This window comes from Pseudoalteromonas sp. NCIMB 1079, from assembly GCF_040567695.1.
Lineage (GTDB): Bacteria > Pseudomonadota > Gammaproteobacteria > Enterobacterales > Alteromonadaceae > Pseudoalteromonas > Pseudoalteromonas distincta.
In genome coordinates this window covers 1-57,671 of sequence record NZ_JBEWZA010000003.1, presented here as the reverse complement: position 1 = coordinate 57,671, position 57,671 = coordinate 1, and the positions used below count along the sequence as shown (strand labels likewise).

Annotated in this window: 43 protein-coding genes and 4 pseudogenes (1 of these 47 running past the window's edge); 15 read left to right on the top strand and 32 right to left on the bottom strand. The window is 38.6% G+C overall.

Translation table 11 applies throughout. The annotated features are described in order from the left end of the window. From ABX891_RS20425 to ABX891_RS20400, 6 genes are all read right to left on the bottom strand, one after another. Positions 1-664, bottom strand: the 5' end (the start) of a protein-coding gene (locus tag ABX891_RS20425) for an ATP-binding protein (RefSeq protein ID WP_248443011.1). The gene continues 1,568 nt to the left of window position 1, outside the view; 664 of the gene's 2,232 nt are visible here — the first part of the coding sequence; it begins with the start codon at positions 662-664; its stop codon lies beyond the left edge, outside the window. Positions 665-709: 45 nt separating this feature from the next. After that, positions 710-1,978, bottom strand: coding sequence for an ABC transporter substrate-binding protein (locus ABX891_RS20420; RefSeq protein WP_354630523.1), 1,269 nt, complete (start codon positions 1,976-1,978; stop codon positions 710-712). A 108-nt stretch (positions 1,979-2,086) separates the two neighbouring features. Beyond that, positions 2,087-3,007 carry a GGDEF domain-containing response regulator gene (locus tag ABX891_RS20415; RefSeq protein ID WP_354630522.1) on the bottom strand — a complete coding sequence of 307 codons (921 nt, stop codon included), beginning with the start codon at positions 3,005-3,007 and terminating at the stop codon, positions 2,087-2,089. Then, positions 2,998-5,127: an EAL domain-containing response regulator gene (locus ABX891_RS20410; protein ID WP_354630521.1), complete on the bottom strand. Its 2,130-nt coding sequence runs from the start codon at positions 5,125-5,127 to the stop codon at positions 2,998-3,000. Before ABX891_RS20410 ends, ABX891_RS20415 begins: the two co-directional genes overlap by 10 nt. A gap of 458 nt (positions 5,128-5,585) precedes the next feature. Next, complete coding sequence (locus ABX891_RS20405; protein ID WP_024590358.1) at positions 5,586-6,077, bottom strand: DMT family transporter; 492 nt, start codon at positions 6,075-6,077, stop codon at positions 5,586-5,588. Between the two features lie 9 nt (positions 6,078-6,086). Then, the gene (locus ABX891_RS20400) at positions 6,087-6,521 is read right to left on the bottom strand and encodes a DMT family transporter (RefSeq protein ID WP_354630520.1); all 435 of its coding nucleotides are present in this window, start codon (positions 6,519-6,521) and stop codon (positions 6,087-6,089) included. Between the two features lie 95 nt (positions 6,522-6,616). Between ABX891_RS20400 and ABX891_RS20395 the strand changes: the two genes are divergently transcribed. Together ABX891_RS20395 and ABX891_RS20390 are read left to right on the top strand one after the other, a co-directional pair. Continuing rightward, positions 6,617-7,552, top strand: a complete 936-nt coding sequence (locus tag ABX891_RS20395) for a LysR family transcriptional regulator (protein ID WP_024590360.1) — start codon at positions 6,617-6,619, stop codon at positions 7,550-7,552. Positions 7,553-7,841: 289 nt separating this feature from the next. Then, positions 7,842-8,504, top strand: a pseudogene (locus ABX891_RS20390) (IS3 family transposase); the annotation flags it as partial. Positions 8,505-8,968: 464 nt separating this feature from the next. Here the strand turns inward: ABX891_RS20390 and ABX891_RS20385 are convergent. Beyond that, a complete protein-coding gene (locus ABX891_RS20385) occupies positions 8,969-9,316 on the bottom strand; it encodes a type II toxin-antitoxin system RelE/ParE family toxin (protein ID WP_024608499.1) in 348 nt (115 codons plus the stop codon). Then, complete coding sequence (locus ABX891_RS20380) at positions 9,300-9,575, bottom strand: type II toxin-antitoxin system Phd/YefM family antitoxin (RefSeq protein WP_024608500.1); 276 nt, start codon at positions 9,573-9,575, stop codon at positions 9,300-9,302. Before ABX891_RS20380 ends, ABX891_RS20385 begins: the two co-directional genes overlap by 17 nt. 234 nt (positions 9,576-9,809) lie before the next feature. On the opposite strand from ABX891_RS20380, the gene ABX891_RS20375 reads away from it, so the two are divergent. The 3 genes from ABX891_RS20375 to ABX891_RS20365 all read left to right on the top strand — a co-directional run bounded on the left by ABX891_RS20375 (position 9,810) and on the right by ABX891_RS20365 (position 13,731). After that, positions 9,810-10,151 carry a hypothetical protein gene (locus tag ABX891_RS20375; protein WP_354630519.1) on the top strand — a complete coding sequence of 114 codons (342 nt, stop codon included), beginning with the start codon at positions 9,810-9,812 and terminating at the stop codon, positions 10,149-10,151. A 976-nt stretch (positions 10,152-11,127) separates the two neighbouring features. Beyond that, complete coding sequence (locus ABX891_RS20370) at positions 11,128-12,000, top strand: DNA replication terminus site-binding protein (protein WP_197108806.1); 873 nt, start codon at positions 11,128-11,130, stop codon at positions 11,998-12,000. 185 nt (positions 12,001-12,185) lie between these two features. Beyond that, a protein-coding gene (locus ABX891_RS20365; protein ID WP_089369344.1) for an IS3 family transposase occupies positions 12,186-13,731 on the top strand; the annotation gives its coding sequence in 2 pieces (ribosomal slippage) (positions 12,186-12,667 and positions 12,666-13,731; 1,548 coding nt in all). Between the two features lie 774 nt (positions 13,732-14,505). Here ABX891_RS20365 and ABX891_RS20360 read toward each other — a convergent pair. The 7 genes and pseudogenes from ABX891_RS20360 to tnpA all read right to left on the bottom strand — a co-directional run bounded on the left by ABX891_RS20360 (position 14,506) and on the right by tnpA (position 20,111). Next, positions 14,506-14,787 carry a hypothetical protein gene (locus tag ABX891_RS20360; protein WP_089369343.1) on the bottom strand — a complete coding sequence of 94 codons (282 nt, stop codon included), beginning with the start codon at positions 14,785-14,787 and terminating at the stop codon, positions 14,506-14,508. Positions 14,788-14,910: 123 nt separating this feature from the next. Next, positions 14,911-15,720 (bottom strand): annotated as a pseudogene (locus tag ABX891_RS20355) (IS30 family transposase); the annotation flags it as partial. 268 nt (positions 15,721-15,988) lie between these two features. Then, positions 15,989-16,153, bottom strand: coding sequence for a hypothetical protein (locus ABX891_RS20350; protein ID WP_157696016.1), 165 nt, complete (start codon positions 16,151-16,153; stop codon positions 15,989-15,991). Between the two features lies 1 nt (position 16,154). Further along, positions 16,155-16,643 (bottom strand): hypothetical protein, encoded by a 489-nt coding sequence (locus ABX891_RS20345; RefSeq protein WP_089369342.1) that lies wholly within the window; start codon positions 16,641-16,643, stop codon positions 16,155-16,157. A gap of 1,228 nt (positions 16,644-17,871) precedes the next feature. Continuing rightward, on the bottom strand, positions 17,872-19,398 hold the full coding sequence (tnpC, locus tag ABX891_RS20340; protein ID WP_089369341.1) for an IS66 family transposase: 1,527 nt from the start codon (positions 19,396-19,398) through the stop codon (positions 17,872-17,874). 56 nt (positions 19,399-19,454) lie between these two features. Further along, positions 19,455-19,808, bottom strand: coding sequence for an IS66 family insertion sequence element accessory protein TnpB (gene tnpB / locus ABX891_RS20335; protein WP_255319079.1), 354 nt, complete (start codon positions 19,806-19,808; stop codon positions 19,455-19,457). A gap of 144 nt (positions 19,809-19,952) precedes the next feature. Beyond that, positions 19,953-20,111, bottom strand: coding sequence for an IS66 family insertion sequence element accessory protein TnpA (gene tnpA / locus ABX891_RS20330; protein ID WP_244181091.1), 159 nt, complete (start codon positions 20,109-20,111; stop codon positions 19,953-19,955). A 94-nt stretch (positions 20,112-20,205) separates the two neighbouring features. Between tnpA and ABX891_RS20325 the strand changes: the two genes are divergently transcribed. Continuing rightward, positions 20,206-20,466: a helix-turn-helix domain-containing protein gene (locus tag ABX891_RS20325; protein ID WP_086998905.1), complete on the top strand. Its 261-nt coding sequence runs from the start codon at positions 20,206-20,208 to the stop codon at positions 20,464-20,466. A gap of 689 nt (positions 20,467-21,155) precedes the next feature. Next, a complete protein-coding gene (locus ABX891_RS20320; protein ID WP_004589546.1) occupies positions 21,156-21,752 on the top strand; it encodes an HD-GYP domain-containing protein in 597 nt (198 codons plus the stop codon). A gap of 356 nt (positions 21,753-22,108) precedes the next feature. Here ABX891_RS20320 and ABX891_RS20315 read toward each other — a convergent pair whose 3' ends face one another. The 9 genes and pseudogenes from ABX891_RS20315 to ABX891_RS20275 form a co-directional block, all read right to left on the bottom strand. After that, positions 22,109-24,997 (bottom strand): type I restriction endonuclease subunit R, encoded by a 2,889-nt coding sequence (locus ABX891_RS20315; protein ID WP_354630518.1) that lies wholly within the window; start codon positions 24,995-24,997, stop codon positions 22,109-22,111. 53 nt (positions 24,998-25,050) lie between these two features. Next, positions 25,051-27,036: an RNA/DNA-binding domain-containing protein gene (locus ABX891_RS20310; protein WP_089369355.1), complete on the bottom strand. Its 1,986-nt coding sequence runs from the start codon at positions 27,034-27,036 to the stop codon at positions 25,051-25,053. 6 nt (positions 27,037-27,042) lie between these two features. After that, entirely contained in the window at positions 27,043-28,266 is a 1,224-nt protein-coding gene (locus tag ABX891_RS20305) for a restriction endonuclease subunit S (protein ID WP_089369356.1), read from the bottom strand. Continuing rightward, entirely contained in the window at positions 28,263-29,834 is a 1,572-nt protein-coding gene (locus ABX891_RS20300; protein WP_089369357.1) for a type I restriction-modification system subunit M, read from the bottom strand. The genes ABX891_RS20305 and ABX891_RS20300 overlap by 4 nt, the downstream gene beginning before the upstream one ends. A 46-nt stretch (positions 29,835-29,880) precedes the next feature. Next, on the bottom strand, positions 29,881-32,232 hold the full coding sequence (locus ABX891_RS20295) for an N-6 DNA methylase (protein WP_089369358.1): 2,352 nt from the start codon (positions 32,230-32,232) through the stop codon (positions 29,881-29,883). A 26-nt stretch (positions 32,233-32,258) separates the two neighbouring features. After that, positions 32,259-33,194 carry a PDDEXK family nuclease gene (locus ABX891_RS20290; protein ID WP_089369359.1) on the bottom strand — a complete coding sequence of 312 codons (936 nt, stop codon included), beginning with the start codon at positions 33,192-33,194 and terminating at the stop codon, positions 32,259-32,261. 164 nt (positions 33,195-33,358) lie between these two features. Beyond that, positions 33,359-33,504: pseudogene (locus ABX891_RS20285) on the bottom strand (restriction endonuclease); the annotation flags it as partial. Positions 33,505-33,561: 57 nt separating this feature from the next. After that, positions 33,562-34,140 (bottom strand): winged helix-turn-helix domain-containing protein, encoded by a 579-nt coding sequence (locus ABX891_RS20280; protein ID WP_255319075.1) that lies wholly within the window; start codon positions 34,138-34,140, stop codon positions 33,562-33,564. 2,771 nt (positions 34,141-36,911) lie between these two features. Then, positions 36,912-37,985 carry a replication initiation protein gene (locus ABX891_RS20275; RefSeq protein ID WP_089369360.1) on the bottom strand — a complete coding sequence of 358 codons (1,074 nt, stop codon included), beginning with the start codon at positions 37,983-37,985 and terminating at the stop codon, positions 36,912-36,914. 350 nt (positions 37,986-38,335) lie between these two features. Between ABX891_RS20275 and ABX891_RS20270 the strand changes: the two genes are divergently transcribed. Both ABX891_RS20270 and ABX891_RS20265 read left to right on the top strand, forming a co-directional pair. After that, the gene (locus ABX891_RS20270; protein WP_089369339.1) at positions 38,336-39,541 is read left to right on the top strand and encodes a ParA family protein; all 1,206 of its coding nucleotides are present in this window, start codon (positions 38,336-38,338) and stop codon (positions 39,539-39,541) included. A 4-nt stretch (positions 39,542-39,545) separates the two neighbouring features. Continuing rightward, positions 39,546-40,628, top strand: a complete 1,083-nt coding sequence (locus tag ABX891_RS20265) for a ParB family protein (protein ID WP_089369340.1) — start codon at positions 39,546-39,548, stop codon at positions 40,626-40,628. Positions 40,629-40,891: 263 nt separating this feature from the next. Here the strand turns inward: ABX891_RS20265 and ABX891_RS20260 are convergent, their stop codons facing one another. The 3 genes from ABX891_RS20260 to cadR form a co-directional block, all read right to left on the bottom strand. Next, entirely contained in the window at positions 40,892-41,230 is a 339-nt protein-coding gene (locus ABX891_RS20260) for a MerC family mercury resistance protein (RefSeq protein WP_502936064.1), read from the bottom strand. 102 nt (positions 41,231-41,332) lie between these two features. Beyond that, entirely contained in the window at positions 41,333-41,710 is a 378-nt protein-coding gene (locus ABX891_RS20255; RefSeq protein ID WP_055018870.1) for a MerR family transcriptional regulator, read from the bottom strand. Positions 41,711-41,752: 42 nt separating this feature from the next. Further along, positions 41,753-42,142, bottom strand: a complete 390-nt coding sequence (gene cadR, locus ABX891_RS20250) for a Cd(II)/Pb(II)-responsive transcriptional regulator (RefSeq protein WP_002962247.1) — start codon at positions 42,140-42,142, stop codon at positions 41,753-41,755. 78 nt (positions 42,143-42,220) lie between these two features. Between cadR and ABX891_RS20245 the strand changes: the two genes are divergently transcribed. Further along, complete coding sequence (locus ABX891_RS20245; RefSeq protein WP_036972175.1) at positions 42,221-42,952, top strand: transglutaminase-like domain-containing protein; 732 nt, start codon at positions 42,221-42,223, stop codon at positions 42,950-42,952. Then, complete coding sequence (locus ABX891_RS20240) at positions 42,939-43,826, top strand: cation diffusion facilitator family transporter (RefSeq protein ID WP_002962252.1); 888 nt, start codon at positions 42,939-42,941, stop codon at positions 43,824-43,826. Before ABX891_RS20245 ends, ABX891_RS20240 begins: the two co-directional genes overlap by 14 nt. 84 nt (positions 43,827-43,910) lie before the next feature. Here the strand turns inward: ABX891_RS20240 and ABX891_RS20235 are convergent, their stop codons facing one another. The 5 genes from ABX891_RS20235 to ABX891_RS20215 form a co-directional block, all read right to left on the bottom strand. After that, the gene (locus ABX891_RS20235) at positions 43,911-47,039 is read right to left on the bottom strand and encodes an efflux RND transporter permease subunit (RefSeq protein ID WP_036972174.1); all 3,129 of its coding nucleotides are present in this window, start codon (positions 47,037-47,039) and stop codon (positions 43,911-43,913) included. Between the two features lie 10 nt (positions 47,040-47,049). Beyond that, on the bottom strand, positions 47,050-47,946 hold the full coding sequence (locus ABX891_RS20230; protein ID WP_192532887.1) for an efflux RND transporter periplasmic adaptor subunit: 897 nt from the start codon (positions 47,944-47,946) through the stop codon (positions 47,050-47,052). A 70-nt stretch (positions 47,947-48,016) separates the two neighbouring features. Beyond that, complete coding sequence (locus ABX891_RS20225; protein WP_354630517.1) at positions 48,017-49,309, bottom strand: TolC family protein; 1,293 nt, start codon at positions 49,307-49,309, stop codon at positions 48,017-48,019. A 73-nt stretch (positions 49,310-49,382) separates the two neighbouring features. Next, the gene (locus tag ABX891_RS20220; RefSeq protein WP_354630516.1) at positions 49,383-49,754 is read right to left on the bottom strand and encodes a hypothetical protein; all 372 of its coding nucleotides are present in this window, start codon (positions 49,752-49,754) and stop codon (positions 49,383-49,385) included. Between the two features lie 8 nt (positions 49,755-49,762). Continuing rightward, positions 49,763-50,662: a cation efflux transmembrane domain-containing protein gene (locus tag ABX891_RS20215; protein ID WP_076920335.1), complete on the bottom strand. Its 900-nt coding sequence runs from the start codon at positions 50,660-50,662 to the stop codon at positions 49,763-49,765. Between the two features lie 166 nt (positions 50,663-50,828). On the opposite strand from ABX891_RS20215, the gene ABX891_RS20210 reads away from it, so the two are divergent. The 4 genes and pseudogenes from ABX891_RS20210 to ABX891_RS20190 all read left to right on the top strand — a co-directional run bounded on the left by ABX891_RS20210 (position 50,829) and on the right by ABX891_RS20190 (position 57,012). Continuing rightward, entirely contained in the window at positions 50,829-51,179 is a 351-nt protein-coding gene (locus ABX891_RS20210) for a hypothetical protein (RefSeq protein WP_028835965.1), read from the top strand. An 83-nt stretch (positions 51,180-51,262) separates the two neighbouring features. Next, positions 51,263-52,480 carry a TolC family protein gene (locus ABX891_RS20205; protein ID WP_008468875.1) on the top strand — a complete coding sequence of 406 codons (1,218 nt, stop codon included), beginning with the start codon at positions 51,263-51,265 and terminating at the stop codon, positions 52,478-52,480. 64 nt (positions 52,481-52,544) lie between these two features. Then, positions 52,545-53,800 (top strand): annotated as a pseudogene (locus tag ABX891_RS20200) (efflux RND transporter periplasmic adaptor subunit). 11 nt (positions 53,801-53,811) lie between these two features. Beyond that, on the top strand, positions 53,812-57,012 hold the full coding sequence (locus tag ABX891_RS20190; protein WP_004588883.1) for an efflux RND transporter permease subunit: 3,201 nt from the start codon (positions 53,812-53,814) through the stop codon (positions 57,010-57,012). Positions 57,013-57,671: the final 659 nt, after the last annotated feature.

Below are 57,671 nucleotides of genomic sequence, written 5' to 3'. Positions count from 1 at the left end.
CTTGCTGGTAATCTACAGCTAACTGAACTGTTGGGTTTTCGATCCTGTTTTGCTGCTTTTGCAAAGCTAATTCGGAGCTTGAAAGACTTTGCAGCGCCTTAATGACTTGTTGACGCTTAGAATAGTCCTTTTTAGTTAAATAAAGCTGCGCATTGTGGTGTAATGTGTGCCATATATTTATATTTTGCGTAATTAGCAACTTATCTTTTAAATCTGCGGTCAGTTGCAGTAAGCCTGTTAAATGGGCAACAGCGCCTAAATAAATACGTGGCAGCTCTGTATCTATCAATGCTGTTTTTATATTATAGCGCTTTTTTAGCACGCTTAGATTATCACCATACCTAAGCACGAGTTCAGACATGGCATCAATATAAATTTTATCGTCAACTTCATTATTTTTTTTATCTATTGCTTTTAAACGCTGGTCAATACTTTGGTAGTTCTCTTCAATCTTAGCAAATACCGCATCACTCCCTGATGCGCCATAGACCGAAATATCACGTTGCATTTCAACAATATCTTTGTTTATTCGTAAAATACCAATGGCATGACTACTAATATCCGTAATATTATTTACCGATGTATCAATTGCTTCTAAGCGTTTATCCATGACGATGTAGCTGATACTGAGTGTAATTACCACCAGTGCTAACGCTAATGTCATTTTCGCTGCAATAGAACGCGATATTAAATGTACCAAACGACGTCCTTAAGCATTAAGTAGTTCATACCATTTATCTAAACTATAATCGTAATTTTGCATTACGGTATTCCACACAGCTATATTTGAAAAACGTTTAATATAACTTCCACCATCGCGAGTCTGGCCAGCTTGTACAGAAATTTTACCATCCGTTCCAATCAGCTCAGTGGTTGCTTCTTTTCCCTCGTACCAATAATCCCACTCAGGCTTAGACATTAACGGCTGGCTACGCTGTGGGTTAGATATATAGTAACCTTGTCGAGCAATAAAGGCTCCAGGATAACCAGATAGCCACCAATTCATATATTCATAAGCCGCATCTTTTACATGCCCCGAGGTATTAGCAGATAAACACATAACACCATGCCAAGCACGATACCCTTCCTTCGGGGATGCATTGACAACAGGGATACCTTGGCCTCTACAGGCACTCACACCCGGTGAAAACATACTTTGGATATTCACGCGTTTTGTCTTCATAAAATCCACTGACTGCGGTACTGATGTCCAGAAACCAGAAAAGTGGCCTTGCCTTTTTTTCGACAATAATATTGCAAACAATTTGTCTAGCTCGTCAATGCTCATGTTGCCAATGTCGTTAAAAGTCATCAGACCTTGGCCCTGAGCAGCAAGCGCAGCATCAAATATGCCTATTGTTGGGGCATTAACAAGGGCGACTTTTCCTTTATTTTTATCATCTAGCAACCAAGACCAAGACTCAGTTTCATAGGCTTGCCCCTTTTCGATGTAATCTGTGTTATAGCCAAATGAGTCAACATTGTGGACATATGGCATAAAGCTTATTTTTTTTGTAGGTGTACTTGCTAATGAGCCATCATTTTGAACAAATAAAATTTTGTTTGGTGCATCACCTGCACCTAGTTTGGCCGAGGGGGTTATTTTACCTGTTTTAGTAAGGTCATTTATTTCATTCCAGTAAACAAGCCTATCGACATCTATTGGTTGAATAGCACCAGCTTGCCATAGGATATTGATTGAGTCTGACCACTGTTCATACAGGTCAAAGGAAGTTGGATCCGCAGCAGCTTTTTGTAACACGGCTGCACTACCCATAGGTATAAATTGTAAATTTATACCTAGCTCTCGCATAGCTCGCTGACGAAGCTCTTCTTGCAGTGTAACGTGAGTGCCCATTATACGCAAAGTTGTCACTTTTTTAGCAAATACATAAGGCGCTTTGAATGCAAGGGTTGATGCAGCGGCACCGGCACCAACGGTACGCAGGAAGTGTCTACGATCAGGTGAATAACTCATTATTATTTATCCAATACCAATGTCCCTAAGACAGAAAGTATAGACTAAACAATAAAAAAAACAGTAAATTAAATTTCATAATTCAATAAAACTTACTAAGGGATCAAATTAAACAACCTGTAATTTATAGCAATTACGGCCATCTCGCTTGGCGCTATATAGACCTTCGTCAGCCAATGAGATCAACTCATTAAGCCCCATTTTGCTCTGTTTCTCACACGTTACTCCACCAATACTAACGGTAACGTGCCCAATGGATGATTGACTATGCTCAATATTTGCCTCATTAAGTTGTAAGATTATTTGTTTGCATACGTGCGTCATTCCTTTAATGTCGGTATAAGGTAGAACAATCAGAAACTCCTCACCTCCAAATCGAATCGTTACGTCATGAGGCCTTTTTAGCGTATTGGCAAACACGTCTGCAATTTGTTTTAAACAAATATCACCTTGAAGATGACCATAATGGTCGTTATAAAGTTTAAAATGATCAATATCGATCATTAACACACTAAACGGCTTTTTGTCACGCTCAGATTGTTGCAGCGAATTACAGACTTCTTTTTCTAGATAGTGACGATTATAAAGTCCTGTTAGAGAATCTTTATAAGTTAAATCCATCAACACTTCCAAGCGCAGCTTATTCTCTACATGATTTGTAGTTCGATGTATAAGCGTTGAGGCAATTACTGGTTTATCAATAAAATCTGTTGCCCCCGCTTCCCAACAAGCATTCTGGGAATCAGTGTCATAAGTTGCAGTAATAAATACAATAGGAACGTGCTCAAACAATATATTCTGCTTTAACGCTCTGCATACATCTAAGCCACTAATGTCTGGCAAATTTACATCCAGTAAAATGAGATCTGGGATATTGGATTTGCAATAATCTAACGCTTGTAAGCCCATAGCTTGTGTTTCGACTTCAAAGTAATCTTCCATGATAGCCTGTAGTGAAAAACGAATTATTTCATCATCATCAACAATTAATATTTTACATTGCGTTAATGGCTTAAGATCTAGGTGCATATATTTCCTTTATTTTTGGCTTGAGTCAGCACCTCCATCATCTCTAAAAAGGGCATTGGTTTACCTAGCAAGTATCCCTGACCAATCGCACAACCTAGAGATTGTAACTTCTCTCTTTGTTGGCTTGTTTCAATACCTTCAGCCACGATCTGTAAGTTCAAAGAATTGGCTAAATCGATAATTGCAGTAACAATATCAAGCGATTGAGAGTCACTAATCATATCACGTACAAAAGACTGATCAATCTTCAACACATCAAGAGGAAATAGTCTCAAATATGACAGACTAGAATACCCAGTGCCAAAATCATCAAGCGCAAGGCTAATCCCCATATCAGCGATCGCCTGTAATTGCTTTATCGTTTGTTCGAAATTATCAATCAGTGCTGATTCGGTTACTTCCAGCTCTAAATAACGACTTGGTAGCTTAGTTTTTTCTAATATCGATGCAACCGTATCAACCAGCGAAATACCAGTGAATTGTTTAGCTGAAATATTAACAGCGACTTTCTTTGGGTATCCTGCATCAAGCCACTCTTTAGCATCAATACAACTTTGCTCCAAAACTTGTTCACCTAAACGGTAAATTAGTCCTGATTCTTCGGCATATTCAATAAAATTAAGTGGAGATATAAATTCTCCAGTGTCATCTTTTAGCCTCACTAATCCTTCAGCACCAATAACGTCGTTAGTCACTAAGTCATATTTTGGCTGATAAAGCACAACAAGATCATTGTTATCTAGCGCGTTGCGTAAGCAATTACCCACTTTTAAACGCTTAGTCATTTCAACTTGGAGATCATGACTAAAATAATAATAGCTATTAGCGCCTTCTTGTTTTGCTTTATACATTGCTGAATCTGCATGACGAAGCATTTCCTCGACACTTGATGCATCATCAGGATACACACTTATCCCCAAGCTTGCTGAAAGGACATGTTGCTCATCAGCTAATCTGAAAGGTTTAGCGATGACATCTAGCACTTGACTAATAAGCGGTTCAAGACCGAATGTGTCTTTTTCATAGGGCACAACAAGTGCAAATTCATCGCCGCCCACTCTTGCAACAGTAATATCATTACACGCAAATTTATCAAGGCTATGACCTATATGGGCAATTATTTCATCACCAATGTGATGTCCTAACGCATCATTTATGTACTTAAATTTATCTAAGTCAAGAAGCATCAGGCTCACTTTAGTATTATTAAATGAGGCTCTAGCTATTCCTTGAGTTAACCTGTCATGAAGCAATACGCGATTGGGTAATGCAGTTAGTTGGTCGTGATGAGATAAATAAGTCATTTGAACTGACATAGCAAGGACTTCGCTAACATCTTGAAAAACCATTACTGCACCACGCTTATTACCATCCTTATCTAATATTGGAGCCGCACTATCTTCGACTCGGTGCAGCATACCTTGCCGGCTAATTAACTGCGTGTTTATAGCCATAGCAACAGGACGATTTTCCTTCAGAGCAACTGATAAAGGATTTATAGAAGGTATTTTTGTTGAGGCATCTCTAAGTATCATTACTTCTTCAATATGTCGCCCTCTAGCCGCAATTTGTGACCAACCGGTTAGACGTTGCGCTACTGGATTTAGGTAAGTTATACACGCATGCTCATCAGTAGAAATAACACCATCAGCAATAGAGTCTAACGTGATCCGTAAGTGCTCTTTTTCAGCAGCCAAAGCTGCTTTAGTGCGCTGAATAGTTTTTTCTTGAATTCGAATTTTTGCATGGTTTTCAACCCTCATTCGGCATAAAGTTAAATTCAAAGGTTTAGATATGAAATCAATAGCTCCAAATGAAAGCGCTTTTTGCTCGATTTCAGGATCATTATGAGAAGTGATGACCAAAACGCGTAAGTCAACAAGGTGAGGTCTTTTTTGTATTTCGAGTAATATGTCAAACCCACTAACATTGGGCATTTCTAGATCGAGTAAAAGTATATCTGGTATAAACTCTTCAATAAGAGCGATGGCATCCTCACTTTTATTACATGAACAAATAACCCCAACATCATCCAGAACATGCTCTAGTTGCAAGGTGTTGATCTCTTCATCATCTATAACAAGAATTTTACAAAGCTCTGCCATATAACCACTCTTCATAATTAAATTTCCTAAGATAATTAAGAATAGCTAATCTTTATAAAAAGCGACAGGCTCTCATTTAGGAAAAAATCGATCGCAACCATCCTAGATGGTTTCAAACTAAGAACATACCAAGACAATTTATTAAAAATTAGTTTTTACACAGTCTGTGCCATGAGCAGTCATTCATGATTAACTCGTTTCTGTCCAGAGGCGGGTTATGTATTTAACTCGCCTTTGCCCCAAAACGTGTTGAGGCGAATGCCTCAAAAGAGCGAATAAGAGACAGTCAGAGTTATCTGGATATCTGGACTTAATTCTACAAAGCGGACGCTTAGCGAACCCGTTCATGCCCCAAAACGAGTTAACATGAATGGTTTAGGTGTCTACTTTTGTGGAGTCAGATCATAACAACTGAAGAGCACCAAGAAAATTTCTGGCACTCTTCAGAGGAGGCTCATTAGAACTTACTGAAATTATTTATTAGCGGCTGCATGCGGTTGTGGATCTTTCGCCAGTACGGCTTTTGACTTGCTGCTAGAGTAAATGAAATATAGTGCAATGCCCAAGCAAACAATAGCTCCGAGTCGACTCGGCGAGAATGGAATTGGTTCATTTCCCAGCCAACCGAAATTATCGATCAGCATACTCATGGTCAACTGCCCAAAAATGACGGCGACAGTGGCAACAGCTGCGCCAATGCGCTGAACGGCCAGTACCATAATAACGATATATGGCACACCAAACATTGCTCCCAGCAGTTGCCATTTAGGAACGTCCATCAGGGTCAAGGCGTGTTTAGGTTCGAAGAAAAAGATCAGCAACCCCGTCACTAGCGCTCCAATCGAAAATGTTAGGAACGCGCTTTTGAATACACCAACTTTACTTCCAAGCTGGCTGTTGATAGCCGCTTGAATACTCAGCATAGCTCCACCGATGATGGTGAGAATAATCATGATAATAGTCATAAAGTTACCTTAGCCTTGTGCAACCATAACCAGCGCTACAATGATAAAAATCAGCGCGATTATACGTTTAATGTCAATTTTTCTGTGTGGCGTACCAAGTAGGCCAAAGTGATCGATTATTAGGCTCTTAAAGACCTGACCTGCTAGGATGCCAATCATGGTCATGGCGATGCCGATTGCCGGCGTTGTTACGGTCAGGATAATAACGTAAATAGGTCCTAGTATGCCGCCAAGCAGTTGCCAATATGGCTGTGCAAAGAACGATGGGCTGTTACGCGGGCTGAAAAATAGCATCAGCAAGAAAGTAAGCGCAGCGCCCACTCCAAATACACTAAAGGTGGCCCAGAGATCACCGACTTCCTCGCCTAGTGGTCCTAGCAATCCAGCCTCTATGGACAGCCCCATACCTCCGGCAATTACAATTAAAATTAGTATCAGTTGCATATCAATCTCCTGTGGTTCAGGTAGATAATGTTACGCCTTAACATGGATGAGAAAAATGCTACAATTAGATAAACACCTTTGCAGGATATGCATAAATGAGTAAACCTGAGAACATCAACATACGCGCCTTGATGATTTATATAAATGTTTATGAAACACAGAATTTCTCTGTGGTGGCACGGGGGAAAGGAATATCAGCCTCTCAGGTGTCGCGCGTTATCCATCAAATAGAAGATGCACTCGGACAACAACTCTTTTATCGTAATACTCGGGCAATCATTCCGACGGAAAGCGGCCACCTTTTTATCCGTTATGCACGTGCTATGACGAGCAGCTTGGAGGAGGCGCGACGAGAACTCAACGAAAGAACGCTAGAACCTTCAGGTATGGTCCGCATAAACGCACCGGTATTCTTTGGACAGCGACATGTAGCACCGGCGTTAGCTGGTCTAACTAAACGATATCCAAGGCTAAGCATTGATCTCACGCTGACCGATGATTACATCGATCCTCACCGGGATTCAGCTGACGTAATTTTCCGGATTGGCGTGCTAACAGACTCCTCATTTCATGCTCGTGTGTTTGGCCAGCAGTTCTATCATCTAGCTGCATCACCAGATTATATCCGTCGACACGGCATACCTGAATCACCTGAAGAGTTAATCCATCATAAATGCTTGGTCTATCGCGGTTCGTCAGGACCAAACCGCTGGCTGATGCGTAGGCACGGGGAGAAATGGGTGCACTATCCAGTATCGCCCCTTATGTCATCCAATAATGCTGAAACGTTGTTGATTGCTGCACTCGGGGGAATGGGGATCGTGCTGTTTCCTGATTGGCTGATTGGAGACCAACTCAAGCGAGGAGAACTAATCGTACTACTGCCGGAGCTGGATAAGTCTATAAAAACGGAGTCGCAACACATCGCGGCAATCTACCCGAATGCCCGTCATCCTTCGCTGAATGTTCGGGCGATTATCGATTACTACCTTGATTCGTTCGGTTCTCCGCTTTACTGGCAGTTTGAATAAGAGCTGGTCGCTAGAAACATCGCATGTGATTTGAATAAGTTTAATACCAAGTAAGATTCATACTGAGTGCTTTATCATGCTAAAAAGGCAGCGTTCGATAATTGGAGTACTGCTTTTCTAAAAAGTTTATGTCCAAAAGTGAGTTTCAATCTTTGTTGTCACAATTTTTCTTTGGATAGGCACGTTGATTGAATCTAAGTTTTGATCTTTATTGTCATACATACCTTCTATTGACACGAAGGGCGGACTGGGAAGGCAAAAAAGTTTCAAACATTATTGTCTTCCGACATTTGGATTATGTTTTTTATATTTGCGTAATGTAAAAAAGCACAAGTGGAATCACAAGCGAGTTTACCGCATTTACCGTGATCTTGTGTTAAATTTGCGGATCAAGCCAAGGAAACGCTTAAATAGAGATAAGCCTGAGCCATTGGCAGTACCAGAAACCATCAATGAATGTTGGTCAATGGATTTTATGCATGATCAATTAGCGGATGGCAGAGCATGTCGATTGTTTAATGTCATTGATGACTTTAATCGTGAAGGGCTGACTATTGACGCTGATTTATCACTGCCTGCTGAACGTGTGATCCGCTCGTTAAATCAAATTATAGAGTGGCGTGGTAAACCCAAAGCTATCAGATGTGATAATGGGCCTGAATATATTAGCAAGCAGCTAGCGCAATGGGCGTTAAATAATGATATCGAATTACGGTTTATTCAACCCGGTAACCCGCAGCAAAATGCCTATATAGAGCGCTTCAACCGAACGGTTCGTTACGACTGGCTGAGTCATTATATTTATAGTGATATTAGTGAGTTACAAGACAGAGCGACTGATTGGCTATGGACTTATAATAATGAACGCCCTAACATGGGCCTAGGTGGTATAACACCCATACAAAAGCTGGAAAAATTAAACAACGGAAATTCTACAGCTAGCCTCCATTAAAAATGGGGGGATTACCGTTAAAATAGCAGAGATAAAAAGAAAAAAAGAAATGCTTTTAAAACAGGAGGCTTTACAGCAAAGAAATACACAATGGGAAGCTTTGAATTCAGAGGGCAGACTAGCGTTTAGGCAAAATGAATATAAAAAATAGTAGAATCACTTGTAAGTAATTCTCCAGGAGAAAATGATGCAATATGTTTTCATGCAGGGGTTGAATTGTTTGAAAATGACAGGACACCACGCCACCATTATATTCAATCGTCTTTTGATTCAAATGTATGCCAAAATAACAAAACCACTTCAACGAGAAGACCATGAAACAAGAGAAATATTAGAGCTGTTTTACAAAAAATATTGTAGAACATAAAGGCCAATAGCACTTCTGGGGAGCAATACATCGTTTAGAGGATCAGCCGACATCCTTTTTCGCGCGCCTGTTAGGGCGCAAGAAAATAAAAAAGTTCTTAAATATGCATCAGACAGTAGTCTGTCAGGGCCCTTTCTATATCTTGTTTTTGTGATAAAAATACATCAGCCACTACTTTACTTTCATCTTTTATGACGCGGTATAGTATTCGAATGCCGCCTTTGTTGTACTCTCTCCATGTTTTAATTCCAAGCTCTTGCATTAGAGGCGGTGATATTTGGCAAGATTCCGGTGCTCGTTTTATTCTTTCCTCAAAGTCATCTATTATTTTCTCTATTTTACTAATAACTTCTATTTCAGTTGAGTAGTATGATAGATGATTGATTAGGTTTTCCGTTGTCTTATAAAATGATTCGGTGTATTCAATCTCAAATTTTTGCGTCATTATTTATTTTCTCCGCTTCAAGTTTACGATTGGCTAATCGTTTCTTGAATGAAGCACTAGACATAACTCTGTTGTTTTTTGAATCTTCTACAGAGAATGATAAAAGCTTCAATAAAGCGACCGCTTCATCTCTTCTTTTCTTCTCTGCAAATGACTCAATAACAAACGATGGGATTCCGTTCTGAGTTATAATCATAGGCTCATCAAGTGTTAAAGTAGCCGCATTTTTCTTTAGGTAGCTGATAGTCTCAACTCTCATGGTATTCACCTTTTTATTTGTTCCAAATTAAGCACGAAGTATTCAACTGCTTACTTAAATTATAGCATGAGAATAATAAAAGACTAAATTTAGTCTTTATTTAGGCTTCCCCACAAGGTGTATATCTTTATTTTAAGGTTTATCCACGTGAGTACCTTAGGGTAAGTCTTTTTGTGTGTAGATTTTTTTAGTTGATATACTCCTCCTAAAGAAGAATAAATAAGGATTCTATTCGTGACGTTTTTAATTGGTTTTGGAATATTGTTAGTTTTAGTCATTCTACTTTTTATAGTGGAAAGCACAGCGCCTACTGTTCACGTAGAAGCCCCGCAGATAGTCGGTTTATTTCATCTAATCATTTTTATCTGTGCGGGTATGTTCGGTTGGGGGGCACAAGAGTATGTGACAGAAGAGTGGTTTGGTTTATCGTTTAAAGAGGGGGTTTGGGCGCGGGTATTCCAAGTGTTTCATGCATTATTATTTGTTCTACTTGCTATGCGTGGATTTGTAATAGGTCTTGTTATTGCAATGATTGTTGGGGCGGGTATCTTCGTACAGTGGCTTATTTTTGGATGAAGTTTTAAATAAAACTTTTCCTATACTTAGTGTTATATCCTATTTTCATAGCTAATCATTTTCCCGTTACTTCAATTCCACTGCATCCCTACTTTAAATCATAAGTTCAAAATGTTTAATAGTTTATCGCATTAGGACTAGTTAGTCATGTTGCCATTAAATGCATTAATACTTGTTAAACATATAATTTATTAGCTTTTAAGGCTGCCAGGAAGTTGGGTAAGAGTTTTAAATGGTGTTGTGTTAGCCATTGCTTTTACCTTAGGTGGTGCTGAGGGGGGGCTAGCTACTCAGGCTAAGCGACTTTAGAGTAATTAGGGATCACTCTTTAACTAACCTAACGCTGGACATTTAACAATGAGCCAGATTAGAGCACTATTAAAACAAGCTTGCTTTACCATAAGAAAACTGAGAAATCGAATTGCACACCATGAGCCTATTTTTAATCAAAATACCTTATTGGATGTATACCCACTAATTGAAACAACCGTTGAAATGCGGTGTACAAACACCAGATGTTGGCTAAAGTAAATAGAACAGGTCAATAACCTACTTCAAAATCCAGTGATTTAAAACAATTGAAAACTAATCAACAAGACATATTTGATAGGTAAAAAATTTCCGTTTTCAAACAAATAGCAAACCGTAAAGGTTGGATTTTTGAAGATATTGGAAATCAAAGAGACATTGATGCGGATACGGATTTAAGTGGTAAGGCTCATCTAGACCATCATGCATTTAAGGGTTTATAATAAACAAACCCTTAACCCCGAGCTCCTTCCCGGCCAACTTCATTGCTTTTTCTATTTTTTCTCTCTCTTTCTCATTCTAATCTCAGGGCGAGGCCAGCCAAAGTAGTATCACAAAAGTTAATATTAAAAGAATTTCATGGTTAACTTCCATTATATTGCATGATGGTCTAGTCTTAGGCTATTAACTGTACTCTGTGCTTTCACAACAAATAATGAACCATACTATGCCTTTTATCACTGACCGGTTTGATGAGTTGAAAAACAATATCCGTTCTCTCAATACAATCCTCACACATACGCAACCATTGGCCGCTCTTGCCTACCCACTACCCTGTACCTCAAAGGGAATGGAAAGTGAACCGGTTAAATATATTGCAGCAGAAGAACATACCGGACATAAGGCTGTTGAACTCGCGGCTTCCTGCTACCAAGACCTTTACATTCAACCAGGCTATTCACAAAAATCAGCGCGGCGCACTGTCGGCGTTATTTGGCTCTCCCCTGCCCAAAACCCAACAAGCATTACTATCCCTGAGCTGGTGGATAAAATAAACGCGGCAAAAACGGATATCGAAAACCATATCATTCAAACGTATGAAACAAGGCAAGACCGGTTTGAAGCGCTTCGCGCAGAGTGCCCTGGTATTATGACTATGCACCTATATAGGCATATTCGGTGTTATTCAGAGCAAAACATTCAATCAATTCGCTTTGCCTGGCAAAGAAAGGACTCGCTATCAAAGCCGGTTAAAAAAGACCTTTTACTTAAAATTGAAGAGGAATTTGATAGATCGGGGCCTGAATACCGCGTACCTCTTGAGCAATTGATTAATAGAATTAAGCAAACTCCTGGGGAGCTGCTTAGGATACGCCGGCAGGTTCGCGTACAACCGGCAGCAAATATACGCTTTGATGCTGGAATAAAAACAGTAACAGCACCAATGCCTATAATCATAATTCAAAGTAATGAGCTTAAGCTTAAAGCTTTAACTGATTTTGATGCTAAATCACAAAGAAAAATACGATCAGACAAAGCGGTATCAGAAGTTATCGGCTCCTTTGGTGGGGTAACGATTGAGGTGTTTTCAGCTCGGTAGTGCAAATACAATTGGCTAACACAGACAATTATACCAAGAGGTCGCTTTGTAGTGGTCATTAATAATTTACCTTTTCGTAGCAACTCGGGGTTTTGCGCCCATCCCCTCGATATGAACCTCAGTTGATGTAAGTCCCACTGTGTCAGGATAGTTGTCGCTTCTAACTTTTAATAGAGGCAGATAAAATGAGACGTCGATTTACACATGAATTTAAAGTTCAAGCTGTTGAAAAAGCATTATCTCAATGTGATGATGTTCGCTTAGAAGATATTGCGCTTGATTTAGGTATCGGTTATTCAACCTTACAACGATGGATCGCGCTTGCTAAAAACCATGAACTTGAAACTAAAAATAATGGTAGTCACATGACAACAGAAAAACGCCCTCATGACTGGAGCTTAGAAGAAAGGCTTAACGCCATTATTGAATGTGCTAGTTTAGATGAAGCAGCTCTTAATGAATATTGCCGTGCTAAGGGGCTTTACCCACATCATATTAAACAATGGAAGCAAGATTTTGCTAAAGGGCCTTCAACGAAGCCCGTAAAATCAGACAGTAAACAGCTCAGACAAGAAATTAAGCAGCTTCAAAAAGAGCTTAATCGTAAAGACAAAGCGTTAGCAGAAACAGCCGCCTTACTTGTACTCAAAAAAAAGCAGATGCGCTTTGGGGTTTCAACGAGGACGATTAACCCACTCAACTGAACGTCATGAATTGATAAAGCTCATTACAGACGCGCAGAAATCAGGAGCTAGGCAAGCAAAAGCATGTGAGTTACTTGGTCTAACGGCAAGAACAATTCAACGCTGGATTGAAGCTGATGATATGACAGATAAGCGAACGAGTACGATAAAGCGACCACCTAACAGGCTAACTGAATTAGAGCAACAGCGTATTATTAAGACAGTAAATTCAATAGAATACGGACATTTACCACCCAGCAAGATAGTCCCTAAACTATTAGATAAAGGTGTGTGGATAGCATCAGAAAGCTCGTTTTATCGTGTTATGAAATCACATAAATTATTAACACACAGAGAAAAAGTTAAACCAAATAAAAAGATAAAAAAGCCAAAAGCGCTCAAGGCAACACGTGTAAACGAAATTTATACATGGGATATCACATATTTGCCAACAGCGGTTAAAGGTCAGTTTTTATACTTATATTTAGTGATGGATATTTATAGTCGAAAAATAGTTGGTTGGCAGGTTCATGACACACAGCTAAGCACACTGGCGGCTGATTTAATGATAGATATTTGCAGGCGAGAGCAGGTAAAGCCAGATCAAGTCACGTTGCACTCGGATAATGGCAGTCCAATGAAAGGGGCAACGTTATTGGCAACATTGCAGGAATTAGGTATTGTTCCTTCATTTAGCCGACCGTCTGTGAGTAATGATAATCCTTATTCTGAATCGCTATTTAAGACATTAAAGTATCGCCCGGAATACCCTGAAAAAGCCTTTGAAAGTATGGGTAGCGCAAGAAAGTGGGTTAGCGGATTTGTAGATTGGTACAACGATGAGCACTTGCACAGCGGTATTAAATTTGTCACGCCAAACCAGCGTCATTTAGGATTAGATAAAGCGATACTAGCGAAACGTCATCAGGTAAATGAAATGGCGAAATTACAGAACCCAAGTCGTTGGTCAGGAAAATCTCGAGATTGGACAATGATCAATGAAGTAAATTTAAATCCAGAAAAAAAAGAAGCAATGCGGGCGGCATAAAATTTAACTTGATGCGACAACTAACTTGAAAAACTTTGCGCCCCCCTAACTTCAAGTAAAGATCAAAAAATCTAAAACGTTTTGATAAATCCATTATGAGAGCACTTTTGATAGGTATTTACAGCCAAAATCATTATGTAAACCTTTTGAGAATTGTTTACCTCTTAAATTACTGTTTAAAAAATAGGCTTAAGGTTAATTTCGAGGGGATGGGCAACTAGCCCCAATTTTTGCCAGTCATTAAGGGTTCTTTTTTACATAATACTTCCTGTAGAAACTGACGGTATTTTCTATTAATTAAATCCAATCTACTAAGTGTCGTTGCTCGGACGCTTACGATATATCCTTATATTAGATGTATTCTACAATAACGACATTCGTTTAAAAAGAAAACAACCTTTAGCTGCTACATTTTGGTCGCTGTGTAGGCATTGAGGATTTACTTTTACATCACTATTTTGCTGGTAAACGATTATAAAGAAGTGAATTTTTTCACATTTCCATCTCAGGTTTTAACTGGTAAATTCTGTCTCAAATAGCCATTTTCAGACGTTTTCCTACTTCATCTTAAAAGTAAAATCGCACGAAAACCCTGCAACTTAAATTTTGGCCAAAAAAGCCCTTGACCTTATATTTATGTAGTTATAAGCTAGTCCTAGATTTGGTGGGACTTACCAGTTGGCGCTGGTTGCTTACAACATTACATAGATATAAAACCTTCCTAGAACCTACTTTTGTGTCGGTTTTTGTTTTTCTATTGCTTAGCAATGTATATTATTTTTCTTCGTTAAGATTTTGCCTTTTAAATTCGTTAATAACCTGATTCTGTTGTCGCTGTATTAATGGCGTAGCCTTTCTTGCGTATAAATAACTTCCACCAGCGAGAATGCCAGCTATTCCAAATGAAATTGTTACTCCTGGTTGAAATGATCCTAAAGTCATGAATGGTGTCGTTATAGCTCCAATGCCATAAGCAATAGCTGTATTTACTTCATAAATTGGCCTGAATAAAAACTCAACATATCGCCCATCAGTTCTGTTGTACTTGCTACTCACTTGAACACCTCTTTAGTTGACACATCTTGTATGTGAGCTTTTATAGTGAATGTCTTAATATCTATAATCTGAACTTCGTTACTGTAATTTATTTCGCGGATTCAAATCTGAAGTGCATAACGTTTAGGCGGCTTTAGCCGCCAAGTGATCCTGCATCAATTTTGCAGGCGTTTCAAATCCAAGTGTCTTCCTCGGACGATTATTAAGTTGCTCAAGTACTGGTATAACTTGCGCTGCTGTTACCGCCTTAAAATCTGTGCTCTTCGGCCAATACTGACGTAGTAATCCATTCGTGTTTTCATTCAATCCGCGCTCCCATGAATGATAAGGGTGAGCAAAATAAACAGGAACATTTAAAGCCTCTGTGATTTGCTCGTGATAAGCGAACTCTTTCCCATTGTCAGCCGTGATGGTATGAAGCGCTGACCTATATGGCCTTAATAGTTCTATCGTCGCCGCAGTGACGGCTTGTGCTGTTTTGCCTGCCACCTGAGTTGATACAGTGAATTGGGTGACCCGCTCTACAATGGTAACAAGGGCGCCTCGATGACCTTTACCTATGACGGTATCTATTTCCCAATCTCCGATACGGCCTTTCTCATCAACTATTTGTGGACGTTCTTCAATGCTAACGCGATTTTTTATTTGCCCTCGGTTTGTTTTACAATGACTGCGCTTGTGATATTTCTTACCGTGTCGGCGCAGATGTAGGTATAACTCACCACCTGCTTTTTTATCTTCCCAGATATACAGATAAATGCATTCATGGCTGACAGACCGTTCACTTTCTTTGCGCAACCATCCCGTTATTTGTTCAGGACTCCACTTCTCATTAAGCTTCTGGGTAATTAAAACTATCATTTCTGGTGTCATCTTAAGCGGTTTTCTTGCACTTCTTCGGCGAAACAAAGCCCGCTCATGAGCTTGGTTGTTTGTAATGTCTCATTGTAAAATCTCTTGCCGGAGAAAAAGCAGTTAGCTTATGAGCAACTGACCACTTAATCTAGCCAAAACAAGTTATGCACTTACAATTTGATCTAGGTTTTTAAATCTTGGATTAGCTTGCTTATGCGAACACCGTTTATATTGGATTTATTAGAATCGCTCGCTTGAGCTAGGTCTTTAAGGTTGATGTTTATGTATTCACGATCACCATGCACTTTAAATTTGTGAGCTAGTAGAGTTTCGCCAAGGCTGCCCTTTACGCTGGTGGTTGATTTAAAAAAGAATGAGTGTGATCAGTCTTGTACTTGATAGTGGTAGTGATGGTTTTCATTCTACCTGAATGCTTAGTAACTGCTCTTTGTTGGGCTTGAGTCTTTATTTCAGGTGTTAACGATTTTGCTTTTTGTGTTTTATTCGTCATTTTATAACTCCGTTGTTGCTTTAGTATTTAATTTATTTAACAGCTTTAAGCTTTGGTGAATGCTATTAATCAAGGTTATTACTGGTTCTGCTTCACTTAGAAACCTATCAATCTGTTCTACTTCCCAGCTCACGGCTTCTTTAGTTAATTTGAAACAGCTGGTGGTGCCATCTTTATTGCGCTTAATTTCTTTAGCATAACGAAGGGTTTGCTTATCTTGCTTGGCCGCATTGAGGCGCGCCCAGCTGTTTTCGTAAATTCGCCATCTTAAAATTATTCGATCATGTGCCTTGGTAGCGTATACACGAATACTTGGAGCCACTGCGCCTACGCGGGCAACTGAGTCTGGATTGCCGCTTTGAGATATAATGTTCCTATTGGTATCTCGCCATGTAACCCAGTATTCATCAACCAGTGATTCAAGTTGTGAAGCTAGCTCATCCTTTTTAGAAGTTAAATATTCAATAATTTCCAAAACGTCGTTATTCATTGATTAGGCCTCTTGTATCTACAATTTTTCTATTTTCACTCACGAGCTTCAAAGATTGAAAAAATACAGAGGGTCAAAATGCATGTTGTAACTTTCTACCACCTACCGGTGAGTTTTTAATATGCCCAAAAATCTAATTGGGGGCGCTTTGTGAAAACTGCCCCTTATAGGTGAGTACCGCCAAACTGCCCCCAATTAATAGGGGAGATTTTCTTAGTTAATGTTTTGTTGTTTTGAACGTAACTACGGGATATTAGATTAGTAATCTAAAACGCCCCTATAGGGGCGCTAATTTAATTTAGAACCAATTAATTGGGGGCAGTTTTCAATTTTAATTAAGTGTGTTCTAAAATAGCGCCCCTAAAGGGGCGGGAAAGTTTATTCGCCCCATTAATTGGGGGCAGCTTTGTATAATGTGTTTCATGTGAGCTTTAGATTTGTAGCGGAGTTAAGGGGCTGGATGTGCTTAAGTATTAGGATAACAAAGCACCTATTTGGGCGTGAATTATACGCCCCATTAATTGGGGGCAGTTTTCAATTTTAATTAAGTGTGTTCTAAAATAGCGCCCCTATAGGGGTGGGAAAGTTTATTCGCCCCATTAATTGGGGCAGTTTATTTTTTAGCTGTGTTTATCGAACGTCCTATTAGGGGCACTTTCATAAAGGCCCACTTATTAATTAGAGCTATTGATAAGTGTAATACTTAATAAGTTTGAGTAAGCTGAAATTAAAACGCTTCCCCACACTTCAATTTAGTACATCAATTACTTTCAATCACCAGACTAGGTACTGCCAGCTTTAATGCAGACAATTCTGCGTATTTACCGAAAACCGACCGATTAATGTCACTTTTAGACCCTTTACTGCCGTGTGCATGCTGCTACGTATTGGCTTACCATTTTCAGGCCTTTTTGTATCACTTTTTAGCTCCGAGTGATTGAGTTGAAAGTTAATTTTAGATGTGTGTAGTTTTATGTCATTTTCATGTCACTTTTGAGCCTTTATATTTCTTGTATGCGAAACATGCTGATTGAAACTTTACAAGTATGATTTTGGGCTTCCCTAAAATTTTCTGCTTTAAAAACTGAAGTGTATTATTTGCGTGAACTATAAATTTAGGAGTATTCAAATGGCTAAGAAGATCATACGAGCCGCTGAGGTTGGATTCGGAACTGTAAGCTTTACAGTCTCAGGAGACGATAAGTAAGCGCGCATTTAAGCAGTGCGCTTAGCTATAATCAAAGTCTAGCTGCACATTCCACGGCATTAAGTCGGTAAAGTCATCATCACCCACATCTCTGCTCGGCAACGTTTTAAATAAATGCAGAAAGTAGTAATAAGTGTTGATGTCATTGGCGCGGCAGGTCATCACAATACTATAAAGTGTGGCGCTTGCCTGGGCACCATTAACCGATTTTGAGAATAACCAGTTTTTTCTACCGGTAGTAAACGGCCGGATATCTCGCTCGGTAATATTATTATCAATGCCTAAATGGCAATCTTCAACGTATCTAATAAGTTTATGCCACTGGTTGAGATTGTATTTTATCGCTTTGCCAATATAACTTCCCGCAGTGACTTTATCACTGGCTTCATCAAGCCATGCTTTGAATTGTAATAATATCGGTAAGGCTTTTTCTTGACGCAGTTGGTACCGCGCTTGGGGGGATAGCTTTTTGTTTTTCGCTTGCGTTTCTAGTTTGTATAATTGACTGATAAAGCTAATAGCTTTATGAGCACGACCTTTGTTTTTTGATTCTGCTTTTAAAGCTTCATCGTATTTACGTCTGGCGTGTGCCCAACAGCCCACAGGAATAATGCCTTCAATACCGTCATAAACACAATAACCATCGCATTGTAAATAGCCTTGATAACCCGCGAGAAATTCTTCTGCGCAAGCGCGGCTGCGACCCGCCTGATAGCCGTAAATAACCACAGGCTCATCGCTGGCTTCATTGCTGCGATAAACCCACATGTAAGAATTGCTGTTAGGGTTTTCACCTTCATCTAACACTTGTGTACGGGTTTCATCAGCACACAAGCTATGCTCACCAAGCAAGTGACGCTGCATGGCTGCTACTAATGGCTTGATAAGCAGACCCGCTTTAATGCACCAATTAGCTAACGTTCCTCGTGATAGCTCAAGACCGCCACGACCCAGTATGTCAACTAAACGATAAAGCGGTAAGGCATCACAGTATTTGCCCGTAACAATCGCCGCTAACGCTTCTGGACTCGCAATACTGCCAGGAATAGGCTGCTTGGGTTTAGGCGCGGTGATTATTTTACTGGTCAGTTGTTCGTGCTCGCAATGTCTGCAAGCATATTTAAATTGCTTGTGCTTAATGACACTCACTTTCGCCGGAATAATTTTCACTTGCTCGCTGTCTTCACTACCGCAATGGTGTAGTTGTTCACCACAGCATGGGCAATCAAGTACCGTTAACGTGTGCTCAACTTCTTCGCGCTCAAAATGCGCCGCTAATGTTTGCTTACCTTTTTTATGATGTTTAGGCGGCTCTGTGGATTTATGCTGCTCAGCTTCGTTGAAGGTACCTCGCGGGGCTTTTTCACTTTTCTTGCCGTATTTTTGCGATTTACTTAATTTAAGCTCAGCCAGTAAATGGTCGATACGCGCTTGCATTTCAACCTTATCTTCTTGCAATGAAATTTTATCTTTTTCCAAGGCATCAAGCTTAGCCTGCATAAGCGCAAGCTGATTTTGTAGTTCGGTGATGAGAATAGTGTCTGGCATGTTGATAGCATGACACAGGGGAAAGATCGTTCAAGTAAAAAAACGATCTGGTTAATTTACATCACCGATAACCCAGATAAAGCCAGGTGCCGAGTTTGATTACTGACTGGTAGCCCCGATAGTAACCATTGTAATTGGCGTTGCTCAATCCCCATAGCCGTGTGTTCATTAGTCTCTTTGGGCCATTGAAATCGCCCTTGCTCTAAACGACGATAATAAAGCCAAAAACCGTTGGTATCCCAAAATAGAATTTTTAATTTATCGCGTTGTTTATTACAAAAAACGAACCATGCTTGGCTTAAAGGATCGAGTGATAGGGTATCGCTGACAATAATACTCAGGCCATTGATTGATTTTCGCATGTCAGTGACCCCCGTGACCAAGTAAACTTGGTGGGTGCAAGGTTTCACAGTACGCTCAATAATTTGGCTAGTGCTTGGTGCGCTAATGTCGACTCGAAATCTAATTGGTAGCCGTTTGGTGTGGTGAGCTTAATCATTGAGGGTTGTGTAAAGGCTTGCTCATGAATAACAAAGGGGATCACCTGTTGCTTTTTAACCGGCGGTGTTTTCACCAAAAAGGCGCTTGCGCCAGGCATAGAAAGTAGATGGGTTAATGTTGTTATCACGACAAAATTGAATGGTAGTTAACGCGCTAGATTGCTGTTGTTCAATGATGGCTTGCCAGTACTTTATTTTTTGCTGTTTTTTCATAATTACCTCAAGTTAATATGCTGAGTTAATTATGCATAGGTACCATTAACATTGGTATGTGGGGTTAATTACGCGCTTACCTTCATATTGTGCTATGAGTATTCGAAGCTTTAGTCGCTATTTTAAAGCTAACCAAGGAATAAGTTTCAAACTATGGCTGAATAATTTGCGTCTAAATCGTAGCCAAGAGTTACTTGAGTCAACGGCCCTGTCTATTACCCATATATCAGAACAGGCAGGGTTTAGCTCAGAACAAATATTTCGTAAACACTTTAAGCAGCGATTTGATACAACACCTAATGCTTGGCGAAATTTGTTTAGAAGTAAAGTAGCGAGTGCCGAACCTCATATTTGAAAATGTTTTATAATTGGTACTGCTATTTATTATAAGTCTTTAATGACCGTTATGGTTACATAACTGACAGTTAAAACTCGCTACGTGCCATCGCTATGACTGCTCATGGCTAATTGCCGTCGTTGAAACGATTAACGGTCAATGTCTGCTTTTCGCTCAAAGCCGACCTATAGAATAATTGCTTTAACACGTTTTGGGGCAAAAGCTTGTTAGAACAAAAGGCAGACTGCGACAAATAGCATCGAAAAGTTTCGAACTTTATTGTTATGCATACTTAAAAGTGTAACATCTCCTTTAATGGTTAATATCTGCGGTTGTAAGGGTGAACTGAACTAAAGCATAGTTCTTATAGAGGTAGTACTTTCTGTGCTGATTGGAATCTAACAGAGGCGATGTTGCCAAACTCATTTCTGCCCCAAAACGTGTTTAGGCGAATGCCTCAAAAGAGCGATAACCGGTCATTGAGGATGGCTAAATTTAGGGCTAATTAATAGATAAAGTTGTGTCGTTTATTCATATAGTCAAGCAAACGAGCAACGCGTATATCCTACATTTAAATTTATTTAAAATCTTGAAATACCCTCGGTTATTTGTTGGAATGTGGATAGATGAGCTTGAAGTCAGCAAAAATATGCGTGATGAGCGCACTATTAAATTGTTAGGCGTTGCTGAACAAGGAGAGATATTCAATGGCTTTTGCCCTCGCACCAGATCAAGAAAATGCTTACCCATCACTCATTACGGCATTGTGCGCGCGCGATGCGTATACTAGAGGCCATTGTGACCGCGTCTGTGCGCTTGCGTTGGAAGTGGGGCGTGCGGCCGATTTGAGTGCCCCCTCATTAGATGACTTGCGTATTGCCAGTCAATTACACGACGTGGGTAAGATTGGAGTTCGTGATACTGTTCTCTCGAAGCCTGGAAAGCTCACACCTGATGAAAGAGAAGAGATAAAGGCTCACTCGGTTATCGGTGAGAGAATAATTAGTGAGACATTCCTGACAAACAGAGACGAGGTCGCGTCTATTGTCAGACATCATCATGAAGCATTTGATGGAAGCGGATACCCAGACGGACTGGCTGGTGCCGATATTCCCCTGAGTAGTCGAATACTTTCGATCATTGATGCGTATGATGCACTGACGACTAGCAGGCCATACCGCATGGCTAAATCGCACCTTGAAACTATGAATATCTTGAAGCATGAAGTGGACACGAAGTTTGATCCAAATATTTTTTTGTTGTTTACAAAAGTCATAAAGGCCAGTTCGGCACGTGCCTCGTAAACGCTCGTTCCTAGAATACGGTGAACGCTGCCTAAAAAGTCTCTGCAGATGACATTTGATCCGCCACCCACTTTTTTGCTAACGCAAAAGCAGGCGTTGTCTCAAATGCACCTGAGCTCAGGCGTTGCTAATGTCTGCAAATGGCACGTAGCGGCCGAAAAAACTAGCCCAGAAAGTTATCAGCTTTACAGTCTCATTTTTATACTTTGTTGTGTAATTTCAATACACGTTGCCCTGCTACACTAAGATATAGCTTTCGTAAACTCACTCCAAATACGTTCGAAATTCATAAATACAACATTTTCTTATACGTCCCTAACAAACCGTTCACGGTTTACGAAAAACACCTCACTCCTTTAAAACCCTGCGATAAACGTATCAACAAAGTGTTTAAATTTATCCGTTATTACTGGCAGTATTCTTCTGCGTTGTAAAAGGCTGGGTTTGGTTTCTAGTACATCAGCAAAGTCATCCCTTAGTGGCATTTCGTCACTTAGCTCATAACGCGTTACTAGCTTTTCTAGGCGATCTTGGTTTAACTTTTGCTCGTGGGCAAACCTCTCAAGCTCTAGGCGCTTTTCTTTTTCCCAATAAAGCTCAAACTCTTCATCAACGTCAGCACTGGCAGGTATGCCTTGTAAGTGCTCGTCCATAAACTTATCTATAAGTGCTTTTTTACTTAATAAGGTTGGATCTGTGGCTATAAGGTTTGCTATTACTTGACGTTTACGGGCTTTTTCGTCGCCGCTTTCTTCGCCGTGTAACTCTCGCAATAACTGCAAAATATAGGTTACATTTACTATATCACTGTGTAGTAGCTCTAGTTCAAAATCAACGTCATCTAAAACCGATACTTTTTCTTTACTTGAGTTCTCACGTAGCTGCCTGCCAAGGTCGGCATACTTACTCGTATAATCCTGAAACTCTTGCTCGCCCATAGCGGTTGAGTCCATATCAAAATCAGCAAAGTTGCTTAACATGTTCTTTAAGCGCATAAGCTCACGAAACTGCCTCACAAACAACGCCTGAGCTTCTTCATCAGGTAAAGCATTAACTGAGTCAACGGTAGGCGTAATTGCGATTAGCGCACCATAGGCGTCGTTAAAATCGACTAGTAGCTCATTATACGAAGGGGTTTCTATATATTCTTTAGGCTGCTTGTTTGAAAACAGCGTAAAAGCAATGTCAGCAGCTTTTTTAAGGTTTCTAAAACACACTATATTGCCGTGCGATTTAGTTTCACCCAATAATCGATTAGTGCGCGAGAAGGCCTGCACCAAACCATGATATTTAAGGTTTTTATCAACGTACAACGTATTGATTTTTGGGGCATCAAAGCCGGTTAAAAACATATTCACCACCAGCAATATATCAATCTCTTTGGCTTTAACGCGCTTAGATATATTTTTGTAGTAGTCTTCAAATAACTTACTGTCTTTGGTGGAGTAGCTTGTACCAAACATAGCATTGTAGTCGTTAATGAATAAGTCTAACTTATCGCGGCTATGTAGCTTGACGGCTTGCCCTTCATTTAAATACTTAACAGAGGCTTCTTTAATGCTTGGGTCATCACTATTACCTAGTTCGTATTCTTCCTCTTCATTAGCCTCATAGCTAAATATGGTGGCAATTTTAAGGTTATGTTTTCCCTGTGCCTTTTTCGCTGCAAATAGCTCATAGTATTGAATAAGCTCAGCCACACTTGAAACACAAAACATAGCGTTAAACTCACGACTATGCGTTTTACGATTATGCTGGGAAATAATGTAATCGGTTATTTTATCTAAGCGCGCAGGAGAGGTTAAAAGCTCTTTGGTGTCGATGTCTTCAACTTCAATGTCTAGGTTGTTGTTAGAGCCATCTTTGTATTGGTAACGCCCAACGTACTCAATAGCAAACTTAAGCACGTTAGCGTCGCGTATTGCATCCACAATTACATAAGGATGTAAGCACTCACCAAACAAATCTTTTGTGGTGCGTTTAACTGAGTTTTTAGCAACGGCGTTGTCGGCAAATATAGGCGTACCCGTAAAACCAAACAACTGCGCGTTATTAAAAAATTCGGTAATATTTTTATGTGTATCACCAAATTGGCTGCGGTGGCACTCGTCAAATATAAACACAATGCGCTTATCCTGCAGGCTTTGCATTTCTTTTAAATAGCGCTGTTTAGTCACCACGTTATTAAGCTTTTGTAGTGTAGTTACCACCAGCTTAGTATTACGATTTTGATTAACTTTTCTGCCTTTCATAGGCTTATCTAACAGCTGGTGGAACAACATACTTGTGTTGTCAGTGCTGTCTACAGAGCCCTTTACAAACGCATTAAACTCAAGCGCTGTTTGGTAGTCTAGGTCTTTACGGTCAACTACAAACACAACTTTATCAACCTCACTCAGAGAGGTCATAATCTGTGCGGCTTTAAACGAGGTTAATGTTTTACCTGAGCCCGTTGTATGCCAAATATAGCCATTATCAGTTGTGGTTTTAACTTGCTCTACAATCGCCTCAACTGCATAAAACTGGTACGGCCTAAGCACCATTAAGTACTTACCTGTTTCATTAAGCACAATGTACTTAGTGAGCATATGCGTTAGGTGGGAAGGCGTTAAAAACGCTTCGGCAAAGTCATGCAACTGGCTTATTTTATTGTTTTCGCTATCAGTCCAGTCAAAGGTTTGCTTAGCCGACATTTCACTGTTGTTAGAAAAGTACTGGCTATTAACTCCATTCGACATAACAAACAGCTGCACATAGTTAAACAAACCATGGTTGGCATGAAACGAATGCTTTTGATAACGCTTAATTTGGTTAAACGCTTCTTTTAGTTCAATACCACGGCGCTTTAATTCTACTTGTACCAGCGGAAAACCATTCACTAATAGCGTTACATCGTATCGGTTAGTGTACGTGCCCTTTATCGTTATTTGCTGAGCTACCTGAAAGCTGTTTTGCTGCGGATCATCGAACAACAAGGTTAAGTGCATGCTGTCGCCATCATCAAGTGCTACATCAAGCTGGTCGCGCAGTATTTTGGCTTTAGCAAATATATTACCTTTACCAAGCTTACCGAGTATTTGTGTAAACTCAGTATCACTCAGCTTGCAGTTATTTACTTTTTCTAGCTGGTGTTTAAGGTTAGCTTCAAGAGCGGCGTTATCCTTTAAAACTACGCGCGTAAAACCTTGCTCGCTAAGTTGTGCAATTAAGTCATCTTCTAATTGTTGTTCACTTTGGTAAGTCATTATATCTACAATTCCTTGGTACTAGCCTTATGCAATACATTCATAGCTTGTTGCTAATCTTTGTGTAACTTATAACCCTGTTCTGGGTGGTTCGGTATTGTTGGATAGGCCAAAAATAATACCTGCTCTTTAACCATCTCACGTAAGTAATTCTTTCTCAATGTATCTGTATTCATGTTAAGCAATTGCGCTATATCGCTAAGCCTTAAGCAATTAGGAGCCGACTTAGTACATAAATCAATTATCGCTTTTTGTACATCAGGCTTTTGTTTACGTCCTGAATTTTGGGCAATAGGCGATGCTATTTCTTTGAGTTCAAGCCAAAAGTTAGAAGCACTTAAATCGAACTCCGGCACTGGCGGATTGAGCTCCGGCACTAACTCCGGCACTGGCGGGTTAAGCTCCGGCATTGGCTCTGTTAAGTCCGGCACTTCATTAATTTTTTTACTACCAATCAAGGGCAACGCTGCCTGACTAGGTGATAATACAAAGCTAATGTTCCTACCAGCCTCATTGTCTGGCGTTGGCACTTCTATCCCTTTTAAATGATATATCTTGCCTCGGTGCTGGCCTGCCGACTCCAAGTACCCTGCATTAACTAACTGACTTAACGCAAGTGTCACTTCTCTCGTATGCTCTGAAGTGAGCGAACAAATACGCTCGTGGTTAAACCATGACTCAGTAATAGCGGTCATTAAAATGGTGCGTTTTAGCTCGCTTAGTTTGTTATAACCTTCACCATACGTTTCAATTAGGCGTTGGTGTAACTCTGGCGATACCATGTTTACCATACGCAACTCTAATAAGGTTTGGTTTAACTCGTCTTTTTCGTACAAATGTGGGGGCTGCCAGTTTTGCGCTTTACAATTACTGTATATTTTAGGAATACCCGAGCCTGCTTTTTCACTCAAACCAATATTTAAAAACATTTGATGAATAGCGGGATTACGGCACTGGCTATTACCGCCTGCTTTAGCTTCATGTACAGGCACTCGCATAAGCCCTGCATTTCTAAAGCCGATAAAGTCAGGGTGTTTTTCAATTAAAATATTACTTTCGGTACTAAAGTCTGCATGTGCGAGTGTATTAACAAGTGCTTCACGAATAGCCTCATGCGCTGGGGTTGTATCTTGCCGTTGCCCGCCATCGGTTAGGTTAAAGCCTACTTTTAAATCTACCGTGAGCTTACGGTAAACCTTACGATAAAAGTCAAAAGCATTTCCCGACCAAGAACCATCGGTATAAATTCGGTCTATCCAGCGGTGTGTACTGTCGTCTTTTTCTTGATAATCGAGTGCAAAACTTGGTAGTGCGTCTTGAATCGCATCCCACTTACCAAACATTACCAGGCCTGCAAGGGTTAAGCCTGCCTTGCCTGTTGCGCGGTCTTTTTGCCAGCCACGTATTGAACGCAAAAACTCTTGGTCGCTTAATTCTAAAAAAGGATGTTGTGGTTTGGCGTCAATAAACATTTGCCTGTAAATACGCAAGCTTTCGGGGTCTATATCGTCTAAGGTAAAGTGCTCTAAAATGCGGTTATCACGCACTTCCTCTTGCTCTGCCAGCATTTTATTTACTGCCGGTGGCAAACACTTTTGATCGGCCTCGTAACGGCGCTGATAGGTCCCATTAAGTGGGTTTGCATTCATAAATACAGGGCGGCTTTGCCGCGGAGCGCGCGGCACAGTAATCGCAATAACCGACTGGCCTTCAAGTGTTTCAATCCGTACGTCGCTTTCGCTGAGTAAATTAACACTCACTTTATTTGGGTTGTTAACCGTATCCCAAATATTCTTAATTAGCGGCGCGGGGTTTGTTATACCCTCAACCGTAAACGTGCCTTTTTTTTCTTTAATGCCCAATAAAATTAAGCCACCACGGGTATTGGCAAACGCGCTATAGGTTTCCCACATATCGTTAGGCACTGCACCATGGCCATCGCGGCCACTCGCCTGCTTACACTCAACCTCTACGCTTTCTTGCAAAGTTTGAATATCAATAATATTCGCTATTGGGTTGTCGTTAATTTTATTAGTCATTATTTCTCACACAAACATTTGCTGTAGTAAGCCTTTTTTAAATAGCTTAGTTTGTTCAATTTGATCGTTAACAGCGTTTATTTTTTTATCGAGCGATTGTAAGGATTGCGCTATTTTTTGCTGCTCAGCTTCGCAAGGTATTTCAACTTTTAAGCTTTTTAAATGTGTTGAATATAAATGAATTACTGAACTACCTTGAGATAATGAAGCTATTTCTCGCTTCTTGGCCGAGTTAAAATAATAAGATAAAAAAACTCCATTTAACGGAGTCCGTATAACAGTTAGATCACCGCTATAAGCTACACCACTTAACTTTACACATGCTGCGGTTGCAATGTCCCATTGAGTTTCACCTGATGATGGGACTATAACGTCATTTGCTTTACTAAAAAGTAAACTCTTTATCGGTAAACTTGTTGCAGAAACAACTGATTCTATAACCTCACCGTAAGTAGTATACAGTTCACCATAACGAATACAGGGAGTTATACCATCAATTGATATATCAGCTTTCGATATACTCTTACCTTTTGTAAAAGTAGCTATATCACCTAACAACTTTTCTTCCCACTCAGGAAAAGCGTTTCCATCATCGTCTTTAAAACGAATTTGTTGGCTAAAAATTTGTTGCATTACGCCTTTTTTATAGTCTTTTAATAAGCGGTGCTTTTCAGTTAGCTGGCTGATTTTAGTATCAACTGAAGTGAGGAAGTTAGCTATTTTTTGTTGTTCTAAGCTCGACTTAGGAAAGTGAGCTTTGTATGTTCGTAAATAATCTGTAGTAACACGTTTCTGTCCTGCTGAACCTTGCATATTCTGTTCACCAACAAAACGAAACTTAGGTGTACTCAATAAATAATGTATAAATGATGGTGAGTTACCTTCTTTTGCTCTTAGAACATGGAATTCAGTGCTACCGAAACCGACACCATTAACGAGACCTTGCAATAAAGCCCCTTTACCATTTTCAAAGCAAGGTGTAATTTTAGCAAAAATCGCATCCCCATCTTGAAAACCTGTAAAACCTTTGCAATAGCTCTCGTACAGAACAGTTTCAGAGTAAGAAAGCTTAGCCTCTTCTGTTACTGCATTCATAGGTATAAATGAAACCTTACCATCAACTGGTTCAATAGGTTTTGGTGGATTTATATAGCAGAAGTGAGATAGTTTATTTTCACTCCAGTCACTTTGAAAACATTGAAACCTAAGTTTAGGTATTACTGCGCTCATTTTACTATCCCAAATGGAATTTCAACCCCTAGCTCATCACAAAAATCAGCAATTATTTTATCCGTTTCAAGCATCGCTTTATCATTTGCCACCAGCTGCTGCGCAACCTCTCTCAAATCAACAAGCGCTTCATCTTCAAAGGTATCTACGTAACGCGGAATATTAAGGTTGTAATCGTTCTCTGCTAAATCGGTTTGTGTAGCTGCGAACGCATATTTATCAATAAAATCGCGTTTGCTTACGGCATCTAAAATGCGTTGTAAGTCTTCCTCGCTCATTACGTTGTTGTTAGTGCCTTTTTCAAAGTGATTACTGGCATCTATAAACAATACATTATCGTCAGCTTTACGGTGTTTTTTTAGCACCAACACACAAGTAGGAATAGACGTGCCAAAAAAGATATTAGCAGGTAAGCCTATTACCATATCAAGGTAGTTTTTTTCTTTAATAAGGTGTTTACGTATATGCCCTTCGGCAGCACCACGAAACAACACGCCATGCGGTAATACCACCGCCATTGTGCCGTTGTCGGCAAGCTGGTGGATCATGTGTTGTACAAAAGCAAAGTCGGCTTTGCCTTTTGGTGCCAGCTTGCCGTAGTCGGCAAAGCGCTCGTTATTCATGTGTAGCGGGTTGGCAGACCAGTCCGCCGAAAATGGCGGATTAGCTACCACAGCACTAAAGCGTTGCTCAAAGTGTGCGGGAACTTCTAACGTGTCGTCGTTTTGAATGTCGAACCTTGTGTAATGCACGTCGTGCATAATCATGTTCATACGGGCTAGGTTGTAAGTACTTGGGTTTTGCTCTTGTCCGTAAAACTTTAAATCGGGGTTATTAGCTTCTTTTGCAACACGTAACAACAATGAGCCAGAGCCACAGGTAGGATCGTAAACCGATTTAATGTGCGGGTTATTTAAAGTTACTAATTTTGCTAATAACTTAGATACCATTTGCGGAGTATAAAACTCACCTGCTTTTTTACCCGCGCCACTAGCAAACATACCAATAAGGTATTCGTAAGCATCGCCAAGTATGTCTATTTCGCTACTTTCTAGGTGAAAGTCGATGTTATCAAGGTGCTCTAATACTTTGGCTATTAACTTATTACGCGCATCCGGTGTTTTACCTAGTTTGTTAGAGGTTAGGTCTAGGTCATCAAACAAACCGTTAAAGTCATCAGCGCTGTCTACGCCCATAGTACTTTGCTCAATATGGTTAAGCACGTTGGTTACATCATCAAGTATAAACTTATCGTTAGCACCGCGTTCAGCAAGTACATGAAAAAGCTCTGCAGGTTTTAAAAAGTAGCCAAGCTTATCAAGTGTCTCTTCTTTTACAGCTTCAAGGTACTCTTGGCCCTCTGCTGTTGTTTCGTCAATTTTAGCAAATACAATACCGTCTTCACTCAGTAGCTGATCGGCATAAGTGTTGAGCTTGTCAGAAAGATACTTATAAAAAATAAGCCCAAGTATGTAATCGCGAAAGTCATCAGCCGACATATTGCCACGTAAGCTGTTAGCGATATTCCAAAGCTGCTTTTTTAATTCTTGTTGGTGTTGTTGAACCATTAATCTAATCTCTTTATTTTAATAGGCGACTTATGAGCCGATTTAATCACTTGTTTTTAAAATGCATTTCTATATATTTTAGTAGCTCGTAACCATATAAAGCTTCTGATTCTGATGAGCGTCTTATATAAAAATCTTGATACTTATTATTTTCACCTTTCATGAAAACAGGCTCAGGAGAAGTAATACAATCTACGATAACAATATTTTTATCATCTATGATAACTGAAGATAGGCGAACCAATTTGCTAATTGAATCACCTAGCAAATTTGTCACTTTGTTTTCTAAATCTTTTAGGTACTTTTCAATTTTCTGCAAATTTAAAGCTGACATTTCTCTATCTATTCCAACCAACTTGCCACTGTCACTTACACCCAACAATAATGTGCCGCCATCAGTATTGAGAAATGAAGCTATATTTTTAATTACCTTAGTCTGCTCTTCTTCGCTACGTTCAACTTTTCCAGAAGGGTTGTAAACATCTTGCTCTTTGAGAAAGAAAAACTGTTTAAACTCAATCTCTTTAGTTTCATTAATCTCTACTAGAATTTTAACACGCTCAATATCGCTAATATCAGATAAATCAAAAATAATTCTATTTGTTTGATTTGCTATTTCATGAGCTGAGGATGGGTTAGTGATTAGATCACTCTTGTAACGAGTTAGAGTAGATTCTGCTGCTTCTAATTTATTTGCTAACTCAAGTACTTTTAGTTGCTCTGATTTCTCCGGCACATAAATATTTAGTTTATGTAAATCTTTAATAGACAACATAGCAAAAGTACCTGAAGAAAGGTGTTCCAGTGATAACTTGCCTAACTCTGAATCTAAATACAACTTCGCATAACGGCAAAGTACAATATTCTCATTAAATTGAACTTCAATATAACGCTTTTGCTGTTGGGGTGTTAGTTCGTCTAAATTTGTCAGGACACGATTACGACTTTGCATTGAAGAAATAAATACAGAATTAGCTTTTGTTTCAGATCCAGCTTTCATCCGACGCATAGACAAAACGGCTCGTTGATCTAACTCTGAAGAGCTATCAAATGAATACTCTTTAAACGTTTTATGATTCTGCTGTAATCTATCAATTATTTTTTTATTCGGTGAGTTATCAACATACTCTTTAACAGCCAAAGAGTAATTTTTAGCTTTTATATCATCTAAACTAACAACCTTAGAGTAGGTCCCTATATCTTGAAATTCATTGTAAGTTTGAATGATATTGTTGATGTGTTCACGTGTTAACTCATTAGCCCTTCTCGACTGAAGATAGTCGTACTTGGCATCAATAAATAACGTTTTTAGCTTCTCACTTTTATTTTTGTTAATTATTAAAATACAAAGGTCAACTGAACTTGATTGCAATATTTTTGATGGTAAGGCAATAACAGATTCGATTAAGTCTTCTGAAATAAGAGCGCTTCTTATATTCAACTCTGCACGGTAAGCCGCCAACATATGGGATGTAACAAGCGTTACTAATTTACCATCGGGAGCTAAACTAGCCAATTGATGTAACAACCAAGCATAGTTAGCATTACTTTTAGGGGGCATTCCAAAAGTAGTCCGTTTTCCTCCTAAATAACTCCACTCTCCATGATTGAAAAACTTCTGATTAATTGGAGGAAAGGAAACTATCTTGTTAAACGTTTTAAGATCGTATGAGTTTGATTCTTTAAACTGCGGATTTAGTAATGCGTCCCCTAGCCTTACATTAACACTAAGGTTATTACTCAAAATCATGAGGACTCTAGCAAACCAAAACTCATCTAGCTGATTTGTCTCACCGTAAATAAAACCTTGATACTGACCCAGATTACCATCAAAGCTTTTGGGACTAATTAACATCTTACCGATGCAAAATGAGGGATCATATACATCCTCATTTTTCTTTAAATCTAAGAGCAACAACATTAACTCAGCAACTTGTACGGGCAAATCAGGACCAAAGTTAATCTCTCTAGGACTGAGCCATTCTTGTACAAAGATAGCTATTTGTGTATCACATTCACTGATTACTCTGTAATATAAATAATGAATAGACATTAGTAACTCAACTAGGTAATAGCTATCTAAATGCTGAAATAAAGAGATAGGAAATATACCGTTTAAAAAGTCATTCTCAGCCTCAATTTCTACGAGATTACTGATTAGCCGCTCTTTCAAACTGTATCTATCTGAGTTTACTAAGTCATTAAAGTGGCAGTGTTCAGGTACAAAGTAAGGAAAGCGATAATCTAAAATTTCTTTTTCCACTATTTCCTGATGATAGGAGATATGATGGTATGTAATTAATGAAATTATTAACTTGTATCGTTCGATCCTTGGAAGCGGAGATTCTCTTAATATATCATTAGCTTTATTGAGCACTTTCACTACTTCAGTTTTCATTTAACATCCCTATAGTGAATGAATTACTATCCAACTGTACTCACAAGCCATTCAATTAATCCTGCATTCACTGATAAATCAGCAAGCTTTTCAGCGTCCCACACCTGAATTGAATTATTCTTATCCATTGTATTAATATGGTCGCTTAGCTTTTTATCTGGTGTGTGGGTCACATAAAAAGCTTTATCATAACCCTCTATATTTAATCGCTCTTCATACTCTTTATATAAACTTAGGTTACTCTGTGATTTCACCTGAACAATGGCACGTTCTCCTGTAACTGGCGCCAAGAGTTCTATATCTAGCGTTTTTATTGTGTTACCCGCAGAGCCAACCCTTGACCACCCCGATGAACGAAATATTAAATCGACAAATACTTCAAAATCTTGCGGTGACAACAATTGGATGATCTTTTCGAGTGAGAGCTTAAGTGATACTAAATTCGTCTCTACATTTTTAACATCAGGGTGTTGAGTATTGTTGATTTTATTAAGCAGGTACTCTTTTTCTTTAACATCACAAATTGTACCTCTGAAGCCTTGTACTTTAGTCAACTTGCCACTTAGAGTTTGTATGAAAAGTGAATTGTTCTGACTATCTACACTGCGCCAACCATCAACTGTTTTACGTGATTTTGTTCTACTGTTCTCATCAAGCAGAACTTCTTCTTCAGCAAAGCAGTACCACAATTTACAGTCGTAAAATGTAATCCACATTGTTGTTTTAGGCTCGGTGTAAAACCTTTTAATTTGATTTCGATGGCTTGTTGTCGAAGCTTTGTTTGTATTGTACTCCAGAGCTACAAACTCACTCACTTTATCCCAGTTATTACTTAAACATAACTCATGAGGAATTTGCCTGTAATCTAACTTTATTGTACCTTCTTTTTCAATACACTCACTCTCGTAATCACCTTTTGAACCAAGCTTTATAAATAATGCAGTTGCAGCTTTAATCGCCATTTTAAAATCCTTTTTTATTAAGTTTAATCTTCTATAAAGTAGTCGCTATCAAGTGCTTTTACTTCAAATGCCTGTTTAGTACTAACGCCTACGTTATGAGTAAGCATTAGCTCTGTTAGCTGTTTACCATCCACCAGCACAATACGCTTATCAATTAAGCCAACATATTCGAGTGCGTCTTTACTAAAGCTGCTGGTGGTGATGAATACCCCTTTTTAGCACGGTGCATATCTAGCGCACCAGCAAAGGCTTGTATATCTGGCCTACCCACTGTTTTATTGGTGTAGCGCTTAGCCTGTAAATATATCATTTCGAGGCCGAGTTTATCTTCTTTTATTACACCATCAATGACACCGTCTTGAGTATATTACGTAGCTTGCCCTGCATCTTTACGTGAGCCGCCATAGCCCATAGCTAGCATTAAATCGACTACAAGGTTTTCAAAAAACGCAGGGGAGGCCGAAAGCACAGCCTGTAGTACTTCATCGCTCAAGTTAGTATTGAGTGTATCTACTGCGGCTTCTATTAGCTCTTCTGGTGTTTTTTGTGAGTTGCTATTTACTAAGCTGGTGGTGTTTTCGTCTAGTGAGTCGTTAGTATCTTTAGTACGGGTTTTAAAGTCTAAAAACTCAGGGTATTGGCTTAAGTACTGGTTATTGATTTGTTCGCCAGCTTGTATGGCAGTCAACCCTTTGTGCGTGATTTTGTAAAAGGCTCTTTTAGGCTGCTCTATCAAGCCTGCTTGTACTAAGTATGTTTTAGCCCAACCCAAACGATGGTAAGCATAAGTTTGCTTTCCACTAGGAATACGCAGTTTAAGCTGCTCTGCCGATAAGCTCAGGCTTTGATAAACGTTTGCTTCAATCTCTTTAAGCTTTACAGTTTTACCGTTAGCTAAGCATTGCTGTAATGGGGTCATGAATGATTGGTAATCTGGTAAAGACATACTATTCCCTGCCAAGCCGTATTAGTTAATAACTAAACAGCTAATCCTTTTGTTTTATTGGTTGAGATAATATACACATTAAGATTAAGGGGCAAAGATTATGCAATGATCATGTGTCTCATATCAACACAGTTTATGTTGAGTAGTAAGAATAACTAAGAACGCACAGTTACAAACGGCTCCTGGTGCGTTTATGACTATATTATCGGAGTTTTCACTGTTTTTCTTAAACCGATGCACTAAACCTATAGGGTTTTTCGGTCTATTTACCCCAGTTGCTCACAAGTGATTTTTGTATTTTATCTTATGAAATAAGTTGTGATATTAGACTGTTTTTTATCCATTTGATGTATGTTCTGATGTATCAATTCTTGTTCACCATTGTTAATCACTCAAACCGATGCAGCAAACCTATATACCCTGCTTTAAACCGATGCAACAAACCTCTAGTTATAAAACAATGGCTTAGGTTTATTTGGTACTTTAAGCTCTGCTTCTCTTAGACTTGAAAGAGGGTTTATCTGGGATTTCTTCGGAAAACCGATGCAGTAAACCTCTAGTTATAGATCAATGACTTAGGTTGATACCTGCTTTATTCCCCTGTATTTAGACACTTTAAGGGCATTATTCGGTCCCTACCTGGAGAAAACCGATGCAACCAACTATAGGGCTTTGGTGGTGGGCTGAAGGTAGCGCTTTTAAAAACCTGTTAAAGCGCTACTTATCCTGGTATCACTAAAGCTGGCCAAAGAAGTCATCAGCCCGCAACTTACTTCTTCGTAATCTAAGTTTGATTGGAGTAAAGGTTTTTATCGCTAGTTTGTGCCAGTATTGAGCAATCCTCTTATAAAAAGTTTTCTTATTGGGGATTTCACATCCGTATCGATTTGATAATTTTACTATCGAAACGCCCTTTTTTGTTGACGACTTGTTTTCAAGTATTTCGTTAGTAAACAAAAACCTCTCATCTGCAGAACTTCTATCATTAAATGGGGAAAATACTCTGCCTCTTTACTTAGAATAAACCCCATGGAACTTTCCAATCACTTCCCAAATAACTATCTATCTGGGATTGTGATGCATATTTCCACGAAGGCAGCTTATACATAACTATTACAGGGGATTGATAGGGGAACTCCCTGTATTTCTGGGATTGTGATGCGTATTTCCACTAAAATAGCTCATACATAGCTATTACAGAGGATTGATAGGAGCATTCCCTTTATTTCTGGGATTGTAATGCATATTTCCGCAAAAATAGCTCATACATAGCTATTACAGGGATTAATAGGAGCATTTCCTATTTATCTGGGATTGTGACTTGGTAGTGAGATATTTATCCAAAATAAAAGTAGCGTTTAAAAATAAAACTTAAATGGTCTCTTTAGAGACCTAAATATATACTTGCCTGTTCAAGTTAAATATTTGATTGATTTTTAGTCTTTTAAGGGACCTTTCAAAGGCCTTTATGAATAGGTAATAACTTCCATAAGCGTCTAATAAAGGGCACCTGCTAATAATCAGTCAAAGCTATTAATCTTTCTCCAGCTTTACATGAGGAAAACACGTAGCCTTGAGTTCTGGCGTAGTATTATAGAGGAGTAGCAAGTTAACTATCACTGAGTATTGTCAGCAAAGTGCTTTATCAAAAACAATACTTTATGCCGCAAGAAACAAGTTAAAGTCATTACTTGGCTGTATTGATATGGCGATGATAAACCGGGGAAAGGCGCTAATATTTTCTGTTTGATTATTATAATAGCCATGTAGGCTAATGTGCGACTAATCTTCTTGATGTGAGAGTCTTTACTATGGCCAAGCTACAGATAAATATTTTTGATATTAACCCCATTTTAGAGATCAGATATTTACTTACTCCATAGTGTTTTTAAAGCTTAATTCTTTTTAATAGCAGCTTAATAGAGTAATTAGTCTTGATTATTAACTATTTGACTAATGAGTTAGTAAGATGTTGATCCAATTAACTCGTTAGAATCGTCATTAACTTATTCACATATCCACAGTACCTATTAATTCTATTAAATCTATTAAAACTATAAGATCTATAAGAACTATAGGTGTCTGTAAGTTATTGTTATTAATAAATAAAAACATGGTAACAGATCGTATATTTGGTGTTTTGGATCATATATTTGGTGTTTTAGATCATATATTTGGTGTTTAGGATCATATACTTGGTGTTTAGGTTACATATTTTTGGTGTTTAGATTACATATTTTTGGTGTTCTTTTTTAGAATAAGGTTCTGACGACATACACTATTTTTATAGTATATGTCTCATTGCTAGCATGCAAAATGATAGATTAAGCTCTTTTTTAATATATTTAACACAATTCTGAGGTTGAAAGTTTGTAATTGTGTATATGCGTAACATATTTTTGGTGTTGAGAGCTTGTATCTTTGTATGTACGTAACATATTTTTGGTGTTGAGGGATTATATTTTTGTATGTAACATTTTTCTTATCATGGAGATTATATCTTTGCATGTACTATTTTTGTAGGTATGCAACATATTTTTGGTGTTAGGGGTTATATCTTTGCATGTACGTAACATATTTTTGGTGTTGAGAGCTTGTATCTTTGTATGTACGTAACATATTCTTGGTGTTTTATTTATTTGTAGGGCTATATTCGTCGTATTTTATGGGAAGTTATTAAAAATAGGTCTACGTGAGCATATTTTATATGAGCTACATTACATATTTTTGGTGTTATTGAGAGCACATACCAAAAATATGTAATATGCTTTTTAATATGGAATATCTAAATTATCTATAGTCAGTTTATTCGCAATATCAATTTCTTCTTTGCTGGATGCTTGTTCTGCGCGGTTATTACGCCTTTCAATCAAGGTTGTAGCTATTTTATTAGATAGCTCCTCATTACCAGTGTAATTGTATGCAGAAAGTAACAGTTTAAGTTCTGCAGTTGATAATTTTTTACCATTGCCTTCAGACTTTAATTGCTGCCTTTTAAGCTCTAGCTTTTTAATAGTTGTAATAGCATCGCGTTCATTAAATTCCTCAATATTGCCTTTTGTTATCCAACTCATAAGGAATTTGATAGCTATGATTTTGTTGCCTTGTTTTTTTAATTCGTAGCCAACTTCACCATTAGCACTTTCATAAAATAATAGCTCTTTATTTGTTGTCGGATTGGACTTGAGAATATCAATGCTGCTTCTAATGCATCTCTGCATAAAAACCCCATTATTTTTAAAAGATAATTTATCTGATTTTAAATTCCCTTTTTCATCATATAGACCAAATAAACCTTTTAGTTCATCAAGCTTAATCAAGTGCATTTCGTAGCCGGGCTCTTTAAACCTACTAAGTATTTCATAGAGTCGCTTTGCGTATTCCTGTTTTATGCATAAAAAGCTTGTGGTATTGATCAGCGCAAATCCTTGCTTATACTCTATAAACTCAGACTTCAGAAGATCATTAGGTATCATTGTAAATGTGCGGTTTTTATAGCTTATATTTTTAAATATTGGTTTATAGTCAAATTCAATTTCACCATTACCATCTTCAGTTTTTATACCAACGCTATATCGTGATAGCCGCATAGCTACAGGGTTAAGGTATGTCGCTATATGTTTTGGCGCTATATTGAGCCAATTGGAGAGCTGAGATGCTGAAAACTCGTATTTAGGGGTTGTTCCAACCCAATCACTTTCTTTCATAGTTGCAATCATGAGTGCAAATATATCTGCTTCACGGGCAGATAAATCTTGGCGACTAAATACTATCTGATGGCTCTTTTTTATGTGTTTAGGAAGAGAATCCCTTGAAACTACTTTCTTTTTCTCATCGATACTCATTTCTTCTTCCAATGTCGAGACTGTATTTGCTAGTTGATGACATATTCTTGGTGTTTTTACTAGATTACACATATTAGACATTAAAATATACTCTCTAATTAGCTTATATTTCGATGATGAGGGGAGCTTTTATTTCAATAGTCATTTTTTAAAATAACGATAAAAATATTCCTCAAGTTGTATTTTACCTACAAGCCACATTTGCCAACACCTACGGCTTCTTTTTTGGTAATTATTCAATGTGAATAACTCAAATTATAAAACTAAAACAAAAATCAAATACCTCTAAAACACATGGACAACTCAAAAAACAAGGGATACACTTGTTTTAAATAAAAAGGGATTCATCTATGACCATTGAAAAGACTACTCACATTTTTCAAGATTTAAAGGAAGGCGCTGATCGCTATATAAAAAGACGCAATCAGAGGCTTTTAGTAAATCATCGTAAGGAGCTTAGAAGTTTTACGCGAGCTGAAGCATCTATATATTTAGATATTGATGTAAAAACTTTAGATAGGTATTGCGCTTCACTGGGTATTGACCCACGTAGACACGAAGATGCACAGTGGTCAATTGACATCGAAGAAATTTATAAAGTAAGAGATTCGCTCTCTGTTGAATTACGTAAAGAACCTAAGTTCAAACGTAGTGATAAGCAGAAAGCACAGATTATAGTGATTCAGAATCAAAAAGGTGGTGTTGGTAAAACAGTGTCAAGTGCAACAATAGGTTCAGGACTAGCTACTGAGTTTCATCAAGAGTATCGCGTAGGTCTTATTGATATGGATGGACAAGCTACACTATCAATGTATTACGCCCCTGAATCAGCACAAGAAGGTTGTTTATCTGTAGGCGATCTGATCATGGGAAACTATGAATTAGACGAAAATGAAACTAAAAAAGAAGCTATTTCAAGTGCCTTTTTACCTACTACAATTCCAAACCTCCGTATTTTACCTGCCTCACAATCAGATCGTGGTATTGAGGGGTGGTTTCATGAAGGCGTATTTAATAAGTCTCTAAGTTCGCCCTACTCTATTTTGAGTAAGATTTTAAATGAAGTTGAAGATGAATTCGATATTATCATAATAGATACCCCTCCATCATTAGGCTATGCAACGTATAACGCTTACTACGCCGCAACCAGTGTACTTTTCCCACTATCAATTACAGAAAATGACATAGATGCAACGTGTTCTTATTTTTCATATATACCGCAAGTCTGGGGATTATTGAATAATGCTAAGCATCAGGGGTATGACTTCATGAAAATACTTATTACAAATCATAAAGACAGTTCAACAACAACGGAGTTACTCAATAGCCTTAATGATAGCTTTTCACCATATTTATACTCTAAAGAATTTAAAAATAGTGAAGCTGTAAGGCAGGCATCATCTTTATTATCAACGGTGTTTGATATGTCTAAAAGTGAGTACCCAAAAAGTAAAATGTCATACCAAGTGGCACAGCAAAATGCTTATGAAGTAACAAGTCAACTACAGCGCGATATTGTAAATGTATGGCGTAAGCAAGAGCAGGAGCAGGAGTAAAATCATGGCTAGAAAACGTGGAATAAGATCACCACTTGGCAATGCAGTCGGAGCGCAAGATGCAATCGAGTCAGGACAGAAAAGTAATATAGAGTCGCTTGCAAAGCAATTAAAAGCAGAGGTCACTGGTTCTAAATTATCAATAATGGATGTATTACAAACCCATCTAGGGATAAGTAATGTTGGAGAGAGTGTATCCTGGAAGTTAAAATCAGGAAAAATAGCGCAATTTGTTCCTGTTACATTAAGTTATCAGCAAGTTAAAGAGCTTACTTCGGTCACATTTGAAGTGAATGGTCGAGATCAATCTGGTCTAACCAAAGAATCCCTTCAAGATCTAGACTCATTATGTATACAACAATATTACCCAGCTATAGGCCGAAGAGTTAATGGCGTGATTGATCTGCTAGATGGCTCCAGGCGTAGAGCTAGGTTTTTGCTTGAAGTAGGTAAAATTAACTCATTTAAAATATTAGTCACAGATGACGATATTAGCTCTGGTGACGCTAAAGCATTAGCTAAGCAGCTGCAAGTTAGTAAAGAGCACAACTTACGTGAAATTGGTATGCGTTGTCAGTTAGAAAGTCAGCTTTATGAAAAAAAATATAATAAAAAACTCACGCAATCTGAATTAGCTGAAGAAATGGGCTTAAGCCAAGCTAAGGTAAGTAAGGCGCTAACTGCTGCCTCTATCGATAGTGCTATTATTGAGCTGTTTCCGGATATTTCTTTATTGTCACACTCAGACTACAAAGTATTAAATACAGTACAAAAAACGTTAGGTGAAAACGTAAATGAATTTATAAAGGATATAGAAAGCAATATAATTAATATCAATAGTGAATTAGTTCAAGACGATTATAAAGAAGCTGTATTAAAAATAGTTACAGACGCTATTAAAACATACAAACCTAAGCCAACCGAGCAGGCTATCGTTACTCCACTTGCAAATTTTAGCAAAAAGAATACCTATGCACGTAAGCGCGTTAAAGGTAGAAAATTCGCTTATGAGTTTTCACAGCTAACAAAAGAAGTACAAGATACTTTAGACCAGGCTATTGCTAAAGTGTTGCAAGACTCGCTTTAATAATAAAGGTATTCAGTCATAGCTAATTTATGAGTGAATACCTTTTAGGTTCCTCAACGGAGATTTTGTTTTAAGTTATTGTTTTTAAGGTTTTTAGTGTTTTTTATTTGTAGTTATTCAGGCTGAATAAATCAACTGTATCTAGCCTGACTCACGCTCATATATCTGCTGGGTTGATATTAAAAAGTTAAAATTAAACTAAAGTATGAAACCAAGATAATAAAGTTTAGAGTTTTCTGGGCTAGTTTTTCGGCCGCTATGTGTCATACGTTGCATGTTTGCTCCCTTACTGGTTTTACGATATCCAAAACCGACATAACGACCATTAAGCAAATACCAAAGTAAAATAGGTATGTGCTCCAATCATATAGCCAAAGAGGATAAAGCGTTAATAGCACTGCTACAGGCCCTAGAATGCTGAAGACAGCTCTGGTATGGTTTTTATTTTTGTGCGAGTTGTATAAGTTTACCAATAGTTCCAAAGATGCAAAAATAGGTAAAAGCGTATTTACAGCTATTCCTTCGAAGTGAGAGAAGAAGCCTAGTCCTAATGCCGATGCAAGTGACCTTAATGCAGGGAAGCAGGCCGTGCCGCTAGCCAAACGCCACTAGAGCCTACTCTGTCTAATATTTTATTTATCATTTTAAAGTCTATTGGTTGATATTACCATCATTCTAAACTCCGTATATAAGTACGGAGTCAATCATTTTAATGAATCAATTATGGGGCAATGTGTTGGATCTTCGTTTTGCATACAGGTATTTGTCATATCCACAATTACTTTCTCTAAACGTTGAAGGTCATTAATTTTGTCTCGAATGATTGCTAACTTTTGTCGGCTTAATAGCTCAACTTGAGTGCAGTTGCTGTCCATAGACATTAGCGATTTTATTTCTCTTAACGTAAAGCCGAGCGCTTTGGCTTTTGTGATAAACCTAAGTTGTCCTGCTATTGTTTCGTCATATTGTCTATAACCAGATATTGGTTTTTCAGGTTGTGTAATCAGCCCTTCTCGTTCATAAAAACGAATGGTTTCTACATTTAAATTTAATGATTGTGCTAATTTGCCAATGGTTTTCATTATTGCCTTTGTGAATACTACTAATCTAAAGTTATATTTAGTTTAGCTATCCAATGATTTGATGATGCCGCACGCTTCAATTGTATTGTCTGAACCACAAGCACTTGCCATCTGTTGTAATTCAGCTTTAAGCGCCCTTAATTCTTTCATACGTTTATTCACTAGTGCAAGTTGCTGATCAATTAATGCATTAACGCTAGAGCAGCTTTCTTCTGGCTTATTTTTTAATTCGATAAGACGTTTAATATCATTGAGTGATATATCTAGGCTGCGACAATGCTTTACGAATTCCAATTGTTTAAGTGCTTTACTATCATACAGCCTGAAATTACCTTCTGAACGGTTTGGATTTAACAGTAATCCTTCTCTTTCATAATATCTAATCGTTTGTATTGAACAGCCCGATTTTTTTGACAATTCGCCTATTTTCATCAATTTCCCCCAGACATTTGACTCTATAGTTACTATAGGATCTATAGTATAGGTATGCAACGAAAGGGATATATAAAAATGACTGAGAAATATTTAAACAATACGAATATCGTTAATTTTGAACACAAAGATATCCAATCCCTGATCGATCAACGAGGGTGGAAAAATTTGGATAATTTCAACAAAATTGGTGCCGCTTATCAGTTTGTAAAAGATGAAATAATGTTTGGCTATAACAAGAGTGATGATATTTCAGCAAGCGATGTGCTAGCAGATGGTTATGGACAATGTAATACTAAGGGTAATCTGTTAATGGCACTATTGCGTGGACTAGGTATCCAGTGTCGTTTCCAAGGTTTTACCATTGATCAGCAACTACAAAAAGGTGCTATCCCAAGCTATGTATTTTGGTTAGCACCTAAATACATCATTCATAGTTGGGTAGAAGTTTACTTTGAAGGGCGTTGGATAAACTTAGAGGGCTTTATATTGGATGAGCAATACTTAAGCTCACTACAGCAGAAATTTAGCCAAGCAAAAGATGAGTTTTGTGGTTATGGTGTTGCAACAAAGTGCTTATCTTCACCCGGTACGGATTGGCGTGGAGAGGATACCTATATTCAAAAAGAAGGTATTCATGACGACTTTGGGCTTTATGATTCACCAGATAAGTTCTATCTCGAAAAAGGTACTAATCTATCAGGTGTAAAACGTTGGTTGTATCAACGAGTGATCCGACATTTGATTAATATGAATGTATCAAAAATAAGAAATAAAAAAGTACTGGAGGTACAAAATGCACAACCATAGTCACAGTCATCAGCATGGTAAAGACGACCGGATTGGTTGGGCATTTTTCCTTAATGTGATATTTACCATTATCGAATTTATAGGTGGTTGGCTCACAAACAGTACGGCGATAATGGCGGATGCCGTTCACGATCTTGGTGATAGTCTTTCAATAGGTTTTGCGTGGATTTTAAGTCGTTTTTCAGATAAAGAAGCATCAGACAAATTCAGCTATGGTTATCGCCGACTTACACTTTTTGGTGCATTGGTAAATAGTATTGTTTTGATTATCGGCTCTATTTGGGTTTTATTTGAAGCAATACCTAAGCTGTCCAATCCTGAAATGCCTGTAGTTGAGGGGATGTTAGGGCTAGCCATACTCGGTGTTGCCGTAAATGGTTATGCGGTATTCAAATTAAAAGCGGGTGAAACACTAAATGAAAAAGTGCTGACATGGCACCTACTTGAAGATGTACTCGGTTGGGTTGCCGTTCTTATAGTCTCTATTGTATTGTTGTTCGTTGAACTGCCGATATTAGATCCTCTATTATCAATAGGGTTTACGCTGTTTATCTTATTTAACGTTTTCAAAAATCTTAAATCAACATTGGTGCTTTTTCTTCAAGCTGCACCCGATAAAGAGACCCAAGAGCGTATTAAGCAGTCATTAATTGAATTTCCTGAAGTAAATGGTATACACCATATGCATTTTTGGTCACTGGATGGTGAAAGTCACGTTTTAACAGCGCACCTTGAGCTGAGTGACAACTTTGACGTTAAAGAATTAATTAAGCTTAAACAAGAGGTTGCAGCTAAATTATCTTCCTATCATTTATCGCATACGACGATAGAGTTTGAGTTTTTAAATGAAAATTGTAGGGATGAAGCAGAGTAAGTTTTATCAATAAAATTTTGGAGCATACAATATAAAAAGCAGCTTAATTAGGCATAACTTAGTAATTAAGCTGCTTTTTTGCTTTTAGATTTCGTCGGATTGCTGTTTGTTACTCTCAGCGCCATGCGCCCATTGATATAAAACAGGCAATACAAACAAAGTTAAAATGGTAGAAGATACAATACCGCCGATAACAACTGTTGCTAGTGGTCGTTGTACTTCTGCACCAATTCCAGTGTTTAACGCCATTGGAATAAAACCTAAACTTGCGACCAGTGCCGTCATTAAAATAGGTCTTAAACGAATGATGGCACCTTCAATGATCGCTACGTATAGGTCGCCTTTTTCATGCCAAAGATCTCGAATAAAAGCCAACATAACCAAGCCATTTAATACTGCGACACCTGACAATGCAATGAAGCCGACACCTGCCGAAATTGATAAGGGCATGTCTCTTAAATAAAGTGAAAATACGCCCCCTGTTAATGCTAAAGGCACGCCACTGAAAATGATTAATGCATCTTTTAATGAACCAAATGCTATAATCAAAATACCTAGGATAACAACCAATGTTATCGGTACAACTAGGCTTAATCGCTTACTTGCTGATTCTAGTTGTTCAAACGTTCCACCATAATCAAGCCAGTATCCTGCTGGAATTTCTCCTTCCTGATTAATTTTAGCTTTAACTTCTTTTACAAAACCGCCTAAATCTCTACCACGAACATTGACGGTAACCACAACTCTTCTTTTTCCGTTCTCTCGGCTAATCTGCGCGGGTAAAGACTCTGATTTAAGCTCTGCAACTTCTTCAATTGGCACATAGTTACCATTCTCAAGTGGAAGCGGCAGATGCTTCAAGCTATCGATATCCGTTCTTATTTGCTCTGGTAGGCGAACAACTAACTCAAACCGTCTGTCACCTTCATAAATGATCCCCGCAGATTCACCGCCAATCGCAGTGGCAACCCAGTCTTGCAATTCGGTAACGTTCAATCCATACCTACCAAGCGCTTCTCGTTTAGGAATTACTGATAAAGATGGAACACCTGTGACCTGTTCCATTCGAGCATCAGCGGCACCATCCACGGTTTTCACAATATTTAGAATATCTTTTGCGGTAAGTAATAACCGATCCAAATCATCACCAAATATTTTGATGCCGACATCAGCTCTAACGCCAGAAATCAATTCATTGAAACGCATTTGAATAGGCTGAGTGAATTCATAGTTGTTGCCTGGAATGTTTTTCAGTACTTTTTCCATTTCTTCAACTAATTCACTTTTTGGTTTTGAAGGTTCGGCCCATTCTTTACGTGGTTTTAAAATAACAAAGATATCAGCAATACTCGGTGGCATTGGGTCGGTTGCTACTTCTGGTGTGCCAATGCGCGAGAATACTTTATCAACTTCAGGAAACGCTTTAATACGTTGCTCAAGTACTTCTTGCATTTCTACTGATTGCTCTAGGCCAGTCGATGGAATTCTTAATGCCTGTAGTGCAATATCACCTTCATTTAATTGAGGAACAAATTCTGTCCCAAGCGTAGTTGCTAACCAAAGGCTATACCCCATTAACAGCGTTGAGAATGAAACAATAATCCAACGAAATTTCATCGCCATTTTTAACAATGGTTCATAAATAGACTTGGTTGAACGAATAACTACACTTTCTTTTTCGCTGATTTTACCTTTCATAAACACAGCTACAGCAGCAGGAACCAGTGTAACTGAAAGGATCATTGCGGAAATTAACGCCATAACGACAGTTGCCGCCATAGGGTGGAACATTTTCCCTTCAACGCCAGTTAGCGTGAAAATGGGGATGTAAACAACAGTGATAATTGCCACACCAAACAAGCTTGGACGTATCACTTCTGAAGTGGCTTCAAAAACGGTATTTAGGCGTTCTCTTAAGTCTTGCCTATGACCGTTGTGTTGGGCCTGTGCTAACCTACGGACAGAGTTTTCAACGATGATTACAGCCCCGTCCACTATCAAGCCAAAGTCCAATGCGCCGAGACTCATTAAATTGGCAGATACTCCTGCTTGCACCATACCTGTGATTGTCATTAACATGGAAATAGGGATAACAGCAGCGGTAATGAGAGCTGCACGTAAATTTCCAAGTAGAATAAATAACACAACAATAACTAAAAGCGCACCTTCAACGAGGTTTTTGGTAACGGTTGCAATCGCTTTATCTACTAACGTTGTTCTGTCGTAAACAGGCTCTGCGGTAATGCCCTTTGGCAGAGATTTTTGTATTTCGCTGAGCTTATGTTCCACTTCTAAAGCAACGGTGCGAGAATTCTCACCAATCAGCATCATGGTTGTACCAAGCACTGTCTCAATGCCATTACGAGTAGCAGCCCCTGTTCTAAGTTCTTTGCCTATAGCAACATTGGCAACATCACTTATTTTTACAGGAATACCATCGTTCTTTTTGATGATGACATTGAGGATTTCATCCATTGTCGCAAGTTGCCCAATGGAGCGCACTAACACTTGTTGTCCGTTTTGCTCAATATAACCCGCGCCACGGTTATCATTATTTTTACGTAATGCATCAGAAACGTCTTCAAAGCTTACCTGATGAAAAAGTAATTTTTCGGGTTTCGGCGTTATATGATACTGCTTGTTATAGCCGCCGATGCTGTTGACCTCAATGACGCCTTTAACTTGAGCCAATTGCGGTTTAATGATCCAGTCTTGTATTTCTCTTAAGGCAATAGCGGTATAAGGCTCTCCATTAGGCATTTTAGCGTCAGGAGAAGCTTGTACGGTATACATAAATATTTCACCAAGCCCTGTGGAAATAGGACCCATCTCTGGCTCTAAGCCAGAGGGAATAACGCCTTTTATCGCAGCTAATCTTGCATTGATTAAGTTGCGTGCGAAATAAATATCGGTTCCCTCTTCAAAGATAACGGTCACCTGGGATAAACCATATCTTGAAAGAGAGCGGGTGTGAGACAGCTTTGGTAGTCCAGCTAATGCGTTTTCTACTGGAAAAGTTACCCTTTGCTCCGCTTCTAAAGGTGAATAACCGGGGGCAGAGGTATTTATTTGTACCTGTACGTTTGTTATATCTGGAACAGCATCAATGGGAAGTTTTTGATAACTCCACATACCAACGCCGATGATTACCATCAGCAAGCTTAATACTAAATAGCGCCTATTTATTGCAAGACGCAAAATTGATTCAATCATATTGCGTCTCCTAATCGTCGTCTTCTACTTCAGATTTCAAGATATCTGCTTTAATCAGATAACTGTTTTTGTTTACATATTCAGCGTCTTTACTGAGGCCATCAATGACCTCGATATAGTTTTTGTCTGAACGACCAAGGACAAGTGGTGCAAACTCGTACTCTTCATCTTCTTTTACAAAGACACCTAATTGTCCACCTAGCTCTTGTATGGCAACTTTCTCGACCGCTAAATCCACCTCAAATTGGTTTATCTTTACGTTGCCTTTTAATAATTGACCTGACGTTAGCTTTAACTCAGTGTTGTTTAATCGTACCCGTGCTAAAACATAAGGCTGATCTTTAGCTGGAATAATATTAGTGATGACTGAACTGAATGCGTGTTCACCTTGCTCAATATCAACATGCTGACCGACTTTGATTTGATTATATTGGCTGGTAAACACCTTAAATTCAGCCCACAAGGTGTCAAATTTGACGATTTCAAACAAGCTAGTGTTTTGCGTGATACCGCCAATATTTCCATTTCGCTGTAAAACAGTCCCAGAAACAGGCGATGTTATTTTATAAGTATTTAAGCTCTCATTAGATTCAATAACGGCTAATAGATCGCCTTTTTTTACCGTATCACCAACAGTGAAGTTTATTGTCTTTATAACGCCGTTATATCTAGCGCCAACTTGAAATAATTGTTCAGCGCCTATCGTCGTAGAGCCGTATACAGGGATAGTTTGGTTCAACGTTTTTGAAGCTAAATAGGCTGTTTCAACACCAACCTTTTTTGCCATGTTATTGTCGATTTTGCTTATGCCTTCTTCGCCTTCATGTTCATCTTCACTAGCGAAAACACTTTGAATGGGTGATAGATACCCAATAAAAATCAATAGTGCGAATAAATAGTTTTTCATTTTGAATTCCTAAACGATTCAGTTAATCACTGAATCAATAAATTGTTATTAAACTTAAAGTGATGTTTATTTAGAGTGACAGCGCTTCGTTTGTTAGTTTTTCTATCTCTGCGCCATAAATTAGGGCAGCAGATGCCGCGTCAATAAGGGTTCGCCGAGCATTTAACAGCTCTTGTCTAGCCGATACATAATCAAGATATCCATATCGACCTTTTTGATAGGCGTCTTGAGTATCTTCCAGTGCATCTTCAAGCATTGGGATAACCGACTGCTTTAATGAATTAGCTGTTAATATGGCTTGTTTTCTATTGGAGTATGCTCGTAGTAAGTGATTTCTAAATCTTAACTTAGTCACCTCTTTCTCTATGGCAACTTGGTCACGCTCTGCTAGCGCACTAGCGATTGCGCCAGAATTTCGCTTTTCAGCAAACAAAGGTAAGCTAAAGCCAGCGACCAGTGCCGTATCATTGGCTTCTTGAGAGCGCCTAACACCAACAGACCATTTGATATTGGCCGTTGACTCTGTTTTAGCCAACTGTAACTCGGCCTCTTTTAGTCGCTGCTCACTTGCATAAACTTGAATAGCAGGGTTTTTCTCTAATTTCGCAAAGAGACTACTAAAATCACTATCATTGCCAAACTGAAACAGATCTCCAGTTACTCTAGAGAATGACACTGATGTTTCTCCCCAGTAAGCTGATAAAGAAAGCTTTAGATATTCCAAGCGCTTTTGTTCAGATTGAAGGGTGAGGTTAGCCTGAGCAATAACTGCTTTTGAGCGTTTCACTTCAGCCTCAGGAGTAGCACCTGCGCGGTTACGCTGAGATACAATCTCTAAGGTTTCTTGTGCTAAGCTCAAAGCATTTTCTGCCAATATAACTCTTTGTTGGGCTGCAAGTACTTCCACGTACTTCTCAGTGACTTGAGCCATTAAATTAAGCGCAGAGACTTCTTTTTCAGCAGTGAGTAGTGTTCTTGATTTTGAAACAATTCCAATCCGCGCTGAGCGTTTATCTCCCATTTCGATAACCGAAGATAGAGCGACTGTTAATTCAGCACTGTCGAATGTATTAAATTCACCTGAGCCTGCAAAGTTCTCAGCTTCAAGCTCTAGTTCATAAGCAGGATTTAAACTTGCGATTTGTTCTCGTCCAATTAATGCCGTTTGCTTGAAATCAAATATTTTAAGTTCTGGATTTTGTTTAAGCGTCCACTGAATTGCCTCTTGAAGGTTTAACTGCTTCTCAAAGGCATAAACATTAAATGTAAAAAGTGACAAAGCGAGAAACGCGATATATTTAAGCCGAGGTGTTACACACCTTAAAATTGCTATCTTGCGATGCACACAGGTATTAAGTGCCATGTATACTTTCCTATAAATTTATATGTGATATTTAGGTCATTAACATTTGACCTTTCTTAATTTTCTATAAAATTTAGGCGTATTTAGCTGGGCGGAATGGCACCGAGATATAGCTTTTTAGCTCAGGAGAAACTAAGGCGTAGGTAAGGAAGTGATCTGTTGCTTGGAAAATGTTACAGGAAGAATCAGCATTTAAAAATAAGTGACAACAGCAACAAAAATTACAATTATCAATTGAAGAGTTGCTATTATTCACCTCAAGCATATTGGAGTCTTCTGGAGCTTTTAGCGGGGTAATAGACTTAGTTAGTGATGAACTAAAAGAACTTTCACTTAAGTTTATTTCAAGCTCTTCTAGCGAAAAAAACACAGACTGCACCGCGATTAAAATCATTATCACGTATGATATATTTGATTTGATATACGATGAGTGCATTATTTTCATTTCTCTGCTTAATACTTTAGCTGTAAGATGCGGCGAGCACCGTTTAAAACGACAAGAGCAATTATCAAACCAATCACTAAATCTGGATAACGGCTGCTAGTTACTGTAACTAATAAGCCAGCTAAGATTACACCTACGTTTGCGATTACGTCATTTGCGGAAAAAATCCAACTCGCTTTCATATGAGCGCCGTCTTCTTTGTTGCCAAATATTAAAAACAGACAAGCAATGTTAGCGATTAGTGCTATTCCACCAAATATCATCATTAAAGAAGAGATAGGTTCACTACCGTAAATAAAGCGTCTTACGACTTCACTCAAAGCACCTAGCGCTAGAATAATTTGAAGTACACCAGATATATGTGCCGCTCTAAGTTTCATGCTTATGCTTTTACCGACAGCATATATAGCTAAACCATAAACAGCAGCATCAGCAAACATATCTAATGAGTCGGCAATAAGGCCAGCAGATTGCGCAATAATCCCAGCAATTACTTCTATAAAAAACATGACTCCATTAATGGCTAACAACCATTTTAGCGTTGATGCTTCTTTCATCTCATTTTTTTGGGCTAGATCTTTTGCTTTTGCAGCTTCGGTGCTGCAACTTTCTTTAGTTGATGCCAACTCTGCACCGAGATTGAGTTGTTGTAATTTTTTTGTTATCTCATCTAAATTTTCATCATGAAAAACCTTGACTAAACTGCTAGGAATATCAAATTGCAACCCAACTGAAGGCTCAATTGAGTCAAGTGCTAACCTAATCAATCTCTCTTCTGAAGGACAGTCCATTTGAGGTACTTTAAATGTACTGACAAACGCGCCACTATAGTTATCTAATTGTGTATCAATTTTTACATCTTCATTGGTAGAAGATGATTGACACTGACCACTACATTTTTCTGACATATTTAACATTCCGTAATAATATTAAAATAAGTATAAAATCTATAGTGGCTATAGAGTCAAATAAAAAAATTATTTAATGTAAAAGCGTGGAAACTGAATTGAAAAGCTAGTTTAAGAAAATAGTTTCTGCTAGTATTCTAAATACTATATTTAACTGGTGATAACTTTGAACCTTAATGTTGTACTAAAAATGCTCTTGGTTATTTCGATTGTTTTACAATCGTTAACTGCTGTAGCATCCTCAACATCTGAGAATCACCAAATAGATATAGAGCACCTTCAAACTCAACATGATCATGCAGATGATCGAAATGTCTCAAATGATAATGTAGGTGATGAGCAGCATAATGAAAAAGATTGTCATCACTGCGGACATTGCAGTGGCAGCCACTTATCTTGGATTTTAGTCAGTAATTCAAATACCACGGGCAAACTAAACATTATCAATAAAACGCCTTATCAAATTGATCAAACAAGTACCTTTCTTGAAGCGATACTTCGTCCGCCTATTTCTTAATTAGATTAATTTTTAATGACCTATTTATCCTTTAATAATGGATAAAGGTTTCGTGTTTATTAATTTTAAAATTAAGAATTTTTATGTATATATATTTAAAAAATGCAGGTTTAGTCCTGTCTTTATGTATGGCTGTGAGTTTTTCAGTTGCCACTTATGCCAAACAGAAAAGTATTTCATGGCTAGATAGTCAAATAAATAAAGATCCCGAAGTTGTTGCGGCTAAAGAGTTACTTAATGCAAGTAATCATAGAGCCAAGAGCTTAACTAAAGCCGTATATAACCCAGAGCTTGAAGCAAGCTATGAAAAAGAGGGTGATTTTGATAATTATTCTATTGGTATCAGTCAAACGATTGATTTTTGGGATAAGCAATCAGCAAATAAAAGCATTGGTGAAATTGGTGTTTATGCAAACCAGCAACAATTGTTATCTCTACTCGATTCTAAAAAGGCTAACGCTTTAACTGCAATAGTTAATTGGCAAGCAGCAAAAAAGGTGGCTCAGTTACTTTCAGTAAGAGAAAATCAATTACAAACGCTCGTTGGAATTATTGAAGATAAGCGAAAAGCAGGACTTTTAGAGCCACTTGACGCTGAACTGGTTTATTTAAACTTGTCCCAAGTTTTCAGTGAAATATCTGAGTCGCAAATTGCTTTGAAAAATGCAGAGGTAAATGTTCAGGAGTTATTGCCTGATTGGACGCCTAATACTACCAATTTGTTTTCATTTACTTTTGGAGCAACAAACTATTCATTTAACTCTCAGTGGGTTGAGGAACATCCAAAAGTTAAACTCGCTAGAGCGCAATGGAAGATAAAACAATCTAAAGCTCAACTAACCACTATGGAATCTAAAGCCAATCCAACCATTGGAGTTAACGCAGGGAAAAGTGGAGATGAAGACTTGATTGGCGTGACTTTCTCAATGCCTTTAAATATCAGAAATAACTATTCAGATACTGTTAAAGCCGCTTATTCAGAAGCAATTGCAGCAGAGGCTAACTTTCGGTCGGTTTATCGAAAGCAGTCATTTGAAGCAAAAGCTAATTATGAATCGCTTATTGTCAGTAAAAAATATTATGAGCAATGGCAAAAACTGACAAAAGGCAGATTAGATAGCAGCGAAAACTTATTAAATAAGCGCTGGGAAGCTGGTGACATTAATACTTCTGACTACTTACTTGCATTAAATCAACGTGCGGAAGGGCTTCATGCAGGAATACGTTTGGAAAATCAATTCAAGCTTGCAGAAATATCCTTCATTTTAAGTATGGGTCAGTTATCCAAATTTGAGATTTGAGCGCTTTGTTTTTTCAGTAGCGAAAAACGAAATCTTAAATTTATTAAAAATATAGGTTACAAAAATGAATACAGTAATTAGTAAAAAATTTTTAGCCGTAGTAATTAGCTGCCTGTTAGTTGGGTTTACTACAAATCATGATGCTTTTGCACAGTCGTCAGATGGAACTGGTTCTGTCACAAACGTTTCGAAACAAGAAGAAAAAGAACATCAAGATGAGCATGAACACGAAAAGGGACATGAAGAAGATAAAGGTGACCATGACGAGCACGGCCATGAAGGTGGTAATAAAGAGGGAGAAGAAGGACATGAAGAAGGTATCACTATTGATCCAAAGAAGATGTCGCTTGCTAACATTAAAGTGGAAAGTGTTAAGCCTGAATATCAATTTAGCTCCGTATATGCACCTGGCGAAATAAAAGCTAATGGCTATAAAAGTTATGTGGTATCACCACGTACAGAGTCAGTCATTATCAGTCGCCATGCAGCGCTTGGCGAGTATGTAGAAATAGGTCAGAAGTTAGTTACATTATTTAGTGAAGCAATGGCACAAGCACAAGCTGACTATTTAATCGCTTCAACCGAATGGCAACGTGTAAAAAAGCTGGGTAATAAGACGGTGAGTGAAAGTCGATTATTACAAGCTGAAACAACATACAATGCGAGCTATGGCAAGCTCATTGCTTTAGGGTTAACTGAAAAAGCAATAAATGGTATTTCTAACAAAGACATTAAAGCATTTGGACAATATGCATTAACGGCGCACCGTGAAGGTGTCGTGCTTCAAGACGACTTTATCCAAGGGCAACGTGTTGATGCTGGGGATTCAGTCATGTTGTTAGCTGATGAAAAACAACTATGGGTTGAAGCAAAAGTTTCTCCAAATAAAAAGCTAAATTTATCAATTGATTCTCCTGCGGTACTTAAATTAGAAGGCCAGAGTTACAATGCCAAAGTTATCCAAGAAGCCCATACAATTGATCCCGTAACTCGTACAAGAATTATTAGATGGGGGTACAGAATGCTGATGATAACCTTCATTCAGGTATGTTTGTAAAAGTTTACTTTCAGTTTGCCACAAAGCAGAAAGTGATGGCTGTGCCAGAAGAAGCATTGATCCGCAGCGCAGATGGTGATTGGACCGTATTTGTCGAAGACCACCCTGGAGAATTTAAAGCTGTAGAAGTAGAACTAGGCCGAGCCTTAGGTGATTTTAGGGAAATCATTGGCCTTGATAGTGGGACGCGAATTGTAACCAAAGGCGCATTTTTTGTTGCTTCTGAAATCGCTAAAGGCGGATTTGATCCGCATAACCACTAAGGAGCAAGACTATGTTTAATAAAATAATAGATTGGTCTGTTAATAATAGACTCCTGATTTTGATTGCGCTGTTTGCCACAATTGTCGGCGCAATTATGGTTATACCAAAACTAAATTTAGATGCCTTTCCTGATGTTACTAATGTTCAAGTTGCTGTAAATACTGAAGCGCCAGGACTAGCTGCTGAAGAAGTTGAACAACTCATTACGTACCCCATTGAAGCGGTCATGTATGCCTTACCTGATGTAGAACAAGTGCGCTCAATTTCTAAAACAGGCTTGTCTGGCGTCACGGTTGTTTTCAAAGAAGGCACCGACATTTACTTTGCAAGACAACTTGTATTTGAGCGTCTTCAAGCCGCAAAAGAACTGATACCAGAAGGTGTCGGCACACCCGAAATGGGGCCAAACACCTCAGGGCTAGGCCAAGTATTTCAGTACCTTCTTATTTCAGATAAAGATGCAGGCTATGATGCTATGGCACTCAGGAGTCTCAATGATTGGGTAGTAAAATTACTCGTTATGCCTGTCGATGGTGTTACTGATGTACTCTCCTTTGGAGGTATTGTTAGGCAGTACCAAGTAAATGTAGATCCATCTAAGCTTCTTTCTTATAACCTAACGCAAGAAGACGTTGTTGGTGCCCTAGATAACAACAATGCCAATGTTGGCGGATGGTATATGAACCGTGGGCAAGAGCAGCTTGTTATTAGAGGTGCAGGTTGGTTTGAAAGTGGTGACGCTGGTATTAGTAATATCAAACAAGTTCCCGTCAAAACAGTTGATGGGACAGTTGTGACGGTTTCGGATATTGCTAAAGTTGAAATGGGCAGTGAAATTCGTCAAGGTGCTGTCACAATGACGCGCAAAACCGAAGACGGTAAAGTCGAAAATTTAGGTGAAGTTGTCTCTGGCATTGTCTTAAAACGCATGGGGTCTAATACTAAAGCCACCATTGATGGTATCAATGCAAGAATCCCATTGATTAATCAAGCATTGCCTAAAGGTGTTCGCTTTGAACCATTTTATGATCAGGCTGATTTGATTGAAAAAGCCGTTGATACAGTAGTTGATGCACTATTACTAGCATTTATTTTCATCTGTATTGTATTAGCACTATTTTTAATGAATATACGTGCAACCTTCCTTGTCCTAATATCTATTCCAATTTCAATTGGTATCGCGTTAATGATCATGGCTTGGTGGGGCATTTCTGCAAACCTTATGTCATTGGGTGGCATTGCCGTAGCCATTGGTATGCTAGTTGATGGTTCAGTCGTGATGGTTGAAAACATGTTTAAGCATTTAAATAGACCAGACTCTACCCATTTAAAAACTGTAAAAGAAAGAGTGCCTAGTGCTGATACTGATCCACATGATGTAGAACAAGATGAGCATGGTATTAAGTTACGTCTTCAAAATGCGGGTAAAGAAGTGGCTCGTCCCGTATTTTTTGCAGCTTCTATTATTTTAGTCGTATTTACGCCTTTATTTAGCTTTGAAGGTGTTGAGGCAAAGTTATTTCAACCTATGGCAATAAGCATCATTTTAGCTGTTATATCTGCTATTGTGGTTGCGTTGTTTGTTGTACCCGCTTTAGCTACTTATTTATTTAAGTCAGGTGTAAAAGAGAGGGAAAGCTTTGTTCTTAGGCCATTAGACAAACTCTACAGAAAAGGGCTTACATTCGCACTAAAACGCACCAAATTAGTCATTTCAGCCGCACTTATATTAGTTTTCTCTGCCTTTGCATTAGTTCCATTAATTGGTACTGAATTTGTACCTGAGTTAGAAGAAGGGACGATAAACTTAAGAGCAACGCTTGCACCTTCTTCCAGTTTAGATACCGCGCTCACTGTGGCACCAATTCTAGAAGAAAAACTAATGGCTTTCCCTGAAGTAACCTATGCATTAAGCCGAATTGGTCGAGCAGAAATAGGTGGAGACCCAGAGCCTGTGAATAACATCGAAATTTACATAGGGTTGAAGCCTGTTTCTGAGTGGACCAGTGCATCTAATCGATATGAACTTCAAGGAAAAATGGAGAGATCTTTAGAAGAATTCCCTGGGTTGCTACTCAACTTTTCTCAACCTATTGCGACTCGTGTCGATGAGCTACTATCTGGTGTTAAGGCTCAGTTGGCGATAAAGTTGTTTGGGCCTGAACTTGAGGTACTGGCGGCTAAAGGTCAAGAAATAGAAACAGCAATTAAAAACATTGAAGGTGCAAGGGATGTTGCATTGGAGCAAATTGCTGGTGAAGCGCAATTGGTGATAAGTCCTAACAGGCAAGAACTATCACGCTTTGGATTGTCTGTGAGTGACATAATGGAGGTTGTGCGTGATGGTATTGGTGGTGTTGAAGCCGGACAAATAATCAATGGTAATGAACGTTATGATATTTACGTTCGCATAGAGGAAGAGTACCGAAGTAACAAAGAAGCTATTGCTGATATTCGGCTTCAATCACCTACTGGTGCTTGGGTGCGGCTGGGTGACGTAGCCTCAGTCTCATTTGAGTCAGGCCCACCACAAGTTAGACGCGATGATGTACAACGAAGAGTCGTTATCCAAGCAAATGTACAAAATCGAGATATGGGAAGCGTGGTTGCCGATATCAGAACGGTAATTGCTGAAAAGGTTGACTTACCTTCAGGTTATTCTGTTTCGATTGGCGGCCAGTTCGAAAGTCAAAAACGTGCTCAAAATAGGTTAGCTATAGTTGTACCTTTATCGTTAGCACTAATCGCACTACTACTTTACTTTGCCTTTGGTTCTGTTGGTCAAGCTATGCTGATATTGGTCAACGTGCCGCTTGCTGTAATTGGCGGAGTTTTCTCCTTATATTTATCTGGACAATACTTGTCTGTACCAAGCTCCGTTGGCTTTATTACCTTATTTGGTGTAGCGGTATTGAATGGGGTCGTTATGGTAGAAAGTATCAACCAACGTATTAAAGACGGTCTAGAAGCATCTAAAGCCGTTTTTGAAGGCGCTACTTCAAGATTAAGACCTGTACTTATGACTGCTATAACATCAGCTTTAGGTTTGATACCGATGTTAATGTCTAATGGTGTTGGTGCAGAAATACAGCGCCCATTAGCGAGTGTTATTGTTGGCGGCTTGGTAACTGCAACACTGTTAACATTATTTGTTTTACCTGTTTTATATCGCTGGTTTTCAGAGAAAAAAATAAAAGAGCTATCCAGATAAAATTACTGTGAACTCTAACCCCACGCTAAAGTCACGTTTAGCGTGGGGTTATTGAGTAGATGAACGAAAAGAAAGATTAGATTTAACAATAAACTAATAGTCATGACTGCTTTGTCGGAATATTTGTCGTTAAACAGGCCAAAGCTAACTTCCGCTTTCGTATCTTTGCAGTCTTAATCTCTATGTGTCTCAAGGTCGGATTATGGCACAGAGCCGTCCTTCAGCTCTAACTCATTTTTGTCCAAAAGTGAGTTTCAATCTTTGTTGTCACAATTTATCTTTGGGTAGGCACGTTGATTGAATCTAAGTTTTGACCTTTATTGTCGTACATACCTTCTATTGACACGAAAGGAACAGACTGGGAAGGCTAAAAAGTTTCAAACATTATTGCCTTCCGACAAGTAGTAAACAGGCAAACCAGCGTTGCTACGGGTGGACTTTATTGTCTCTACAAAAACCTAATATTTATGAGTACAGTTATAATTTCTCTACTTATTAAAATGACCCTTTTAGAAAGTAGAGCCTGTGATATAATAAATATCGAGTCAACACCATCAGAATTTAAAATTAGAAGCTGTAATTTAGGTAGTGATACTGAGCAAAATAAACACAGATAATATGTCCGTACTTCATTATGTAGGGTACACGCGATCTAGTGT

What these genes read in the sequence shown, in the direction of transcription:
- ABX891_RS20420 (WP_354630523.1), bottom strand. Translation starts at nt 1,978, where the DNA reads ATGAGTTATTCACCTGATCGTAGACACTTCCTGCGTACCGTTGGTGCC.
- ABX891_RS20415 (WP_354630522.1), bottom strand. Translation starts at nt 3,007, where the DNA reads ATGCACCTAGATCTTAAGCCATTAACGCAATGTAAAATATTAATTGTT.
- ABX891_RS20410 (WP_354630521.1), bottom strand. Translation starts at nt 5,127, where the DNA reads ATGAAGAGTGGTTATATGGCAGAGCTTTGTAAAATTCTTGTTATAGAT.
- ABX891_RS20405 (WP_024590358.1), bottom strand. Translation starts at nt 6,077, where the DNA reads ATGACTATTATCATGATTATTCTCACCATCATCGGTGGAGCTATGCTG.
- ABX891_RS20400 (WP_354630520.1), bottom strand. Translation starts at nt 6,521, where the DNA reads ATGCAACTGATACTAATTTTAATTGTAATTGCCGGAGGTATGGGGCTG.
- ABX891_RS20395 (WP_024590360.1), top strand. Translation starts at nt 6,617, where the DNA reads ATGAGTAAACCTGAGAACATCAACATACGCGCCTTGATGATTTATATA.
- ABX891_RS20385 (WP_024608499.1), bottom strand. Translation starts at nt 9,316, where the DNA reads ATGACGCAAAAATTTGAGATTGAATACACCGAATCATTTTATAAGACA.
- ABX891_RS20380 (WP_024608500.1), bottom strand. Translation starts at nt 9,575, where the DNA reads ATGAGAGTTGAGACTATCAGCTACCTAAAGAAAAATGCGGCTACTTTA.
- ABX891_RS20370 (WP_197108806.1), top strand. Translation starts at nt 11,128, where the DNA reads ATGCCTTTTATCACTGACCGGTTTGATGAGTTGAAAAACAATATCCGT.
- ABX891_RS20350 (WP_157696016.1), bottom strand. Translation starts at nt 16,153, where the DNA reads ATGACGAATAAAACACAAAAAGCAAAATCGTTAACACCTGAAATAAAG.
- ABX891_RS20345 (WP_089369342.1), bottom strand. Translation starts at nt 16,643, where the DNA reads ATGAATAACGACGTTTTGGAAATTATTGAATATTTAACTTCTAAAAAG.
- tnpC (WP_089369341.1), bottom strand. Translation starts at nt 19,398, where the DNA reads ATGCCAGACACTATTCTCATCACCGAACTACAAAATCAGCTTGCGCTT.
- tnpA (WP_244181091.1), bottom strand. Translation starts at nt 20,111, where the DNA reads ATGAAAAAACAGCAAAAAATAAAGTACTGGCAAGCCATCATTGAACAA.
- ABX891_RS20325 (WP_086998905.1), top strand. Translation starts at nt 20,206, where the DNA reads ATGAGTATTCGAAGCTTTAGTCGCTATTTTAAAGCTAACCAAGGAATA.
- ABX891_RS20320 (WP_004589546.1), top strand. Translation starts at nt 21,156, where the DNA reads ATGGCTTTTGCCCTCGCACCAGATCAAGAAAATGCTTACCCATCACTC.
- ABX891_RS20315 (WP_354630518.1), bottom strand. Translation starts at nt 24,997, where the DNA reads ATGACTTACCAAAGTGAACAACAATTAGAAGATGACTTAATTGCACAA.
- ABX891_RS20310 (WP_089369355.1), bottom strand. Translation starts at nt 27,036, where the DNA reads ATGACTAATAAAATTAACGACAACCCAATAGCGAATATTATTGATATT.
- ABX891_RS20305 (WP_089369356.1), bottom strand. Translation starts at nt 28,266, where the DNA reads ATGAGCGCAGTAATACCTAAACTTAGGTTTCAATGTTTTCAAAGTGAC.
- ABX891_RS20300 (WP_089369357.1), bottom strand. Translation starts at nt 29,834, where the DNA reads ATGGTTCAACAACACCAACAAGAATTAAAAAAGCAGCTTTGGAATATC.
- ABX891_RS20295 (WP_089369358.1), bottom strand. Translation starts at nt 32,232, where the DNA reads ATGAAAACTGAAGTAGTGAAAGTGCTCAATAAAGCTAATGATATATTA.
- ABX891_RS20290 (WP_089369359.1), bottom strand. Translation starts at nt 33,194, where the DNA reads ATGGCGATTAAAGCTGCAACTGCATTATTTATAAAGCTTGGTTCAAAA.
- ABX891_RS20280 (WP_255319075.1), bottom strand. Translation starts at nt 34,140, where the DNA reads ATGTCTTTACCAGATTACCAATCATTCATGACCCCATTACAGCAATGC.
- ABX891_RS20275 (WP_089369360.1), bottom strand. Translation starts at nt 37,985, where the DNA reads ATGAGTATCGATGAGAAAAAGAAAGTAGTTTCAAGGGATTCTCTTCCT.
- ABX891_RS20270 (WP_089369339.1), top strand. Translation starts at nt 38,336, where the DNA reads ATGACCATTGAAAAGACTACTCACATTTTTCAAGATTTAAAGGAAGGC.
- ABX891_RS20265 (WP_089369340.1), top strand. Translation starts at nt 39,546, where the DNA reads ATGGCTAGAAAACGTGGAATAAGATCACCACTTGGCAATGCAGTCGGA.
- ABX891_RS20255 (WP_055018870.1), bottom strand. Translation starts at nt 41,710, where the DNA reads ATGAAAACCATTGGCAAATTAGCACAATCATTAAATTTAAATGTAGAA.
- cadR (WP_002962247.1), bottom strand. Translation starts at nt 42,142, where the DNA reads ATGAAAATAGGCGAATTGTCAAAAAAATCGGGCTGTTCAATACAAACG.
- ABX891_RS20245 (WP_036972175.1), top strand. Translation starts at nt 42,221, where the DNA reads ATGACTGAGAAATATTTAAACAATACGAATATCGTTAATTTTGAACAC.
- ABX891_RS20240 (WP_002962252.1), top strand. Translation starts at nt 42,939, where the DNA reads ATGCACAACCATAGTCACAGTCATCAGCATGGTAAAGACGACCGGATT.
- ABX891_RS20235 (WP_036972174.1), bottom strand. Translation starts at nt 47,039, where the DNA reads ATGATTGAATCAATTTTGCGTCTTGCAATAAATAGGCGCTATTTAGTA.
- ABX891_RS20230 (WP_192532887.1), bottom strand. Translation starts at nt 47,946, where the DNA reads ATGAAAAACTATTTATTCGCACTATTGATTTTTATTGGGTATCTATCA.
- ABX891_RS20225 (WP_354630517.1), bottom strand. Translation starts at nt 49,309, where the DNA reads ATGGCACTTAATACCTGTGTGCATCGCAAGATAGCAATTTTAAGGTGT.
- ABX891_RS20220 (WP_354630516.1), bottom strand. Translation starts at nt 49,754, where the DNA reads ATGAAAATAATGCACTCATCGTATATCAAATCAAATATATCATACGTG.
- ABX891_RS20215 (WP_076920335.1), bottom strand. Translation starts at nt 50,662, where the DNA reads ATGTCAGAAAAATGTAGTGGTCAGTGTCAATCATCTTCTACCAATGAA.
- ABX891_RS20205 (WP_008468875.1), top strand. Translation starts at nt 51,263, where the DNA reads ATGTATATATATTTAAAAAATGCAGGTTTAGTCCTGTCTTTATGTATG.
- ABX891_RS20190 (WP_004588883.1), top strand. Translation starts at nt 53,812, where the DNA reads ATGTTTAATAAAATAATAGATTGGTCTGTTAATAATAGACTCCTGATT.